Genomic DNA, 56533 nt, shown 5'->3' with positions numbered 1-56533 from the left:
TTCCCGTGCCGGGTTGTCCGATCCGAATCGGCCGAGCGGCTCGTTCATGTTCCTCGGCCCGACCGGTGTCGGTAAAACCGAGCTGTGCAAGGCGCTGGCCGAGTTCCTCTTTGATACGGAAGAGGCGATGGTGCGGATCGACATGTCCGAGTTCATGGAAAAACATTCCGTGGCTCGTCTGATCGGTGCGCCACCAGGCTACGTAGGCTATGAAGAGGGCGGTTACCTGACCGAGGCGGTGCGTCGCAAACCTTATTCGGTGATCCTCCTGGACGAGGTCGAGAAGGCCCACCCGGACGTCTTCAACATCTTGCTGCAGGTGCTGGAAGATGGCCGACTGACCGACAGCCATGGCCGCACGGTGGATTTCAAAAATACTGTGATTGTCATGACCTCCAACCTCGGTTCGGTGCAGATCCAGGAACTGGTCGGTGATCGTGAAGCGCAGCGTGCGGCGGTGATGGATGCGATTTCCACGCACTTCCGGCCGGAGTTCATCAACCGGGTCGATGAAGTGGTGATCTTCGAGCCGTTGGCTCGGGATCAGATCGCGGGCATTACCGAGATCCAGTTGGGTCGCCTGCGCAGTCGCCTGACCGAGCGCGAGCTGAAGCTTGATCTCAGCCCTGAGGCCATGGATAAGCTGATCGCGGTGGGTTACGACCCGGTTTACGGCGCACGGCCGCTCAAACGAGCGATCCAGCGCTGGATCGAGAACCCGCTGGCGCAGCTGATCCTGTCCGGTCGTTTCATGCCCGGCGATACCGCCAAGGGTGTCGTGGAAAACGACGAAATCGTCTTCGTCTGATCCACGGCGGCAGCAAAACCTGTGAGGCCTCGCATTGCGAGGCCTTTTTTTCGCCAGGCTGTTGAACTGAAAGGAAAAGGCTTGTAAAGTGCGCCCCGCAGTAAGTCGCCCTGAAGGGTTCCAGCTCCCCAAGCAGGAATCTGAAATAAGTTGCAAATCATTAACTTGAAAGCAATTTAGGGGGTTGACAGAGGTGCTTAAGATTGTAGAATAGCGCGCCTCAGACACACGAACGCAGCGATGCGAACGGGTCGAAGAGGTGAAGCAAGCTTCACAGTTGTAAATTGAAATATGTAGTTCCGTGATAGCTCAGTCGGTAGAGCAAATGACTGTTAATCATTGGGTCCCAGGTTCGAGTCCTGGTCACGGAGCCAATTTCAAACCGGGGTATAGCGCAGTCCGGTAGCGCGCCTGCTTTGGGAGCAGGATGTCAGGAGTTCGAATCCCCTTACCCCGACCATTTTTGGGTCGTTAGCTCAGTTGGTAGAGCAGTTGGCTTTTAACCAATTGGTCGTAGGTTCGAATCCCACACGACCCACCATTTTTGAAACCAGTTAATGCTGGGATCAGATCTTAAGGTCAGAGGCCAAAAGCACTGATCGAAGAAGGCGACTTTTTAAAGGTCGCCTTTTTATTACCGGGGTATAGCGCAGTCCGGTAGCGCGCCTGCTTTGGGAGCAGGATGTCAGGAGTTCGAATCCCCTTACCCCGACCATATTAAAAATCCTCGTATCGAAAGATACGGGGATTTTTTTTGTCTGCTCGAAATGCGATTCCCTTCAAGTCATGAGCTATCAAAACTGGCAAATGCCTTGCAGGGCATGGTGCAGTGCTTTGAGGTGTAAAACCTCCAAACGGAAAACAGCCGCGCTTCTCGATGGAAAAGCGCGGCTTGGATCTCAGAAACTTAAGCTCCGTCTTGATCTTTCAAGTGCTCGAACAAGCCTTTTGGCATTTTCTTGCCATTGGCTTCGAAGTTGGCTTTCACGTTGTCGTAAGCCTCTTGCTCGTCGATGAAGCCGTCATGGTTGGTGTCGATCTTGTCGAAATTGGACTTTGGCGCGACTTTCTGGAATTCGGCACGGGATACCTTGCCGTCGCCATCCGTGTCGGTTTTTGCCATCGACGCATCGCCACACTTGCCTTCGCCGCATTTACCTTCAGGCGTCTTCACGACCTGTTCGGCCGAGGCCAGCAGGTAGCCCTGAGTCAGAGGTTGCGCGGCGAACACAGAGCCGGTCAATATCATGCCACCGGCCAAAACAGCGCCGAGCAAACCAATAGTGTTTTTGGTGGTACGGGACATTTCAATACTCCTGGGTTGCACGACACAACCGTTCGATAAAGGACGCCACGTAAGTGCGGCGATAACCGTAGCTGGCGGGGTGCCTTGCTCGGGTGTGGCCATTTAGCGGGCGGGGTGTATCGCTACTGTGTCGCGCAAGGGGGGAGTTTGTAAGCGAAGGGGGTGAAACGACAGGGGAGATACAGTGAGACACAGATCTGTAGGGCAATGATTAAAAAATGTGGGAGCAAGCTCGCTCCCACAGGTTTTTGTATCAGTGCAGCTTCAGCCGCGGCTCAGTCCCGCGCCCGATCTTGCTGCCCAACATCAACATCGCCGTACGAAACGCGCCATAAAGCGCCATCTGGTGCATGCGGTACAGCGACACGTAAAACATCCGCGCCAGCCAGCCTTCAAGCATCACGCTGCCGGTGAGGTTGCCCATCAAGTTACCCACAGCCGAAAAACGCGACAGCGAGATCAGCGAGCCGTAGTCAGTGTATTTGTACACAGGCAGGGGCTTGCCTTCGATCCGCAACTTCAGCGATTTGGCCAGCAACGAAGCCTGCTGATGAGCAGCCTGGGCGCGCGGCGGTACATTGCGATCGGTGCCCGGCTGTGGGCAGGCCGCGCAGTCACCGAAGGCGAAGATGTTCTCGTCGCGGGTGGTTTGCAGGGTCGGCAGTACTTGCAGCTGATTGATCCGGTTGGTCTCCAGGCCATCGATGTCCTTGAGGAAGCCCGGTGCACGAATCCCGGCCGCCCAGACTTTCAGGCTGGCGTTGATGACTTTGCCATCGGCGGTAATCAGGCTGTCGGCTGTCACTTCGCTGACGGCGGCATTGGTCATGACGTTGACCCCGAGTTTCTCCAGGGTTTTATGCACCGGCCCGCCGATACGTTCCGGCAGGGCCGGGAGCACCCGTGGCCCGGCTTCGATCAGCGTGATGTGCATGTTCTCCGGTTTGATCCGGTCCAGGCCGTAAGCCGCGAGTTCATGGGCGGCGTTGTGCAGTTCGGCAGCCAGTTCGACACCGGTGGCGCCGGCACCGACGATGGCCACGCTGATCTGCTCGACCTTGTCGGTCTGCCCGGCATGGGCGCGCAGGTAGTGGTTGAGCAGTTGCTGGTGGAAGCGCTCGGCCTGTTTGCGGGTGTCGAGGAACAGGCAGTGTTGCGCCGCGCCTTGCGTGCCGAAATCGTTGGTGGTGCTGCCGACCGCGATCACCAGCGAGTCATAACCCACTTCGCGCGCCGGGACCAGTTCAATGCCGGCTTCGTCGTAGGTGGCGGCCAGCTGGATTTTCTTCTGTGGGCGATCAAGCCCGCTCATGCGCCCCAGCTGGAACTCGAAGTGGTTCCATTTCGCCTGGGCAACATAGTTGAGTTCGTCTTCGGAAGAGTTCAGCGACCCGGCCGCCACTTCGTGCAACAGCGGTTTCCAGATGTGGGTCAGGTTCGCGTCGACCAGCATCACACGGGCCGTGCCGCGCTTGCCCAGAGTCTTACCCAGACGGGTAGCCAACTCCAGACCGCCGGCGCCGCCGCCAACGATGACAATACGATGAGTCATGGGGATATCTCGCAAGGCTAAAAGAAATCGCTGCAATTACCCGAGCGAGCGCGATGCTGCTCATAGCGTCAGGTAACTGATAAATCGGCTCAACAGGCCTAAACCAATGGTCACTGCCAACACCACCACCAGGAGCATCCACGGCCGGAAAGGCCGGCGCTCGACTTGGTGCTGGGACAGTTGCAGGTACTCTTCGACATGCTTTTGGTCGTCGGGGTTCAGGCGGCTGGTCATATTGGGCCTCGTCAGGGGTAGACGTTGCTAAATGTGTAGAAGCTACAAGCAGGCTGCTGTGCAACATATCAGCCCACATTGAACGGAGCATAGCCGCTGGCAGGAATGGGCTCGACGCTCACCGTATCGTCCAGGCGAATGATTCCACTTTGTAACACCCGGGCGGTGATTCCGCCATGTCCGCGAACGGCCTGAAAGGTCCCGGGGCCGAGGTTGTTCTCGAGGCGGGCGCAGGGTTGGCACCAGCCGGTGGTTTCGAAAATCGCCTGGCCAATCCTGAAGCGCCGACCCTTGAGACTGAAGAGATTGATGCCGCTGACGACGATGTTGCGCCGCAAGTCCTGCGCTAACACCGGCTGATTAGCCGGCCGGCCCATCAGCGAATTGATCACCGCCAGATGCTCCCATTGAATCAGCGTGACCTGCCGCGCATTGCGTATGCCGGGACGCGTGTGATCACCGGTCAAACCGGCTTCAAGCCGCGCCTCCACGGCATCGAGTTCGATCATCTGAGAACGTGACTGCGGCCGCACGCCGATCCAGCGAACGCGACCCGTTTGCGGCACTTCGGCAATCAGCTCCTGCAATGGACTCACAGGCTGATCCCGACGTCGAAAACAATGCTGCGACCCAGGTTGCTGCGCAGGAAATCCGGCGCATCCGGGTGCGCGAACAGCACACGGGCGAAGGTCGGACCGACCAGCGACAACGAGCGCCAGCCCTGACGCAGGTATTCGGTCGGCGGAGGGAAGTGGCTGTTGAGGTCCAGCACTTCGCGCTTGAGGCTGGCGAAGGCGATGATGTCCAGTTCGCCCAGGTCCATGCCGCGTTCTTTGTAGTTGTGCGCTTTTTTGCGCAAGGTCGGCGCCAGTCTCAGCAGAAACTCATTGGCCGGGATGCGCCGGGGTTTGGCCTCGCGGCGCACCAGCGAACTCAGGGAAAACGCGCTGCGCCGGCGTTGCAGCTCATCGCGCCATTCGTCGTTGAGGCGTCGGCCTTCATCGAGCACGAAAAACACTTCGAAACTGGCGTCACGAAACAGCACGTCCGGCGGCTCCCCGGCCGGGGCGAATTCGTCGGCGCGATAGGGAATGTTCAGGCCTTGCAGCAGGCGCTGACAGACCCAACGCTCACGCTCCCATTTGCGGGCATTGGACAGGAACGCGTTGGCTTGCTCGGCCGCGATGGTCAGCAGGCGTAAATAATCTGAGTCATCCATAGGCCCAAGCTTAGCGTTCAAATGCGATCGCAAAAAAGACAATTTGTCGGAGAGGGTCAAAGTCTGCCCGATCTTCATAGCGCCACGCCCGCCACAATCCTCATTCAGCGCCCGGTTGAGGGCATTGCACAAAACGGATAGCGATCTGCGCAAAGCGGATATTTCCTCGTGCCCGGCCTCTCTACCCTCGGCTGTACGGACGTAAGTCGCTTTACCGACGCTCTAAAAACAACAACAAGAGATAGATGCCATGCGCAAGATCGACGTACATGAGGTTATCGACAACGCACGATTCAACCGCTTCCACTGGATGGTGCTGTTCTGGTGTGCCCTGATCATCATCTTCGACGGTTACGATTTGGTGATCTACGGCGTGGTGTTGCCGATGCTGATGAAAGAGTGGGGGCTCAGTCCCCTGCAAGCGGGCGCACTGGGCAGTTATGCACTGTTCGGGATGATGTTCGGTGCGCTGTTCTTCGGCCCGCTGTCGGACAGGATCGGCCGCAAAAAAGCCATCACGATCTGCGTGATGCTCTTCAGCGGTTTTACCGTGCTCAATGGTTTTGCCCGCAACCCCACCGAGTTCGGCCTGTGCCGGTTCATTGCCGGGCTTGGCATTGGCGGGGTGATGCCCAACGTCGTGGCGCTGATGAACGAGTACGCGCCGAAGAAAATCCGCAGCACGCTGGTGGCGATCATGTTTAGCGGCTACTCGGTGGGCGGCATGCTCTCGGCGGGGCTCGGTATCGTGCTGATCCCAAGTTTTGGCTGGCAATCGGTGTTTTACGTGGCGGTGCTGCCGTTGCTGTTATTGCCGTTGATCATGTACTTCCTGCCCGAGTCGGTGGGTTTCATGCTGCGTCAGGGGCGCAATGAAGAGGCGCGCAACATCCTGCAGCGGGTTGACCCGGCTTACGTCGCGCAAACCGGCGATCAGCTGCACATGAGCGAAGTGAAGGGCACTGGCACCCCGGTGTTGCAACTGTTTCGCGAAGGTCGTGCGTTGCGCACGCTGATGTTGTGGCTGGCGTTTTTCTGCTGCTTGCTGATGGTTTACGCCTTGAGTTCCTGGCTGCCAAAACTGATGGCCAACGCCGGTTATAGCCTGGGCTCGAGTCTGTCGTTCCTGCTGGTGCTCAACTTCGGTGCCATTTTCGGCGCGGTCGGCGGCGGTGTGCTGGGAGACAAACTCAACCTGCCGCGGGTGTTGGCGGTGTTCTTCGCCGTGGCTGCGGTGTCGATCACCTTGCTGGGATTCAACAGCCCGATGCCGCTGTTGTACCTGCTGATCGCCATTGCCGGCGCCACCACCATTGGCTCGCAGATTCTGTTGTACGCCTGCGCCGCGCAGTTCTACTCCATGACCATTCGCTCAACCGGTTTGGGCTGGGCCTCGGGCATCGGGCGCAACGGTGCCATCGTCGGACCGCTGCTGGGCGGTGCCTTGCTCGGGATCAGCCTGCCGCTGCAACTGAACTTCATGGCCTTTGCCTTGCCCGGTGCGGTGGCCGCGATTGCCATGACCGTGTTCGCCGTTAGCAGTCGGCGCAGTGCTAAACAAGCGCTGTCGGGCCTGCGCCATGGTTCGCTCGACGGGTCTGTTGGCGACGTTTCATGAGAGCGTTAGTCCGGGACTTTTCCCTGTCTGCGGCAGTCGCCGGATTTATCGCCACGGTGATTTCCTACGCAGGCCCCTTGGTGATCATCTTTCAGGCTGCCGAGACCGCGCACCTTTCGCGGGAGGTGCTGTCTTCCTGGGTCTGGGCGATTTCCATCGGCAGCGCGGTGCTCGGCATCGGTCTGAGCCTGCGTTACCGCGTCCCGGTGATCATCGCGTGGTCGGCGCCGGGTTCGGCGTTGCTGGTGGCACTGTTGCCGGGAATCTCCATGCCGGAGGCGGTGGGTGCTTACTTGGTCAGCAGCCTGATTATTTTTCTGGTCGGGGTGTCGGGAGCGTTTGACCGGATCATCGGCAAACTGCCGGCGGCGATTGCGGCCGCGATGCTGGCGGGGATTCTGTTCAGCTTCGGTACCGGGTTATTCGTCTCGTTGCAGGGCAAGCCGCTGCTGGTGCTGGCGATGTTCCTCACGTACCTGATCTGCAAACGGCTGATGCCGCGTTATGCGGTGTTGATGGTGCTGCTGGTGGGCTGCTCGATGGCTTTTCTCGCCGGTGATTTGCACAGCGAGGCATTGGTGATCGGGTTGGCCACGCCGGTGTGGATCACGCCCGCGTTCAGTCTGAGCGCGACCCTGAATATCGCCTTGCCGCTGGTGATGGTGGCGCTGACCGGCCAGTTCGTTCCCGGCATGGCGGTGCTGCGCGCCAGCGGTTACGCAACACCGGCCGGCCCGATCATCGCCAGCAGTGCGGTGGGCACGGCGCTGTTGGCGCCGTTCGGTTGCCATGGGCTGAATCTGGCAGCCATCACCGCGGCGATTTGTACCGGGCGCGAGGCCCATGAAGATCCCGGCAAGCGCTATGTGGCCGGGGTTGTGGGCGGGCTGTGTTACCTGGTGCTGGGGATCTTCGGCGCCACTCTGGTTTCACTGTTTTCGGCGTTCCCCAAAGAACTGATCGCAGCCTTGGCCGGGCTGGCGCTGTTTGCCGCGATTGCCGGGGCGTTGGCCGGCGCAATGGCCGTGCCGGGTGATCGCGAAGCCGCGTTGGTGACCTTTCTGACCACCGCGTCGGGCATGTCGTTGTTGGGTTTGTCCGCCGCCTTTTGGGGGCTGATTTTCGGCATGGTCACCCACGTGTTGTTAAACGTCCGTCGTCCCGTTCCCCGCCGCGAGTCCGCTGCGGCTGAAGCACTTCAACCTGTCGATCAATAAAAATAAGAGAAAAACGATGAAACAGATTCTTCCAACAACCGGTTCAGTGTTGTCCATGGCTGTCGTCTCGAGTTTCTCCGCCGGTGCGATGGCGGCCGAGGGCGGGTTCATCGAAGACACCACCGCCACCTTGCAAGCGCGCAATTACTATTTCAGCCGGGACTTTTCCGACATCGTCGGGGCCAACCAACAATCGAAGGCTGAAGAGTGGGCGCAGGGCTTCATCCTCAACGTCAAATCCGGTTATACCCAAGGCCCCGTCGGTTTTGGTGTGGATGTCATTGGCCTGCTCGGCCTCAAACTCGACAGCAGTCCGGACCGGGTCAATACCGGTTTGCTGCCGGTGCAGGATGACGGGCGCGCGGCGAATGATTACAGCCGACTGGAAGGCGCGTTGAAGGTGCGTTACTCCAAAACCGAACTGAAAGTGGGTGAACTGCAACCCAATCTGCCGGTACTGGCCTTCAGCGATATCCGGCTGCTGCCGCCCAGCTATCAGGGCGCAAGCATCAGCTCAAACGAGATCAATGGCCTGACGTTGCAAGGTGGTCACTTGAACTCGACCAGCCTGCGCAATGAGGCTGGCGACGAAAAGATGCAACCCATGCTCGGTCATGTACCGCAGCGTCAGGTCAGCAGTGATGGCTTCAACTTTGCCGGCGCCGATTACGCTTTCAACGATAAACGCAGCTCGGTCACCGCCTGGTTCGGGCAACTGGACGATATCTACAACCAGCGTTTTCTCGGCCTCAAGCACAGCGAGCCACTCGGTAACTGGATCCTGGGCGCCAACCTTGGTTATTACGATTCGCGCGAAGACGGCAAAAAACTGCTGGGCAACATCGACAACCAGGCGTTCTTCTCCTTGCTGTCGGCCAAGCGTGGCGGCCACACGTTCTATGTCGGCTATCAGGGCATGTTCGGCGACAGCGCCTTCCCGCGAGTGTTTGCCAACATCAGCCCACTGGGTAACGAGGTGCCGACCTACGAGTTCGCCTTCACCGATGAGCGCTCCTGGCAGGCGCGTTACGACTACGATTTCGCCGCCCTCGGCGTGCCGGGGCTGACCAGCACCGTGCGCTACATCACCGGCAACAATGTCGATACCGGGAAAGGGTTCGAGGGCAAGGACCGCGAGCGTGATCTCGATCTCGGCTATGTGCTGCAGAGCGGCAGCCTCAAAGGCCTTGGGATCCGTGTGCGCAACGTGATGGCGCGCTCCAACTATCGCAGTGATATCGACGAGAACCGTCTGATCCTCAGCTATACGTGGACGTTGCTATGAAGCAGCGATCACAGATTGGGCCTGAAGTCGAAGGGCGCTCGAGGGGCGGTGTAGACTGAGGGCCTGTTCTCTTTCGGCAAGACAAAGGAGTGTGCCCAGCCATGATCGGCGCCGAGTTACTTTCACCCGAAACCCTCACAGCGGGGTGGTTGATCTATGTGCCGGTGCTGATCTGGGCCGTAGCGCGAGCACCGTGGGTCGAACTGTTCAGCGACAGTCGCCGGCAGCATCTGTTGTTCGGCACGGTGTTCGCGCTGTTCATGCTCTGGCTGGTGCGACAAGACTTCGACACCGGCGTGTCCTACCACTTTATCGGCATGACCGCCGTGACCCTGTTGCTCGACTGGCCGCTGGCGATTGTCGGCGGGTTGGTCGCGCAAACGGGACTAGTGCTGCTCGGGCGGCAGGATCTGGCGGCGATGGGGGTCAACGGCGCGCTGCTGATTCTGCTGCCGGTGCTGGTCACGGAGTGCTGCGCGATCCTGGTGGAGCGAGCGCAACCGCGTAATCCCTTTGTGTATATCTTCGTTTCCGGTTTCTTTGCCGCAGCGCTATCGGCGTTGCTGTGCCTGCTGCTGGCGCTGTGGTTGCTGTGGTTCAACGAACGTTTCGCCATGCCGTACTGGCTGGAAGATTTTGTCGGTTATCTGTGGCTGCTGATTTTTCCGGAAGCGTTCATCAACGGCATGGTGGTCAGCGCGCTAGTGGTGTTTTGCCCCGAGTGGCTGGAGACGTTCAATCGCACGCGCTACCTTTCGGCACCCTGGAAAGACGACGATCCCAAATCTTGATCCACATCAAAGGCAAAAATCGCTCACGAATCCATGCTCTGGAAAACCTTCAGGAGCATCGAAATGAGTGTCTACGAATGGGCAAGGCAGGAGTTGCGTCAAAGTCTGGATGGGGCGCAGGAAGTGGGGTTTGATCCGGGGTTGAGCCTGCGCGCCTTGCTCAGTGCAGTGGTGCAACAGAGCAAGGCGGTGCGCAGCGCCGAAGACCTGGCCGATGAGTTGCGTTTTCTCGCGGAAAACCTCGATGACAGCCAGGACTACGGTTTTATGCGGCCTTGAAGATCAGTGACGCGGCTCGAAGTCTTCGCTGAACAGGTCGTCTTCGGCATCGGGGCTGACCGGAATCTTGTGTTCTTCCGAGGCCCATGCCCCGAGGTCGATCAATTTGCAGCGATCCGAGCAGAACGGCCGGTTGACGTTGCTGGCGACCCATTCGACAGGGGCGCCACAGGTTGGGCAATTGACGGTTGGGGTCTGGCTCATGACTGGCCTCCACGCAAAGTAAGGTAAAAGTGATGCAGGCGTTCGACCTCGCTGTGCAGCCAGGCGAGGTCGCGGTCGTTGACCACCACATCGTCGGCGTGGCTCACACGGTCCTGTCGGCTGGATTGGGCCTTGAGGATCGCCTGGACCTGTTGCTCGCTGGTCTGGTCACGCTGCAGGGTGCGCTCGATCTGTAGTTGTTCCGGGGCATCGATCACCAGGATTCGTTGGGTCATGGCGTACTGCCCGGACTCGATCAGCAGCGGTGAAACCAGAATCGCGTAAGACGATTGTGCCTTGGCCAGATGATCGGCGATTTCCTTGGCGATCAGCGGATGCAGCAACGCTTCGAGCCAGCGGCGTTCCTCTGGTACTTCGAAGATCAGTTTGCGCAACGCCGCGCGATCCAGTTGCCCGTCGGCTTGCAATACGCCGGGGCCGAAGTGTTCGGCGATCCTGGCCAGCGCCGGGCGACCCGGTTCCACCACCCAACGCGCCGCATGATCAGCGTCCACCACGTGCACGCCTAAGTCGATGAAGTGCTGGGCAGCCGCGCTTTTGCCGCTGCCGATGCCGCCGGTCAGGCCGAGAATCCAGGGTTTTTCCACAGGGGTATTCATTTCAAACCGACAAACTGCCAATAGAAGTCGGTTATTTGACCACCCCAGAGCAAGGCAATCCAGCCGGCAATTGCCAGAAAGGGTCCGAAGGGGATCGGCGTGGAGGTTTTCGCGTTGCGCAAACGCAGCAATATCACGCCGACAACGGCGCCCACCATCGACGATAACAGGATGGTCAGAGGCAAGATCTGCCAGCCCCCCCAGGCGCCGAACATCGCTAACAGCTTGAAATCACCGTGGCCCATGCCGTCCTTGCCGGTGATCAGCTTGAACAGCCAGAACACTGACCACAGCGCCATGTAGCCGGCCACCGCACCCCACAACGCTTCATGCAAGGACACGAAAAGCCCAAAGCTGTTGACGATCAGCCCCAGCCAGATCAGCGGCAGCACCAGCACATCCGGCAGCAGTTGGTGCTCGGCGTCGATCAGGCTCATCGTCAGCAACCCCCAGCTCAGGAGCAGCGCCATGCAGGCCTGCCAGCCGAAACCGAAATGCCAGGCGATGAACGCCGAGAGCAGACCGCAGGCCAGTTCGGTCAGCGGGTAGCGTTTGCTGATGGCTGCCGTGCAGTTCGAGCATCGACCCCGTAAGAACAGATAGCTGAGTACCGGAATGTTTTCCCAGGCACGGATTCGATGGCCGCAATGTGGGCACTGGGAATGGGGCAGTAGCAGATTGAAAGTCGGCAGTGGTGTTTCGCTTGGCAAGCCCAACACGTCACGGGCCTCCTCACGCCATTCGCGGTCAAGCATTTTTGGCAGGCGCCAGACCACCACGTTGAGAAAGCTGCCGATCAGCAGGCCGACCAACATGGCTGCGATCACGAAGGTCAGCGGGTGGAGGGTCAGAATGTCGTTCAAGGGCATGTCAGATCGCTGTGCCGAGTTGGAAGATGGGCAGGTACATCGCAACCACCAGGCCACCGACGATAACACCCAGCACCACCATGATGAACGGCTCCATCAGGCTGGTGAGGTTATCGACCATGTTGTCCACTTCGTCCTCATAGAAGCTCGCGACCTTGTCGAGCATATCGTCCAGCGCGCCGGACTCTTCGCCAATCGCGGTCATCTGGATCGCCATATTCGGAAAGATACCGGAGGCGCGCATGGAAAAATTCAGCTGCATACCGGTCGACACGTCCTGCTTGATGCGCAGCACCGCACGCTTGAACACGATGTTGCCGGTAGCGCCAGCCACCGAATCCAGGGCTTCCACCAGTGGCACACCTGCCGCAAAGGTAGTCGACAGCGTGCGGGCGTAACGGGCCACGGCGGACTTGTACATAAGCGTGCCAATCAGCGGCAATTTCAGCAGCCAGGTGTCCATTCGGTCCCGAAAGCCTTGCGACGTTTTAAAGGCGTGGCGCACGCCGAAGATGGCCGCGATCAGCACGCCGAGCATCGCCCACCACCAGTCCTGCATGAATTCCGAGAGACCGATGACCATCACCGTGAAGGCTGGCAATTCGGCACCAAACCCTTTGAACACCGATTCGAACTGCGGCACCACTTTGACCAGCAGAATCCCGGTCACAATGATTGCGACGAACACCACTGCCAGTGGGTAGGTCATGGCTTTTTTGATCTTGGCTTTGAGGCTTTCGCTTTTTTCCTTATAGGTCGCCACTCTCTCCAGCAGGGTATCGAGGGCACCGGCCTGCTCGCCGGCATCGACCAGGTTGCAGTAGAGCTCATCGAAATACTGAGGCTTTTTGCGCAGGGAAGCGGCGAAGCTGTTACCCGCCGCGACTTCCTGTTTCACCTCGTCAACCAGTGTGCGCATGGCCGGGTTATCAAAGCCTTCACCGATGATGTCGAAGGACTGCAACAGCGGTACGCCGGCCTTCATCATGGTAGCCATCTGCCGGGTGAACAGAGCGATGTCCTGGGCCTTGATGCGCTTGCCCAGGTTGAAAATCGAGGTGGACTTCTTGCGTACCTTGCCGGGGTTGATGCCCTGCTTGCGCAATTGGGCCTTGATCAACGCCGGATTTTGACCGCTCAATTCGCCCGTCATTTTGGTGCCTTTGCGGTCTGTGCCTTCCCAGGCGTAGACGCTGATTTTTGCTGCTTTGACCGCCATATTCAGTCCTTGGTGACCCGGTTGATTTCTTCAAGGCTGGTGATGCCTTGCATGGCCTTGAGCAGGCCCGACGTCCGCAGGTCGTTGAAGCCGTCCTTACGCATCTGGATGTCGATTTCCAGTGAGTTACCTTCGGCCATGATCAGCCGTTGCAGGTCCGGGGTGTTCTTCACCACTTCATAAATCCCTACTCGCCCTTTGTAACCGTTGTTGCAGTGATCGCAACCGACTGGCTCATAGATCGTGAATGAGCCGATGCGTTCCTCGGGGAAGCCTTCCTTCAGCAACGCCTCCCGGGGGATCTCGATGGGTTTCTTGCAATGGCTGCACAGCTTGCGTGCCAGGCGCTGGGCAATGATCAGGCTGATCGAGGTGGCAATGTTGAAACCCGGAATGCCCATGTTGTGCAGGCGAGTCAGGGTTTCGGCGGCGCTGTTGGTGTGCAGGGTCGACAGCACCAGGTGTCCGGTCTGGGCGGCTTTAATGGCTATTTCGGCGGTTTCGAGGTCGCGGATCTCGCCGACCATGATCACGTCCGGGTCCTGTCGCAGAAATGAGCGCAACGCCTGGGCGAAGTCCATTCCCTGTTTGGGATTGACGTTGACTTGGTTGATGCCTTCCATGTTGATCTCCACCGGGTCTTCGGCGGTGGAGATGTTGATGTCCACGGTGTTGAGAATGTTCAGCCCGGTGTAGAGCGATACGGTCTTGCCCGAGCCGGTGGGCCCGGTCACCAGAATCATCCCCTGCGGCTGCTTGAGGGCGGCCATGTACAGTTCTTTCTGGTCGGGCTCGTAGCCGAGGGCGTCGATGCCCATTTGAGCGCTGGACGGATCGAGGATCCGGATCACCACTTTCTCGCCCCACAGAGTTGGCAGCGTATTGACCCGAAAGTCGATGGATTTGCTCTTGGACAGGCGCATCTTGATCCGCCCGTCCTGGGGCCGGCGCCGTTCCGAAATGTCGAGGCTGGCCATGACTTTCAGCCGCGCGGCGATGCGATTGGCCAAGTGAATCGGTGGCTTGGCGACTTCACGCAAAATACCGTCGGTGCGCATCCGCACGCGGTAGGTTTTTTCGTAGGGCTCGAAATGCAGGTCGGAAGAGCCGCTTTTGATCGCGTCCAGCAACATCTTGTGAACGAAGCGCACCACGGGCGCGTCATCGGCATCCTGGCCGGCGATGGTGTCTTGTTTGTTGTCATCGATCGACTCGATGTCCACGCCATCGAGGTCAACGTCGGCCATGTCTTCCAGGCCGGTGCCTTGGGTATCGAAGAATTTTTCGATGGCGTCGCTGAGCTTGTCGTCCTCCACCAGAATGGCTTCGGTATTCAGCCCGGTGCTGAACTGGATGTCATTGATGGCTTGCTGATTGGTCGGGTCGGAAACGCCCACGAACAACTTGTTGCCGCGCCGCCAGAGGGGCAGGGCGTGGTGCTGACGGACCAGTTTTTCGCTGACCAGCCCTTTAGGTTGTGTTTCCTTATCCAGGCAACTGAGATCAAGCAGCGTCATGCCGAAATGTTCCGAGGCAATCTCGGCAACCTGCCGACTCTTCACCAGTTTGTTCTGCACCAGGTAAGTGACCAGGGAGATTTTGTTGCGCTGGGCTTGCTGATACGCCTGTTGCGCGCTTTTGTCAGTGAGCAACTCGGCCAGGACCAATTGCTTGGCCAGACCGCTAAGGGCGATGTCATTCATTGGGATACCGGACGCAGACAGTTCATGACTTATAGCCTAGTCAAGCGGAGGAACCAAACCAGCACCGCTCAGGTGACAAAAAGTGTCAGATAGTGCGGATTCTGGGGGTAGGAAAGCGCTTTGTGTTGGCCTCGTGCCCCTATAACAGGGGGCGAAGGGCTTGGCATGGGCTGTGCTGTGGCTAGTTCAGATCATGAGATTTCGACTCATGCATGGAGCTTGTCTATGAATACTCAAAAAGGTTTTACCCTGATCGAACTGCTGATCGTGGTGGCGATCATCGGGATTCTGGCGACGTTTGCCTTGCCACAATATTCAAAGTACCAGGCCCGGGCCAAAGTCACGGCGGGGCTGGCTGAGATCAGCGCGTTGAAAGTGCCTTTCGAGGACACCATCAACCAAGGCACCGACCCTACATTGCTCTTGGTTGCGGGTAACGCGGCGGCGACGACCTCCAATTGCACGTTGGCGGCTTCAGGCACAGCTTCGACAGGTGCGGGCACGATCACTTGCACGCTGGTTAATGCCCCAGGACCGGTGTTGGGCAAAACCATCACACTGACTCGCTCGTCAGGAAACACGGCGGGCGCCTGGACGTGTGCCAGCAATGTTAACGCTGACTTCGCACCAAAAGGCTGTCCCGGCAGCGGCGCGTAATCTCGCTGCTTGATCTGATGCCTCGTCTGTTTGACGGGGCATTTTTTTGTTCGCTGTTCGGGGCAAACTGGAGTAATTGAGAAAACTTCCAACAATTCATGGCCTTAGGCCTGCGGTAAAACCCGCAACTTGCATGTACATAATTTCGAACTCATGCAATTTGCATGATTCCGAAAATCAGGTGTTTCTGTAAGCTGTTGATTTATATGTATTTATTGACTGTCTCAAAGTTGGCACAACGTTCGCAATATCTCCAGTAACCCTGCTGACAAGACACGCAGCAGACTTTATGAAAAACAGGAGTTACTCGTATGAAGAAGTTCGCTATCGCTGCCGCTACTGCTACCGCGCTGACCCTGACCATGGCCAACGCTGCATTTGCTCAAACCCAAGCCACTCAAGCACCTATGATGCTGGCTGCTGGCGAGGTCACTGAAGCGAAAGAGGATGTTTCCGATACTTGGATCACCACCAAAGTCAAAAGTGACCTGGTGACTGAAAAAGGCATTCCTGGTACCGATATCAAAGTCGAAACCAACAAAGGCGTTGTGTCCCTGTCGTCCACCGTTGCGGTGACTGACGCTCAGAAAACCACTGCTGTGGCCATCACCAAGAAAATCAAAGGCGTCAAAGCGGTCTCCGCTGACGGCCTGAAAGCCGAGTAAGGCAAGACTTCTCGCCTGGACTGGGAGAAGGCGCGACAGACGGGCCGAGCAATACGTCTGCCGCCTCAGGAGAGTTCATGCGAAAGGCCACAAGGATGTGGCCATTACAGGCCCCGGCATTCGTGTCGGGGCCTGTTCTATTTGATCTTCAGTTACCGCGCTTGCTGGTGATCTGCTTCAAACGATTACCTTCAAAACGCAGGTACTGATACATCCCGCCGTTGGGCCCGTAGGTCCATTCCTCGACCTGAAACTCTTCCCGTCGGTTGGCGCTGCGCTTGTAGCCCAACAGATCACGGCTGACCGGTTCACCGCATTTCTGCAGTACTTCGCTGGACCTGTCCCCGACACTGACCAGTTGACTGCCGCAGCGCAGGGTATCGGCTGCCGAGGCCTGACTGGCGGCTATCGCCAGAGTCAGGCTCACCAGCCATTTCGCGCCCATCACTCGGCGTCCAGATGCAGCGGCGTAACCACCCGACCGTCACTTTGCGCTTCGCCGAGGTTAGCGTCGATGAAGTACACGCGGTCATCGGCCAACTGACCCTTGTCGACCAGATAGTCCTTGATGTTGCTGGCGCGTTCCTGACCCAACTGACGCAACAGCACGTCGCTGGAACTCCAGAACTTGATCACGCCTTCGTGCATTTTTACCGTGCGTTCTTCCTTGCCAAGATCCTTCCACTCGGCGGGTGGCTGAGTCTTCAGGCGCGTGCGATAGATCCCTTCCAGCAGCGGACCTTTCTCGTTATCCGGTACTTCCAGCAATGAAGCCTGAGCCGGCACCTTGTCACCGCGACGCTGGAGCATTTTGTAGTAGTTGTACTGGTATTCCCGCTCCAGACGTTGCTCGGCGATCAGCGGGCCATCGCTGCTTGCAGCTGCCGTGCCTTCGATTTCCAGGCGCAGGGCCGGACGTTCCTTGAGGGCCTGGGACAGTTTGACCAGCGAGCCCTCGGCCTCCTTGCTCAGGTCGCTTGAACCCGGGGCAAACGACACAATGCCCAAATCTTCCGAACCACCACCACTGACCAGTCCGCCAATCATTTTGAATGGCGCCGCGGCGGCTTTGACGATCAGGTTGCGCAAGGTCTGCCAGACAATCGGCATGATGCTGAACTGCGGGTTGTTCAGGTCGCCGGTCACCGGCAGTTCAATGGAAATCTTGCCGTCGACGTCCTTGAGCAACGCAATGGCCAGTTTCAGCGGCAGGCCCACGGCGTCCGGACTGTCGACTTTCTCACCCAGTTGCAGCTGCTCGACCACCACTTTGTTTTCGGCCTTGAGCTGGCCCTTGGTGATCAGGTAATGCAGGTCGAGGTTGAGCCGGCCCTTGCGGATGCGGTAACCGGCGAACTTGCCGGAGTAGGGCGTGAGCGTGGTCAGTTCAACACGTTTGAAACTGGTGGCGATGTCGAGGCTGGCCATCGGATCGAACGGGTTGACCGAGCCCTTGATGGTGACGGGTGCATAGCGGTCGACCTTGCCTTTGATATCGACGCTGGCCGGTTTCGCCTGACGGCTGTCGATGGTGCCAATTTGTCCATTGAGCTGTTGAACGGCCGTGGCGAAATTCGGGGTCAGGCTGAAGTCGGCGAAGTTGGCCGAGCCGTCATTGATGGCAATGCCGCCAATGTGAATGCCCAGCGGTTTTTCCTTGCTGACAGGTTTGGCTGCAGCTGTTTTGGCGCCTGAGTCGGCCGGTTGCGGGATCAGCAAGTCATCGATGTTGGTGGTGCGGTCATCGTTGATCATGAAGCGCGCATAAGGCTGGAACAGGTTGACCTTGTCGATCGACAGGCTGTCGCCGTGTTGATAATTCAGGCCTTCGAGCACCAACTGCTGCCACTTGAGGAAGTCGCGGGTTTTGAGGGTGTCGAGGGTATGCAGTTGATCGACCTGAGCACGGCCGGTGACGCTGAATGCCAGCGGCTCGGTGTTTTTCAGATCGACCGCCAGATCACTGCCGAGCATGCCGCTGCGCAGTTCCAGGCGAATGAACGGGTTGATATAGGACTGGGCAACGCGCAGGTCGATGTCCTTGGTTTGTACTTTTAACCTGGCGCTGACCGGGGCGAGATTGACGATACCGTCTGCCGTGATCTTGCCTTGCTTGCCCACGCCCGTATCGAGCTTGAGGTTAAAAGGCGAGCCATTGAGGCTGTCGAAATTCTGCAGGTCCAGGTTCAGCGGGCCGACGTCCAACGCGACGGCGGGTTGCGCCTTGCGGTCAGCCAGATGCACCTGGTAATTGCGCAGTTGCACGTCTTTGAGCAGCACCTGCCATGGCTTGCTCGGTGGTGCCGGGTCGGGTTTCGGTGAATCGGCGGCTGCCGGGGTACTGGCCGGTTCGGCCTTGGCTTTGACGGCTGCTTTGGACGGTTGGCTGGCGAACAGTTTCTGCCAATCGAGTTGCCCGTCGGCTTCGAGAGCGGCCCAGGTTTCCAGTTTCTGGCTGCGGATCTTGCCGACGACCACTTGCTGCTTGGCCAGGTCGACGGTGGTTTCGCTAATGTCCAGACGCTCGAGTTTCGCCAGCGGTCGACCGTCTGGTGCCTTGATCGCGAACGGCGCGATGCTGACGGCGACGTTGCTCAACAGCAGTTCAGTTTCCTTGGACAGGTTCAGTTTGTAGTCAGTGCTGAGGCTCATGATGCCGTCTTCGAGTACCAGTGGCACCGAGTCACGCACGTAGGGCCAAAAGGATTTCATCTTGCCGTTGGTGATCTTCAGCTTACCTTCGGAGGCGATCGGGATCAGGCTGAAATTGCCGGTCCAGTCGATCTGTCCACCTGCCGGGCCGATGGCCACCAAGGTCATGTCGGCACTGTCTTCAGGCAGGGTACTGAGGTTTTTCAGTTCGAAGTCGAGTTTGTCGTAGAGGAATTCGATGGGTTCGCTGGGGCGTTGATCCTGGAAGTGCACGACACCGCCGGCCAGTTTGATCCGCTCGATGCGCAACGGGAACGGTTTGGCGTTCGGGTCGGCTGGCGTCGGTTCACTGGCGGGGATTTTGAACAGGCCAAGCAGATTGAGCTTGCCGTCCTTGCCGAAGAGAATTTCGGTCTTGGGTTTGTCTATTTCGATATCGGACAGGTGCAGCGCCTTGGTCCAGAGGCTGTCGATCTGCAAGTTGGCATACAGTCGCTCGAAGCCGACCTGCTCCTTGCCCGGCTCGCCGATGATCAGGCCCCACAGGGTCACTTCAAGGCTGAATGGGTTGAGTTCGATCCGCGAAATCGTCGCGGGCGTCGTCGCGTAGTTGGCCAATTGTTGGTTGGCCACTCGTAACGCGATGCCCGGCAAAATCAGAAACCCCAGCAGGCTGTAGAGGGCTAGAGCGGTCAACAGAGCGCCAATAGCGCGAATCAATCCTTTGGGCATGTGTGGCTTCATCTGTCTGAATCGGAGTGCGTTGGAGTATGGCACGCGTTTCCGGTTCCGAAGTGATCATGCTTTATAGGATTTATCTGATTTTCCGGACGAATCTCAGAGCTGCAGAATCAGGGTTTTCAGCGGCGGCTGCTCATCCATTGACGGAAAATCGCCGCCCGGTTTCATCACTGTCCACTCGCGCACCGGCCGGCCGGCTTTCTCTGCACAACGCAAAACTTGCTCGCGCCAGTCGTCCATGCTGACTTTTGCCAGGTTGTTGCAGCAGATCAGCACGCCATTGTCGGCGGTGGTCAGCAGTGCCGGCTTCAGCAGGCTTTGATAGTCGCGCAGCAGGTCGACGGTGCCGAAAGCACTCTTGGCCCAGGCTGGCGGATCCAACAGCACCAGGTCGTACTGACGCTGTTCCAGACGTTGATAGCTCGGCAGTTTCTGCCCGCGGCGCTGGCTGATCGGCAGGCCGGCCAACTGGCGGATCGCCGGGAAATAGTCGGACTGGATGAAGTCCATGGTCGGCAACTGCGGATTGAGCAGGCCGTTCTCACGGCCGACAGCCAGGTTGCCCTCAGCGAAGTCGAGGTTGCAGACTTCGCTCGCGCCACCGGCCGCAGCACTCAGGCCGACGCCACAGGTGTAGGCGAACAGGTTCAGCACGCTTTTGTTTTTGCTGTGCTGCTTGACCCAGCCGCGCGTGTTGCGCAGGTCGAGGAACAGCAGCGGATCCTGGCCGGCGTGGCGGCCGCGAACCCGGTAATTCAAGCCCCATTCGTGACCGATCAAGTCTTGCAGGGCGGCCTCGTCGGCGCGGTAGACGGTGTCTTCACGGTCGATACGCGAATTACCACGGGAGCGATCGTTGTAGACCAGCAGCGTTTCGAGGCCCAGGTGCTGATTGATGGTGTCGTGCAGTTGCAGCAGCGCATCGCGTTCCAGCGACTGGTGAAAGCTTTGCACCAGCAATTGCGGGCCGTAGCGGTCGATCGTCAGGCCGCCGGCGCCTTCCTGGCTGCCATGGAACAGGCGATAGCAATCGGTGCCTTGCTGATGCAGTTCGGCCAGCAGGTCCTGACGACGATCGAGGGCGGCGCGCAGCGCCTGATTCAAGGAAGACATGCTGGGCGCCTTGCAGGAGGGAATTTGGCGCGGGAGTTTAACAGCTTGGCACGGGACCGCGGTGCTGCCATCGCGAGCAGGCTCGCTCCCACACTAGATTTGTGTCGAACTCAAAATGTGCACCGAAAATCCCCTGTGGGAGCGAGCCTGCTCGCGAAGCTTTTAAGCGGTTTTCAGGTCAGCAAACCCATTCGTCGTTTGGCCCGGTGCACCGAGCCGTTACGCACCGCCCAGCGCATCATCGGCACGCTGCGATTGACGCTGGCGCGGATCAGCTTGCGTTGCAGCGGGCTCTGGCTGACACCAAGCATGTCACTGGCCCAGTCCGGCAGCAGGTCGACCCCGGCCTTCATCATCAAACCGCCGAAAGGTCTGGCCAAACGGCTGGGGGACGGGGCGTTCAACAACAGCCGTAACACTTCGCGACTGCGCTCGTCGCACAACAGTTGTGGGCGAACTCGTTCAAGGTAATCAGCAATTTCCTGCCGCGAACGCGGCACGTTACAGGCGCCGAGCCGCTCGGCGACCAACGCGATTTCCGCGTAGTAACGGTCCTGGTCGGCCAGGGACAGGTTCGGATTGCGGTAACGCAAATGGGCCGCGAGGAAGTTGCTGACCTCGGCCACGTGCACCCAGGTCAACAGATCGGGATCGCTGGCGGCGTAAGGCCGGCCATCTGGTGCCGTGCCGGTCACTTGCAGGTGGATGGTGCGGACTGTCTCGATCAGCCAGTCGGCGTCCTTTCGCGAACCGAAGGTGGTGCCGGCAATGAACTGCCCGGTGCGACGCAGTCGGCCGATCATGTCCTCGCGAAAATTCGAATGGTCCCAGACCCCGGCCAGGGCCAGTGGATGCAGAGCTTGCAGCATCAGGGCGCTGATGCCGCCGATCAGCATGCTGCTGAAGTCGCCATGCACTTGCCAACTCACCGAATCGGGGCCGAACAGGCCGGGATCGCCCTTGGGGTTTTCCAGGTCGAGCTTGCCCAGAGACAGACCGGTCAGGCTCATGATCTGGGTTTCGATGCGGGTTCGAATGAATTCCATGGCGACTCAGTGGCGACAAAAAGGCGCGGCCGTGATGGGCCGCGCCGGGAAGTTTAAAGCATGAACTTACTGATTCAGGCGTTTATCGACCAACTCCTGGACCACGCTCGGGTCAGCCAGGGTCGAGGTGTCGCCCAGGCTGTCCAGTTCGTTGCAGGCGATCTTGCGCAAAATGCGCCGCATGATCTTGCCCGAACGGGTTTTCGGCAAGGCCGGCGCCCACTGGATCAGGTCCGGTTTGGCGAAGCTGCCGATTTCCTCGCTGACGTGAGCGAGCAGTGCTTTCTTCAGTTCGTCACTGGGCTCGGTGCCGTTCATGGGGGTGACGAAGGCGTAGATGCCCTGACCCTTGACGTCGTGCGGGTAACCGACCACCGCCGCTTCGGCGATGCTGTCGTGCAGCACGAGCGCGCTTTCCACTTCCGCGGTGCCGATGCGGTGTCCGGAGACGTTGATCACGTCGTCGATGCGCCCGGTGATCCAGTAATCACCATCCTCATCGCGCCGGGCACCGTCGCCGGTGAAGTAGTAACCGGGGTAGGGCTTGAAGTAGGTGTCGACCATTCGTTGCGGGTCGCCATAGACGCTGCGGATCTGCGCCGGCCAGCTGGATTTGATCGCCAGCACGCCGCTGCCGGCGCCTTTGATTTCCTTGCCCGCTTCATCGAGCAACACCGGTTGCACGCCGAACATCGGTTGCGTGGCGCAGCCGGGTTTGATCCGTTGAGCGCTGACCAAAGGGCTGAGCATGATGCCGCCGGTTTCGGTCTGCCACCAGGTATCGACGATCGGACAACGCTGTTCGCCGACAGCATTGAAGTACCACTCCCACGCTTCCGGGTTGATGGGCTCACCGACACTGCCGAGTAATCTGAGGCTCGCGCGGGAAGTTTCCTTCAACGGTTCGGGGCCTTCACGCATCAGGGAACGCAGGGCGGTCGGGGCGGTATAGAAAATGTTCACATGGTGCTTGTCGATCACCTGCCAGAAGCGCGAGCTGCTCGGGTAGCTCGGCACGCCTTCGAAGATCAGCGTGGTCGCGCCGTTGGCCAGCGGACCGTAAACGATGTAGCTGTGGCCGGTGACCCAGCCGACATCGGCGGTGCACCAGAAGACTTCGTCGTCGCGGTAGTCGAGCACGTACTTGAAGGTCATCGCCGCTTGCAGCAGGTAGCCGCCGGTGGTGTGCAGCACGCCTTTGGGCTTGCCGGTGCTGCCGGAGGTGTAGAGGATAAACAGCGGGTCTTCGGCGTCCATCGGCTCAGGTGGACAATCGTCGCTGACGTCTCGCAGCGCCTGGTGATACCAGATGTCCCGGCCTTCGACCCATTCCACTTCGCCCTGAGTGCGCTCGACCACGATGACGGTGCTGACGTTCGGGCAGCTTTGCAGCGCCTTGTCGACCTTCTGCTTGAGCGGCACGACTTTACCGCCGCGCACGCCTTCATCGGCGGTGATCACGGTGCGGCAGTCGGCATCGAGAATGCGGTCACGCACAGAGTCCGGAGAGAAACCACCGAACACCACCGAATGCACTGCACCAATGCGCGTGCAGGCGAGCATGGCGTAAGCGGCTTCGGGAATCATCGGCATGTAGATACACACGCGGTCACCTTTCTTCACGCCACGGCTTTTGAGCACGTTGGCCAGGCGACAGACGTTGTGATGAAGTTTTTTGTAGCTGATCTGCGCGGATCCGGCAGGGTCGTCGCCTTCCCAGATGATCGCGATTTGATCGCCGCGCTTTTCCAGGTGACGGTCAATGCAGTTGTAACTGACATTTAACTTTCCGCCGGCGAACCAGCTCGCCTCACCGGTTTTCAGGTTATAGCGCTGGACGGTATCCCACGGCTTACTCCAGTCGAGAAAGCGTGTGGCCTGTTCGGCCCAGAAGGTGCTGGGGTGCTCGATGGATTGGCGGTACAGGCGCTTGTAGTCGTCTTGACTTAATTGTGCAGCCCGGCGGACGGCATCGGCTTGGGGGAACGTGCTGATATCGAACATGACGGTTCCTTATTCTTGTTTTGCGACAAGTAATAAAGATGCGCCGAGTGGGAGGCGGGTTCAATACCCGAAAACAAACACAACCCTGTAGGAGCGAAGCTTGCTCGCGAAGAAGGCGGCTCGGTGTATCAGGTACACCGAGTTATCGTTCTTCGCGAGCAAGTCGGATCGCCGCACCGTTCGCTCCTACAGGGATGGCGTTAGCCGCGGTGACGACCGCGGAAGTAGTTGATCAGGCCTTGGGTCGAGGCATCGTCAGCCGGGGTTTCTTCGCTGCCGACCAGGCGGTTGTAGACGCCTTTGCCCAGTTCTTTACCCAGCTCCACGCCCCATTGGTCGAAGGCGTTGATGCCCCAGATCACGCTTTGCACGAAGACTTTGTGTTCGTACATCGCCACCAATGCGCCGAGGCGACGCGGGCTGATGCGTTCGACCACCAACGTATTGCTCGGACGGTTGCCCGGGATCACCTTGTGAGGCGCGAGTTTTTGCACCTCTTCTTCGCTCATGCCTTTGTCGCGCAACTCGGCTTCGGCCTCGGCAAGGGTCTTGCCCAGCATCAGCGCCTGGCTTTGCGACAGGCAGTTGGCGTACAGCCACTGGTGGTGGTCGGACACCGGGTTGAAGCTGACGATTGGCACGATGAAGTCTGCCGGGATCAGTTGGGTGCCCTGGTGCAGCAACTGGTGATACGCATGCTGACCGTTGCAGCCCACGCCACCCCAGATCACCGGGCCCGTGTCGGTGGACACTGGAGTGCCGTCCTGACGCACGCTCTTGCCGTTGGATTCCATGTCCAGCTGTTGCAAATGCTTGGTGATGTTACGCAGGTAGTGGTCGTACGGCAGGATCGCGTGGCTCTGTGCACCCCAGAAGTTGCCGTACCAGACGCCGAGCAACGCCAGCAGCACCGGCATGTTCTGGTCGAACGGTGCGCTCTGGAAATGCTGGTCCATGGTGTAGGCACCGGACAGCAGTTCCTTGAAGTTCGACATGCCGATGGCCAGGGCAATCGGCAAACCGATGGCCGACCACAGCGAGTAACGACCGCCGACCCAGTCCCACATCGGGAAGATGTTTTCTTCGCGGATCCCGAAGGCCACAGCCGCTGCATTGTTGCTGGAGACGGCGATGAAGTGACGATACAGCTCGGCTTCCGAACCACCCTGAGCCAGGTACCAGGCACGTGCGGCCTGAGCATTTTTCAGGGTTTCGAGGGTGTTGAAGGATTTCGACGAAACGATGAACAGCGTGGTTTCGGCACGCAGCTTCATGGTCAGTTCGTGGAATTCACTGCCGTCGATGTTCGCCAGGTAATGGCAGCGCACGCCTTTCTGGGCGTAGGACAGCAGCGCTTCGGAGACCAGCTCCGGGCCGAGGAACGAGCCACCGATGCCGATGTTCACCACGTCAGTGATCGGCTTCTCGGAGTAGCCGCGCCACAAACCGTCGTGGATACGGCCCACGAGGTCGGTGATCTGGTTCAGGACCTTGTGCACTTCCGGCATCACGTTGACGCCGTTGACCGACAGCTTGTCGCCGACCGGACGGCGCAGGGCGGTGTGCAAGGCCGGACGACCTTCGGAGGAGTTGACGATTTCGCCTTCGAACAGCGCTTTGATCGCGCCCTGAAGGTCGACTTCGTTGGCCAGGCCCACCAGCAGATCGCGGGTCTGAGCGTTGATCAGGTTCTTCGAGTAGTCGAGAAACAGGCCGCAGCTGCTGAGGGTGAATTGGGTAAAGCGCTGCGGATCGGCATTAAAGGCTTCGCGCATGCTGAAATCTTGCATGGCTTGGCGGTGGTCATTCAACGCTTGCCAGGCGGGCAGAGCGGTAACGTCTTGAGGGGTGCGGTAATACGCCATCGCTGCGGGTTTCCTTTTTACTTGAACGGCCTTTTGAACACTAAAAATACCGGAGCGCTGTGGGTGGGCGTCCGGTCAACTGCGTCGACACGATTTCATGACACAGGGCGAATACAGTAAACCTCGCGCTGCGATCTGTCTTGACTTTGTCTGACCCGTTCCCGGTACTTTTTTATACATCAAGCAGGGAACGGTCCGACAAACGGAAGGGGGAGGGGCTAAGACGGGATCAGGCGACCTGAACCGGAATGGCATTGCTGGTATGGCTCAGTTCATTACCCGGCGCCATGTAGAGCATGCGTGGCTTGAAGTTGAGCAACTCGGCTTCGCTGTAGTGGGCGTATGCGCAGATGATCACGCGATCACCGACCTTGGCCTTGTGTGCGGCGGCACCGTTGACCGAGATCATGCGCGAGCCTTCTTCGCCACGAATCGCGTAGGTGGTGAAGCGTTCACCATTGTCGACGTTGTAGATCTGGATCTGTTCGTACTCACGGATGCCGGACAGGTCCAGCCATTCGCCGTCGATGGCGCAAGAACCTTCGTAATCGAGTACAGCGTGGGTGACTTCGGCGCGATGCAGCTTGGCCTTGAGCATGATGGCGTGCATGAGTGTTTCCCCAGGTCGGAATCGAACGGCGGGCATTGTGCCCAAAGGCTTAAAGGGCGGCAACAAGGGGGCGAGGCAGCGCAGGACCCTGTAGGAGCGGAGCTTGCTCGCGAAAGCGGTGGATCAGTCGACATCAATGCTGAATGACACACCGCTTTCGCGAGCAAGCTCGGCTCTTACAGGGGGATTGTGGTGTTCAGGCAGTAGCGTCGAGGTTCAGATGCAGGTTATCGATCAACCGCGTAGTGCCCAGGAACGCTGCCACCAGAATCACCAGATCCTGATCTTGCGCAGTTGCCGGGCGCAAGGTCAGCGCATGACGAATCTCCAGATAGTCAGGACGCAAGCCCGCCGCTTCAAGCTGCTTGATCTGCGCACCGATCAACGCCGGGAAATCCCGTTCACCCTGTTTGATCGCGTCGGCAATCTGGTTCAAACCGCGATACACAACCGGCGCAACGGCCCGCTGTTCTTCGCTGAGGAAACCATTGCGCGACGACAGCGCCAGGCCATCGGCTGCACGTACGGTCGGTTCGCCGATGATCTGGATCGGCATGTTCAGGTCATGCACCAGGGCGCGGATCACTGCCAGTTGCTGGAAGTCTTTCTGGCCGAAGATCGCCAGGTCCGGCTGGACCATGTTGAACAGCTTGGTGACTACCGTCGCCACACCTTCGAAATGCCCGGGACGGCTGGCGCCGCAGAGGCCTTCGGAGAGTTGCGGAACGCTGACGCGGGTCTGGCCGACCATGCCGTCGGGATACATTTCTTCAACGGTTGGCGCGAACAGCAAGTGGCAACCGGCCTGGAGCAGTTTCTCCTGATCGGCCGCGAGGGTGCGCGGGTACTTGTCGAGGTCTTCGCCGGCGCCGAACTGCAGCGGGTTGACGAAAATGCTCGCGACCACGAAATCCACCCGTTGGGTGGCTTTGGTCACCAGTGCAACATGACCACTGTGCAGGTTGCCCATGGTCGGCACGAAGCCGATTCGCTTGCCTTCGCCACGGGCACGGGCCACGGCGGCCCGCAATTCGCGTACGGTTTTTACGGTGTTCATGCAGAGAATCCGTGTTCGATACCAGGGAAAGTCGCCGCTTTGACTTCAGTGACGTACGCACCAAGCGCCGCTTGAATGTTTTGTTGCCCGGCCATGAAGTTCTTCACGAACTTCGGCACACGGCCAGTGATCGACAGGCCGAGCATGTCGTGCAGAACCAGCACCTGGCCGTCGGTGGCACTGCCGGCGCCAATGCCGATCACCGGAATTTTCACCGCTTGGGTGATTTCTTCGGCGAGCTCACTCGGTACGCATTCGAGCAGCAACATCGACGCGCCAGCTTGTTCCAGGGCGATCGCATCGGCACGCATCTGCCGCGCCTGGTTTTCGTTGCGACCCTGGACTTTGTAACCGCCGAGGATATTCACCGATTGCGGTGTCAGCCCCATGTGCGCGCATACCGGGATACCGCGTTCGGCCAGCAGACGGATCGAGTCCCCCAGCCACAGCGCACCTTCAACCTTGACCATGTGCGCACCCGCTTGCATCAACAGGGCACTGTTGCTCATGGCTTGTTCGGTGGTGGCGTAGGCCATGAAGGGCAGGTCGGCGAGGATCAACGCATCGGTGTTACCGCGTTTGACGGACGCCACGTGGTAAGCCATTTCAGCGGTGGTGACCGGCAGGGTGCTGTCGTGACCTTGCAACACCATGCCAAGGGAGTCGCCCACCAGCAACACTTCGACGCCCGCTTCATTGCAGGCGTGGGCGAAGGTCGCGTCATAGCAGGTCAGCATGGTGATTTTTTCACCTTTTTGCTTGAGACCTTGCAGAGTGGTCAGGGTGATGGCTGGCATGAAAAGTTCCTCATTCAGGCGCTGTGGAAACTACTGCGAGTAACGCGCGTGATTCTTCGTTAAATACAGGCGCACGGTCTGTTGTCGTGCTTTTAAGGCCTGGATTGCGCCCTTCAGCGCCGTGTTGGCGGCAGCGGGACGCCTATAGTCGTGAGGAGAACTCGGGAAGTCAATTGCGTGTGTTACCGCATTGTTACGCGTGGGGTGTTACCGGGGTAACTGATGCGATTCAGCAACTGTAGATCTTGTGTTCGACACAAAACCAATGTGGGAGCAACTGTCAATTGTGGGAGAGGCGCTCCAACCCGACGAACGGGCAGGCTGCGAGCAATTCGCTGAGGCAGCGACCATCAGCCAGACGCAAATCCGCAGGCGCCAGTTCGGCCAGAGGATAGAGAACGAAAGCTCGTTCTTGCATATGGTAGTGAGGCACCTTGAGGCGAGGTTCGTCGATCAGTCGATTACCGAACAGCACGATGTCGAGATCAAGTGTGCGTGGTCCCCAGCGTTCAATACGCTCGCGGCCCTGTTCGTTTTCGATGGCTTGCAGCGCATCAAGCAGCTCCAGCGGCGGGAGTGTGCTGTCGAGGGCGGCAACGGCGTTGGTGTAACGCGGTTGGCCGGGCAGCAGCGAGTCGCTCTGATAAAACGCGGAAACCCCGATCAGTTCGGTCTGCGGCAACTGCGCCAGCGCCTCGACGGCGCTGCGCAATTGTTCGGCGGGGTCAGCCAGATTGCTGCCCATGCCGATGTAGATGCGTTCCATGGATTACTCGCCCGTGGCGCTCGGTGCGCCGGCGGTGCGTTTGCGCTTGGCGCCACCGCTGCGGCGACGTTTGCGTGGAGCGCCGGTGCCGTCATCCTTGCCGCTGAGGTCGCGGATCATGTCGCGACGTTCGCTGTCGTTGGCGTCCTGATAATCCGTCCACCATTCGCCCAGGCCATCGGTCTGCTCGCCGGCGCTTTCGCGCAGCAGCAGGAAGTCGTAACCGGCACGGAACCGTGGGTTGTCCAGCAACAGGTCGGCGCGCTTGCCGCTGCGGCGTGGCAGACGCTCCTGCATGTCCCAGATCTCGCGGATCGGCATGGTGAAGCGTTTCGGAATCGCGATGCGCTGGCACTGTTCGGCGATCAGTTCATGAGCCGCTTCCTGCATCGCCGGAATCGGCGGCATGCCACGTTCTTGCAGGCGCAATACGCGGGCCGGCAGGGCAGGCCAAAGCAGCGCCGCAAACAGGAACGCCGGGGTCACCGGTTTGTTCTGTTTGATCCGCAGATCGGTGTTGATCAACGCTTCGCTGATCAGCGTGTGAGCGTACGTCGGGTTGTATTCCAGGGCCTCTGCACTGGCCGGGAACAGCGGATCGAACAGCTGCAGGTCGACCAGCATCTCAAAGGTGTCCGCGGCATGGCCTGAGAGGAACAGCTTGAGCACTTCTTCGAACAGGCGGGCCGATGGAATCTCGCGCAGCATCGGCGCCAGCTCGCGGATTGGCGCGGCGCTGTGTTTTTCGATGCCGAAATTCAGCTTTGCGGCGAAACGCACGGCTCGCAGCATCCGTACCGGATCTTCCTGGTAGCGTTGCTTCGGATCGCCGATCAGGCGGATCAGGTGATTGCGGATGTCGTGTACGCCGTTGGCGTAATCAAGGATGCGCTCGCTGACCGGATCGTAATACAAGGCGTTGATGGTGAAGTCGCGGCGTTGCGCGTCTTCTTCCAGCGTGCCATAGACGTTATCGCGCAGGATGCGCCCGCTCTCGTTTCGCGAGGACTGGTTGCTGTCTTCCTCTTCATCGTTTTGCGGGTGATTGGCGCGGAAGGTCGCGACTTCAATGATTTCGCGGCCAAAGTGGATGTGCACCAGCTTGAAGCGACGACCGATGATCCGCGCGTTGCGGAATTCGGCCCGAACCTGTTCAGGCGTTGCACTGGTGGCGACGTCGAAGTCTTTTGGCGTGATGCCGAGCAGCATGTCACGCACGCAGCCGCCGACCAGGTATGCCTGGTAACCGGCGTTCTGCAGGCGTTCGACGATGTTCACCGCGTAGCGACTGAATTGGGCCTTTTGCAGCGAATGTTGGCCGCTGTTGAGCACTTCAGGCGTACTGCGAATGTGTTGCGTATGACGCTTGGGAGAACGGAATGACTGGAACAGCTTCTTCAGCATGGGATGCACTGTTTGAAGGAATGTTCGGCCAAAACGAAGAATGACCGCATGATGGGCGGGGATTCTAGCATTTAGTCGGGGGATGGTGTAGGAAGCTGCGCAAGCGCTTGAAGCAGGGGCTTGTTGGTGCGGATTGGCTTTGTGTAGCAGCTGCCGAGCCTGCGAGGCTGCGTTCGACTACGCAGTAGTCGTAAAACCAGAGATTGCGGTGTGTCAGAAGAAACCGGGTGCCTGTATTGCGACTGCTTCGCAATCGAACGCAGCCTCGCGCTGCTCGGCAGCTGCTACAGGGGCAGCGTGAAAGCCGAATTGCAGAAACTACAAGGGGAGCCGAAGCTCCCCAAGAAAGTAGTTGCGTGCTCTATTTTTATTTTTGATTCGGGCTTCTTGTTTTTGTTGAATGCCCTCGCCATGAAGTTTTTCCTTCATGACCCTCCCAATCGGGAGCCAAGAGCAAACGGATTGCTTTGGTCGCTGTGTTGCAGTGATCTTGCGATCCAACCAGTTCAGGCTCTGTCTTGTGACAGTTTTTTGTTGTTCTCGGCCTGGTCGTGGGGCAAGCCCCAAATACAACGCCTCTCCAAAAGAATCAGTTAGCTGCGCCTCTCGCCGTCTTGTTTTTATTGTGCGTGAGTCGATACGTCTTATTTTTATTGTCTTGTGCATTGCTTGTTATTGTTCTTGTATCAAACATATAGCAGGGTGCGTGCCAACTTTTGCGAGGCCCAGTAAAACAAGGGGTTAGGCCGGCTGATGAGGTTTTCAGAGGCCAAAAAAAACCGGGGCTTCGTTACCGTAAGCCCCGGCTTCTGTTACGTGAAAAAGCTGAGGTAACAGTTTTTTCACAAGGTCACGTGTTACCCGCGCATCAGACAGGCGAGGTTCAGCTCTCGCTGGCCACCCCGGTCTTGCGCCGCGGAATGCCCAGGCGCTGACGGCGTTCCCACAGGCATTTGCGACTGACACCGAGTTTGCGCGCCAACTCGGTTTCGGTCATGTGGTCCTGATGCTCGAGAACGAAGTGTTGGAAGTAGTCTTCCAGTGACAGGTCTTCGGTCGGCTCATGGCTATTGTTACCGGCGGCGCTACCCTGTTGTGGAGGCAGGCCGATGAAATCGTCATCGTCCAGATCGCTCAGTTCGATGTCGATCCCCAGCAGCTCGGCGGAAATCTCCGGGCTCTCGCACAGGATGACGGCACGTTCTACGGCGTTTTCCAGCTCCCGAACGTTACCCGGCCAGGAGTAATGACGAATCGCCTGCTCGGCATCCGGGGCGAACTTCAGGTCGGTGCGGTTGACCCGCGCGCTCTGTCGCGCCAGGAACGCATTGGCAATTTCGTTGACGTCGGCGCCACGCTCGCGCAGGGCCGGCAGTTTCAGGGCGATCACGTGAAGGCGGTAATACAAGTCTTCACGGAACTGGCCGATCTTCGCCAGGCTCTTGAGGTCCCGGTGAGTCGCGGCGATCAGGCGCACATCGACTTTCTGTGACTGCACCGAACCCACACGACGAATTTCACCTTCCTGCAGCACGCGCAGCAGGCGGGCCTGGGCTTCCAGTGGCAGTTCGCCGATTTCGTCGAGGAACAAGGTGCCGCCGTCAGCCGCTTCCACCAAGCCGGCACGCCCGGCGCTGGCGCCAGTGAACGCGCCTTTTTCGTGGCCGAACAGTTCGGACTCGATCAGGCTTTCCGGAATGGCCGCGCAGTTCACCGAAATCATCGGCGCCTTGGCGCGTTTGGACAGATTGTGCAGGGCGCGCGCCACCAGTTCTTTACCGGTGCCGGATTCGCCCTGAATCAAAACATTGGAGTCGGTTGGCGCGACTTTGCGGATCTTGCTGTACAGATCCTGCATAGGCGGGCAGGAGCCGATGATGCCGATTTCGCCGTTGTTGTTGCTGGCGCCCGGTTTCGCGGCGCCATTACCGGCTTTACCGGCGACCGGCTCACCGCTGGCTTGCACAGCTTGACGGTCACGCAGGATTCGCGCGACGGCCTGAAGCATTTCGTCATGATCGAAAGGCTTGGCGATGTAATCCACCGCACCCATCTTCATTGAGTCGACCGCCGAACGCAGGCTGGCGTAGCTGGTCATGATCAGCACCGGAGTGCCCTGGCCGAGTTTGATCAACTCGGTGCCAGGCGCGCCAGGCAGACGCAGGTCGCTGACGATCAGGTCGAACGTGGGAATGGTGAAGCGTTCTTGTGCTTCCTGCACTGAACCGGCTTCGCTGACCTGGTACTGGTTACGTTCCAGCAGGCGGCGCAAGGCGGAGCGGATAATTGTTTCGTCTTCGACGATCAAAATGTGCGGCATTGATTCGATACTCTCGACGGTCTCAGTTCACAGCGGACGTCGCTTCGACATGACGCGGCAAGGTCACCCGGATACGGGTGCCGCGTTGGCTTTGAACATCAGCCGGGCTGTCGATGGTGATTTGTCCATAATGCTCTTCAACGATGGAATAGACCAGTGCAAGGCCCAGACCGGTGCCTTCGCCAGGATCCTTGGTGGTGAAGAAAGGTTCGAACAATCTATCCATGATGTTCTTCGGAATACCGCTGCCTTCGTCCTCCACGATCAAATCGACCGTGTGTTCGCCGGCTTCGCTTTTGACCCGCACCGCGCTGCCGGGAGGCGAGGCGTCGCGGGCGTTTGAGAGCAAGTTGATCAGTACTTGTGCAAGCCGCTGCGGGTCGCCTTCGACCCAGTGATCGGGATCGCACAGGTTGTAGAACTGCACTTCGAAATTGCGTCGGTTCAGGGCCAGCAAACCGATGGCATCCTGGGCCACTTCGGCCAGACAGACGGGCTCGTCGCTGTGCTGATGACTGCCAGCGTGGGCGAAGCTCATCAGCGACTGAACGATGCGCGACACGCGTTTGGTCTGCTCCAGGATCTGCCCGCTGATTTCCTTCAGTTCGCTGTCTTCTTCACGCTCTTCGCGCAGGTTCTGCGCCAGGCAGGCAATGCCGGTGATCGGGTTGCCGATTTCATGGGCCACGCCGGCGGCGAGTCGGCCGATGCTGGCCAAGCGCTCGGAGTGCACCAGTTTGTCTTCGAGCATCTGGGTTTCGGTCAGGTCTTCCACCAGTAGAACCAGGCCGCTGTTACCCGGGGCCAGCGGTTCATCGATCGCCGCTTTGTGCAGGTTCAGCCAGCGGGTCTGGCCGTCGAGGGCCAGGTGCTGTTTGTGCAAATGCTCGTCCGGCAGATTGATGAAGCCTTGCAGCAGCTCTTTCCAGGGATCGGCAATAGTACTCAACCGCGAACCGACCACACGCTGCGCGGCAATCCCGGTCAGCTCCTCCATGGCCTTGTTCCACATGAGGATTTCCTGATCCTTGGCCAGCGAGCAAACGCCCATCGGCAACTCCTGCAAGGTCTGGCGGTGATAGCGGCGCAGGGCATCGAGTTCGGCGGCAAGCCCGGTCAGGCGCGAGTGGTAATCCTCGAGGCGACTTTCGATGAAGTGGATGTCTTCGGTGACGTAGTTTTCGCCGCCGGCCTTATAAGGCAGGAATGTCTCGACCATGTCCTGAGCCACACTCGGCCCCATCAGGCCGGAGAGGTTGGCTTCGATACGGTCGCGCAAGCGGCGCAAGGCGTAAGGCCGGCGCTCATCGAAAGGCAGATAGAGGTCACGCAGAGCCTGTTCGACTTCTTTCTGCGCAGCCTTGGCGCCCAAGGGTTTTGCCAGCTGCGTGGCGAATTCCTGAGGCGATGCGGCGTGCAATTCGCGGCGTTGCGGGCGACGCACGTTGTCCACGGCGCAGGCTTCGGCGGCGCTGGCTTCTTCCGGGCTGGCGTTGGTGAACAGCGAGATCAGGGTGAACATCAGCACGTTGGCCGCCAGCGAGGCGATCGCCGCCATGTGCCAACTGGTGTCGTCCAGCACGTAGATCATGTTCAGCAGCGGTATGTAGAAACCCTGCAGATTGCCGACCAGCGGCAGCAGCATGGTCACCAGCCACACCAGAATCCCCGCGAGCAAGCCGGCGATGAAACCGCGGCGGTTGGCGGTCGGCCAGTACAGTACCGACAGCACACCTGGCAGGAATTGCAGGGTGGCGACGAAGGCGACGATGCCCAGATTCGCCAGATCCTGTTCCGCGCCCAGCAGCAGGTAGAAACCGTAACCGGCCATGATGATCGCGACGATCAGCCCCCGGCGGGTCCATTTCAGCCAGCGGTAGATATTGCCTTCGGCCGGCGGCTGATAGAGCGGCAGTACCAAATGGTTCAGCGCCATCCCGGACAGGGCCAGGGTGGTGACGATGATCAAACCGCTGGCCGCCGACAATCCACCGATATAGGCCAATAGCGCCAAAGCCTTGCTGTTGGCCGCGATACCAATGCCCAGCGTGAAGTATTCCGGGTTGGTGGTGGCGCCGAGTTTGAGTCCGGCCCAGAGAATCAGCGGTACCGCCAGGCTCATCAACAGCAGGAACAGCGGCAAGCCCCAGCTCGCACTGACCAGCGAGCGCGGGTTGAGGTTTTCGGTAAACGTCATGTGGTACATGTGCGGCATCACGATCGCCGAAGCGAAGAACACCAATAGCAGCGTACGCCACGGGCCTTCCTGCAATGGCGTGTGCAAAGCGGCGAGCGCGGTCTGGTTTTGCAGCAGCCACAGTTCCAGCTGTTGCGGGCCGTCGAACACGCCGTACAGCGCATAGAGACCAACGCCGCCGATGGCGATCAGTTTGATCACCGACTCGAAGGCAATCGCGAACACCAGGCCTTCGTGTTTCTCGCGGGTGGCAATGTGGCGCGAGCCGAAGAAAATCGTGAACAGCGTAATCAGTGCGCAGAAGCTCAGGGCCACGCGATGTTGCACCGGCTCGCGGGTGAGGATGCCGATGGAGTCGGCCACCGCCTGAATTTGCAACGCCAGCAACGGCAGCACGCCGATCAGCATGAAGATTGTGGTCAGTGCGCCGGCCCAGGTACTGCGGAAGCGGAAGGCGAACAGATCGGCCAGGGATGACAGCTGATACGTGCGGGTGATTTTCAGGATCGGATACAAAAGCACCGGTGCCAGCAGAAACGCGCCGGAGACGCCTAGATAGCTGGACAAAAATCCGTAGCCGTATTGATAGGCCAGGCCCACCGTGCCGTAAAACGCCCACGCACTGGCGTAAACGCCCAACGACAGGGTGTACGTCAGCGGGTGGCGAATGATCGCCCGGGGGATCATGCCCCGTTCGCTGACCCAGGCTACGCCGAACAGCACCGCCAGGTATGCGGCGCTGATCAGGATCATCTGGGTCAGGCTAAAGCTCATCGGCATCTTTTTGGCTCTGCAGGATGAAGGTCACGACGATCAGAATCAGCCAGAGCAGATAAGGGCGATACCAGGCGCCAGTGGCGTCGATCCACCAATCCATGATGGCCGGGGAGAACAGATAAATCCCCACTACCAGGAGCAGGACCAAGCGATAGATGTACATCCCGGCCTCTCTTTTTTATGCGCGTGCCCGAAAACGTGCGGCGATGGTAACGGATGGGCGCGCCACTGCAAGTGTGATCACTGTAGTTGTGCTTCGGGCAGGTTGAGTGTGCGCGGGATCAACACTGCATCCCAGTGGGCGATGCCCCAGTTCAACACTTCCCGTGGGGTGGCGTAAGCCAGTTCGGCACCGGGATTGTGCCCCAGTGCGCGCAACGCACGCAGCAACAAGGGGGTTGCCTGATCTTCGGTCAACGGCGGCGAACGATAGGACTTCCCGAGCTTGTTGCCATCGGGCTGGGTGATCAGCGGGATATGCAGATAACGCGGTTGCGGCAGGCCAAGCAGTTCTTGCAGGTAGAGCTGGCGCGGTGTGGAGTCGAGCAGGTCGGCACCACGGACGATATCGGTAATGCCTTGCCAGGCGTCGTCCAGCACCACCGCCAGTTGATAGGCGTAGAGCCCGTCGCGGCGACGAATCACGAAATCACCGACCTCCCGGCCCAGGTGTTGGCGGTATTCGCCTTGCACCCGGTCGATGAAGTGATATTCCAGCTCGGGGACACGCAGGCGAATCGCAGCATCTTCAGTGTCATGACCGGCGTTGCGGCACAGCCCTGGATAAATCCCGTGATAGGGCGCAAGTGTTTTGCGTGAGCAGGTGCAAGCGTAGGCCAGGCCGTGATTGAACAGTCGATTGAGGACTTCGGCGTAGGCATCGTGCCGGTCACTCTGTCGGACCATTTCGCCATCCCACTCGAAGCCGTAGCTTTCCAGCGCCTTGAGAATGGCCGCTTGGGCGCCGGGCTCCTCCCGTGGTGGATCGAGATCCTCCATGCGCATCAGCCAGCGGCCACCCACCGAGCGCGCGTCGAGGTACGAGGCCAGCGCTGCGACCAGCGAACCGAAATGCAGATGCCCGCTGGGCGTGGGGGCGAAGCGCCCGATGTAGGTGGGGGAAACGATGGCGGTCATGGGGCAAGTTTACTTTGTCTGGTCATGCGCAAGTCCCTGTGGGAGCGAGCCTGCTCGCGAAAGCGGTGTGTCAGGCAACATTATTGTTGAAACTGATGGCCCCCTTCGCGAGCAGGCTCGCTCCCACAGGTTTGTTGCCGAGGCAAACATCAGAAACAAAAACGGAGCGTTCGCACGCTCCGTTTTTCGTTCAAGTCGAGATTACTTGCCGACTTGCTTTTCCTTGATTTCCGCCAGGGTCTTGCAGTCAACGCACATATCGGCGGTAGGGCGGGCTTCCAGTCGCTTGACGCCAATTTCGACGCCGCAGGACTCGCACCAGCCATATTCTTCGTCTTCGATCAGTTGCAGCGTCTTGTCGATCTTTTTGATCAACTTGCGCTCGCGGTCGCGGGCACGCAGCTCGAGGCTGAATTCTTCTTCCTGGCTGGCACGGTCTGCCGGGTCCGGGAAGTTGGCCGCTTCGTCTTTCATGTGATCAACCGTACGGTCGACTTCCTGCATCAAGTCCTGTTTCCACTTATTCAGGATCTTGGTGAAGTGAGCGCGCATGGGCTTGCCCATGTATTCCTCGCCCTTTACTTCTTTGTAGGGTTCGAAGCCGCTGATCGACTGGTTTTGCTGCTTTGCTTGGGTGGGCATGAAATGGACCGCCTCTACTCTTGTAATCCATTGCGCAGGATTGCTCCATCACCGACACCTGCCGGCCCTGCGGCTGCAAGCGGGCGAACTTACCAGATCAAATCGGGCCGCGCTACTCCCGGATGTCGAGGTAGTGGCCCGCTGTGCTTGCAAATGATTGCAAAGCCTTGTCTGGTGGCGCTGGAGACCTGATCAATTATTGATTTTAGTCAAACCTGGGGCACACGCTTGAGTCGTTTGAGACCAGCGTTATAACGGTCTGACCGCTTTAGGTTCTCGCTCGTTCCTGCGCTTGGGTAGAATCAGTTTTTTTCCCCGTTGAAGGAAGGCTAATGGCTCAGTCCTACAGTGCCCGCAGTCGCGCGATCGAACCTTTCCATGTCATGGCGCTGCTGGCGCGGGCCAATGAACTGCAAGCCGCTGGCCACGACGTGATCCACCTGGAAATCGGCGAACCTGACTTCACCACCGCCGAGCCGATCATTCAGGCCGGCCAGGCCGCATTGACGGCGGGGAAGACCCGTTACACCGCCGCGCGCGGCATTCCCGAGTTGCGTGAGGCCATTTCCGGCTTTTATCAGCAGCGTTACGGTTTGAACATCGACCCGCAGCGAATCCTCATCACGCCTGGCGGTTCTGGTGCGCTGCTGCTGGCCAGCGCCTTGTTGGTGGATCCGGGCAAGCACTGGCTGCTGGCGGACCCGGGATACCCGTGCAACCGGCACTTTTTGCGGCTGGTGGAAGGCGCGGCGCAGCTTGTTCCTGTAGGTCCGGACGTGCGCTATCAACTGACGCCGGACCTGATTGCGCGCCATTGGGATCACGACAGCGTCGGTGCCCTCGTGGCTTCGCCAGCCAATCCGACCGGGACGATCCTGACCCGCGATGAGCTGGCGGGTCTGTCGGCCGCGATCAAGGAGCGTCACGGTCATCTGGTGGTGGATGAGATCTATCACGGTCTGACCTACGGCACTGATGCGGCCAGCGTGCTGGAAGTCGATGACAGTGCCTTTGTACTGAATAGTTTTTCCAAGTATTTCGGCATGACGGGATGGCGACTTGGTTGGCTGGTGGCGCCTGAAGCGGCGGTCGGTGAGCTGGAAAAGCTCGCGCAGAACCTCTACATCAGCGCCCCGAGCATGGCTCAGCACGCCGCTCTGGCCTGCTTCGAACCGGCCACGATCAGCATTCTGGAAGAGCGTCGCGCCGAATTCGGCCGTCGTCGGGATTTCCTGCTGCCAGCCCTGCGAGAGTTGGGCTTTGGTATCGCCGTTGAGCCTGAAGGCGCGTTCTACTTGTATGCCGATATCAGCAAGTTCGGCGGCGATGCCTTCGCGTTCTGCCGTCATTTCCTCGAAACCGAACACGTGGCGATTACTCCGGGTCTGGACTTCGGTCGTTATCAGTCCGGTCACCATGTGCGGTTTGCCTACACCCAAAGTCTTCCGCGCCTACAGGAAGCGGTCGAGCGGATTGCGCGCGGCTTGAAGAGCTGGCAAAGCTGATGCGTTTTCATCCTCCACTCGAAGAAGGCCGTTTGATTCGTCGTTACAAGCGCTTTCTCGCCGATATCGAAACCGTTAGCGGCGAGTTGCTGACCATTCACTGCCCGAACACCGGCTCGATGCTCAATTGCCAAGTCGAAGGCGGGCAGGTCTGGTTCAGCCGTTCCAACGACCCCAAGCGCAAGTTGCCCGGTACTTGGGAAGTCGGTGAAACCCCGCAGGGGCGCTTGTTTTGCGTGAACACCGGGCGGGCCAACGGCTTGATCGAAGAGGCACTGCGAGCCGGTGTCATCACCGAGTTGAACGGCTTTACCGAGCTGAAACGTGAAGTGGCCTACGGTCAGGAAAGCAGCCGCATCGATTTCCGCCTCGATTACCCGAGCGGGCCGGCTTATGTGGAAGTCAAAAGTGTCACCCTGGGCTTCGATGGCTCATTGGTAGCGGCATTTCCCGATGCAGTGACCCAGCGCGGGGCCAAGCATTTGCGCGAATTGGCGCATTTGGCCCGGGACGGAATTCGTGCGGTGCAGTTGTATTGCGTCAATCTCACCGGCATCGACGCTGTGCGTCCTGCAGAAGAAATCGATTCGGCCTACGCCGCCGCCTTGCGTGAGGCGGTGTCGTGCGGGGTCGAGGTGCTGGCCTATGGCGTGCACTTGACCCACGAAGAAATGGTGGTGGATCGGCGTCTGGATGTGTTGCTGAACGGCTAAAGACTGACCCAGATCCCTTGCTCGTCTTCGCGGCAGACGACCGTGGTCAGGGACTGTCCAGCGCAAGGGCCGGCAACGCATTCCCCGTCTTCGATCAGAAACAGTGCGCCGTGGGTCGCGCACTGGATCAGGCTGTTGCTGGGGTCGAGAAACTGGTCGGGCTTCCATTCCAGCCCGACACCACGGTGCGGGCAGCGATTGATGTAGACGTAAACCTGGTCGCCACGACGCACGGCAAAGAGCTTCTGGCCGTCGATGTCGAAGCCGCGACTACTGGCATCGGCCAGCTCAACGCCTGCACAAAGAAACTTCATGTCTATCCTCAAGTCCTGCGGCTCGTGACTGGATATGTCCGAGCTTGACGTTCAAATGCAAACAATTATCAAATGGCCGCCTTGCCCTTCGGCAACAGATGCCAGGCGCCAAGGATACGTGGCCTGTCATTTCAATGCCCGGGAAAACCCTAAAAGGAAGCTGTTTATGCGCCTGAGTACCCGCGTTGCTGCGCTCTGTGTCGGACTCCTCGTCAGCCACCACGCCGCAGCGGCCGAGTTGCCACAACGTTGGGTCAGTGCCGGTGGAGCTTTATCGGAATGGATCAGCGCGCTGGGCGGTGAATCGAAACTGGTCGGTGTCGACACCACCAGTCAGCACCCGGAATCGCTCAAGGCATTGCCGAGCATCGGGTATCAGCGGCAATTGTCGGCGGAGGGTATTTTGAGCTTACGCCCGCAGATACTGGTCGGCACCGAGGAAATGGGACCGCCACCGGTACTTTCGCAGGTTCGCAGTGCAGGCGTGCAGGTCGAACTGTTCTCGGCCCAGCCGGATCTGCCGACCTTGCAGGGCAATTTGCAGCGTCTGGGCAAGTTGCTTGGCGCTGACGATCAGGCCTCACACTTGTTCCAGGCTTATCAACAGCAACTCGATCAGCAAAAGATCCGGGTCACTCGGGCGCAGTTGAAAGAAAAATCGCCGGGTGTGCTGTTGTTGCTTGGCCACGCGGGCGGCAAACCGCTCATCGCCGGCAAGGACACCGCCGCCGATTGGTTGCTGCAACAGGCCGGTGGGCACAATCTGGCCACGCATACCGGCTACAAACCTTTTTCTGTCGAATCCCTGGTCAGCCTGGATCCCGAGGTGCTGGTGTTTGCCGATCGTGCACTGACCGGCGATGCGGCACGTGCGGCGTTGTTCAAGGAGAACCCGATGCTGTCCTCGACCCGCGCAGCCAAGTACGGGCGAGTCATGGAGCTTGATCCGACGTTGTTGGTCGGGGGCTTGGGGCCGCGGCTACCCGATGCGTTGAAAATACTGTCTGACGCCTTTTACCCCGGCACGGCCGGCCAATGATCATCCTGGTTAAACCACGTGCTTTATTTATTGGTCTGATCCTGCTGTGTGTGGTGGCCATCTGGCTGTCGTTGGCGCTTGGACCGGTAAGCTTGCCGTTGTTCGACACCTTGCGTGCAGCCCTGCGCCTGGTGGGTGTACCGATCGCGCCCGACGGGCTGGAGCAGGCCGAGCTGATCCTCGGGCAGATTCGCTTGCCGCGAACCTTGTTGGGTTTGGCCGTGGGGGGTGTATTGGCACTGTCCGGCGTGGCGATGCAGGGGTTGTTTCGAAATCCTCTGGCTGATCCGGGGCTGGTCGGCGTCTCCAGCGGTGCGGCATTGGGCGCGGCAATTGCGATCGTCGGTGGTTCTGTGTTCGGCGGACTGCCCGAATCCTTCGGGCCTTATCTGTTATCGCTGTGCGCGTTTCTCGGCGGGCTCGGCGTGACCGCGTTGGTGTATCGACTGGGCCGACGCAACGGGCAGACCAATGTCGCGACCATGCTGCTGGCCGGTATTGCGTTGACTGCGCTGGCCGGTTCCGCCGTGGGGCTGTTCACCTATCTGGCGGATGACGCGACGCTGCGCACCCTGACGTTCTGGAACCTGGGCAGCCTCAATGGCGCCAGCTATTCCCGGCTCTGGCCGTTGCTGCTGATCAGTGCCAGCGTGGCGTTGTGGCTGCCGCGCCGGGCCAAAGCCTTGAATGCGTTGTTGCTGGGTGAGTCGGAGGCTGGACACCTGGGCATCGACGTCGAAGGGCTCAAGCGCGAATTGGTGTTTTGCACGGCGTTGGGTGTCGGGGCCGCGGTGGCCGCAGCGGGGATGATCGGGTTTGTTGGTCTGGTGGTGCCGCATCTGGTGCGACTGCTGGCCGGGCCGGATCATCGTGTGCTATTGCCAGCGTCAGTATTGGCGGGTGCCAGTCTTTTGTTGTTTGCCGATCTGGTGGCGCGACTGGCCCTGGCACCGGCCGAATTGCCGATCGGGATCGTCACGGCTTTCATCGGTGCGCCGTTCTTTCTGTATTTATTGGTCAGGGGGCGTGCCTGATGTTGCGAACGCAAAATCTGCAAATCCGGCGGGGCCGAAAGATTGTCCTGACGGACATCACGCTTGAGCTCAAACCGGGCGAGGTTCTCGGCGTGCTGGGGCCGAACGGCGCCGGCAAAAGCACTTTGCTCGGCGCCTTGTGCGGCGAGTTGCAGGCTCATCATGGCGGCGTCTGGCTCGATGAGCGCGAGTTGAGCGATTGGGCGGGGACGGCGCGAGCGCAGCGTTTGGCGGTATTGCCGCAGGTGTCGACCCTGGACTTCGCCTTTCGTGTCGAAGAAGTGGTCGGCATGGGCCGCTTGCCGCATCAAAGCGGTCGGGCCCGCGATGACGGGATCGTCGCCGCCGCATTGCACGCTGCCGATGCCGGGCATTTGAGTGGCCGCAGCTATCTGGCCTTGTCCGGTGGTGAACGTCAGCGGGTGCATCTGGCGCGGGTTCTGGCGCAGCTCTGGCCGGGCGAAGCGGGGCAAACGTTGTTGCTCGATGAGCCAACGTCGATGCTCGACCCGCTTCATCAGCACACCACGTTGCAAGCCGTACGCGAGTTTGCCAATCGCGGCGCGGCGGTGCTGGTGATCCTGCATGATCTGAACCTGGCAGCGCGCTATTGTGATCGCCTGTTACTGCTCGAAGGCGGGCGCCCTGTGGCGCTCGATACACCGGAGCAGGTGTTGCGCCCGGAACCACTGAAGGCCGTGTTCGGGCTGGAAGTGCTGGTGCAGCAGCACCCGGAGCGTGGGCATCCGCTGATCATCGCCCGCTGAGTTTTTTATGGAGTGAAAACATGCGTGGGATTTTGATGCTGGCCTTGCTGATGCTGAGTGCCTGTCAGCATGTTTCGACTCCGCCACCGGTTGTCGGCGAGATCCGGGACTTGCGCAGCGGTCAGACCCTCACGGCAGAGGAACTGGTTGCGCGGTTGGAGACGCCTTCGCGGCTGATCGTAGGCGAGCAACATGACAATCGCGATCACCATCAACTGCAGTTGTGGTTATTGAAGTCGCTGGGTGAGCGGCGACCTCAAGGCAGTCTGCTGCTGGAAATGCTCACGCCGGATCAACAACTGCGCGTCGATGATGTTCGTCACGCCTCGACACCACCGGCGGATTTGCCCGGCGCATTAGCCTGGCAGTCTGGTTGGGACTGGAATCTGTACGGGCCGATCGTTCGTTTCTCCCTGAACCAGCAATACCCGCTGCTGGCAGCCAATCTAGACACGCTTGAAGTCCGTGCCGTTTACGCTAACCCTCCGACATTGAGCGGTTCGCGCTCCAACGCTGCTTCAGTCAAAGACGAGTTGCTGAAGCAAGTCAGCGACTCCCACTGTGGCTTGCTGCCAAAATCGCAGATGCCGGCGATGCTGGCGGTCCAGCAGCAACGTGACCGACGAATGGCCGAACGCCTGCTGGCGGCACCCACGCCTTCACTGCTGTTTGCCGGCGCTTACCATGCGCGCAAGGATGTCGGCGTGCCGATTCATGTGCTTGATCTGGGAGAGCCCCAGGCGCCAGTGGTGTTGATGCTGGCGGAGCAGGGTAGCGAAGTCACACCGGCCATGGCTGATTACGTCTGGTACACGCCTGCCAAGCCACCGCAGGATTACTGCGCGCAAATGCGTAAGCAATTTGGCAAGTGATCGAACGACTTTTCTTCAGGCAAAAAAAGACCCGGCAAGAGCCGGGTCAAATAACCGTGATTAGCCTGATGAGGAGATATCTGAGAGTCCGAACCAAGGGCTTTTCAAATATCGACCAGTCTCGCGACCAGTTGTGGTAATCATAGCGATTCTCATTACCAAGTCAATCGCTGATTTCTCAATTCTTTGAAATGTGCTGCCCGGTCGCTTGAAACGCCCGTAATCATTGAGTTTTAGCCTATGCGGTTGAGTGAACTCAGCTGAATGATCTGCTTGTTCAGCAGATCAATGCGTCGGGCCATGCTCTCGATCAGGCTGTGGGCGATCTTCGGATTGTTTTGGGTCAGGCTGAGAAACTGGTCCTTGGGGATCAGCATGACAGTGCTGGGTTCGCTGGTGATCACGCTGGCGTTACGTTTCTCGCCGGTGAACACCGCCATGGCGCCAAAAATTTCGTCCTTGGGTACATCGCCGACTTTATGCCCGTCGACAAAGGCTTCGGCGTGGCCATCGATGATGACGAATACGTGATCCGCGTCTTCGCCCTGACGGATCAACATTTCGCCACTGGCTACGCGCTGAAAACCATTGGTGCTTCGAAACTCAGGTTGTTTCAGGCGGGCGAGTGCGTCGGACAGCAGAGCGGACTGACCGGCCATGTATTGAAGGAACAACTCCGACCGCTCCGGGTCGGCATAGATATGCTGAAAAACCTCGGATCGCAGATAAGGCGTCAGTGCTAACGGGCTATCGCTGCGAAAGCGGCAACGCGGCAGCTCTGTGCCCTGGCGCAAGCCGATCAGGTCTCCCTCGTGCAAATAGAACAATGCCCGATCGTCGATGCATCCATGCAGCAGGCCATTGTCCAGCACAAACAGTTGATCGCCGGGTAACAGGACGGCCAGATCATCGACGGCCGAAAATTCCAGGCTCGGTCCGCAGGGCATCAAACCTTCCAGCAGCCGGACGGGAATATGTTGAAGCCGGTTGATCAGCGCGTCGGCGTAAGCCGGTTGTTCCCCAAGTAGGTACATGGCTGCTGCGTCCGTTCAGTTCTTGTGACGTGACGAGATAGCTTCCAGCTGTTTGTTCAAGGCGTCCTTGCGCTCGGCGGGAATGTCATTCCAGTGCACATCCATCAGGGCACCTTCGATGGCATACAACAACACTTTGGACGCCCGAAACCCGCGCGTGCGTACGGCCCGATAAGCATCCACCGCCCCCAGGCGACGCAAGTCCGAGGCGCTATGGATGCCCACGGCATGCAGCCACTGCGCCGACGTCTTGCCAAGATTCTTCAGGTGCTGCAGTTCATCATTCATCAAGCCTCCTTGCGACGGCCGAACGGTGCGTGGGCGAGCTTCTCAGGAGTGTAGCCATCAGTAGGAAAAGCGTGATTGTTTGGTCGGTTTCGACGCAAAAGCTTCTAAGAGGCGAAGTCTTAAAGCTGTGTGAAAGTCTGCGAACGCGGTAGGGCGAGAGGGCAGTGGAGTCAGGTTTCCGGGCAAACCATGCCCAGCGTTCAGCGCAAAGCGGGGGCGCCGAACGGGTCAGTTAACGGTCGCATTTAGCGGGTGCGATAACGCAGGCGTGTACCGAAATTCATCGACATCAGGATCTCGTCAGCACTCAGCTCTGGCGGGAAGTAGGCGCCGGAGATCTGTGCGTGAGCAAGGCTCGCGCCTTCCAGGGAGGCGTTGCGAAAGTCGATGCCGCGCAAGTCGGCGGAGCGGAAATAGGCATCGGTAAAGTCGACGCCGTCGGCGTTCAGTTCACGCAGGTCCAGACCCCGGAAATCGCCACCGACCATGTCGATAGGTCCGTCTTTGGGGCGCTCGTTGTTGAAACCTGTGATGTCGTCTTTGTGCAGCAAAGCATAAAGCGGGGTGTCGAGAAGTTTCGGCTGGCTCATGTCACATCACCTGTTGGTTTTATGACGCCAGTATAGTGCCACTATTTGGCAGTCGTGAAGCCGGCGAAGGCTTCACGGCTGAAATAGTTTCTTACAGACCCGGCAGGCGCTGGCGAATCTGTGCAACGACTGTGTCGAGGGTTCCACTTTCATTGGTCTGAACGCGTTTGCTGCAGAGAATCTCTTCGGGCGTCAGGGCCTCACGAGTAGCTTGCTGGGCTTCGATTACGGCCAGGTTGGCGTCGGACGGGTCCTTTTTGTCTGCCTGACGCAGGGCCAGCCAGGTCTCGATCACTGCTTGCGGCGCATTGCAATCGAGGATCAGGAAGGGCGCGCCGGTGGCTTCGGCGATTTTTGCTGCGCCATCACGCTGGTCGCGCTTGAGATAAGTCGCATCGACTACCACCGGGAAACCAGCACGCAGGATCACCGCGGCAATTTCATGCAGGTGGGTGTAAGTGGCGGCGCTGGCGTCGGCGCTATAGATGCCGGCCTGAGGGTCGTTTGGCACGGTTTGCTCGCCGAACAGACGTTTGCGCTCTACATCGGAACGCAGGCGAATGGCGCCCAACGCTTCCACCAGACGCATGGCCACGTGGCTCTTGCCGACGGCAGAAACACCGTGGGTGATGGCCATGAAGCGCGAAGGAATGGTGCTGTAGCTTTCCGCCAGGTTGGCGTAATTGCGGTACTGACGCAGGGTGGTGGCTCGCTGAACCGGGTCGGCCTCGGCCGGCATGCTGAACAGGCTGACCTTGGCGCGAACCAGTGCGCGGTAGGCTTTATAGAAGTTCAGCAACTCAAGGCCCTGGTAATCGCCGGTCAGTTCCAGGTATTGGCTGATGAAGCGGCGCGCCAGACTCTTCAGGCCACGGTCTTCCAGGTCCATCGCCAGGAAGCCAGTGTCGGCATAAACGTCGGTGAAGCGGAACGGTTCGTTGAACTCGATGCAGTCGAAGATCACGACCTTGCCGTCGATCACGGTGGCGTTGCCCAGGTGGATATCACCGTGGCATTCACGGATAAAACCGTCGGCCTTGCGCTGAGCGAACAGTGGCTTGAGGCGTTCGAAGCTGCTTTCGGCCCAGGCTTGCAGCGCATCCAGTTGCAGCAGGTCGGCCTTGTCGCTGAGGAACGGGCGGATTTGTTCGAAGTTCTGGCGTACCGGCGCCATCACGCTGTCCGGCGTGCCGGCTTCGTGTTCGGCAGGCACTTTCGGTGCGCTGAGGTGGAATTGGGCAATCTGCGCGGCCATCTCGTCGATGTGCAAGGGGGTCAATTCGCCGTTGGCTTGCAGCGTGCTGAGCAGCTGGCTCTGTGGGAATTGACGCATTTTCAGTGCGTAATCGACGGCCGGACCCTCGCCACCCAGTTGTGGTGCATCGGCGCTGCCGGTGATTGGCAACACTTCGAGATACAAATCGTTGGTCAGGCGCTGGTTAAGACGCAGCTCTTCCCCGCAAAAATGCTTGCGGGCGTCGAGGTTGGTGAAATCCAGAAAGCCGAAATTCACTGGCTTCTTCACTTTATAAGCAAAGGGGCCGGTGAGGATTACCCAGGAAATATGGGTTTCGATGACCTGGAACCCATCTACGGGATGCGGGTAGAGGGCCGGGTTTTGCAGGGCAGCGATCAGGGACTGGCTCACAGGCGATCCTTCAGAGTCTGGGGAAAATTCACGGCCGTCATTATGGCCGCAAGTCCGTCTGACGCAAACCTCGGAGGGCTCCTGTTGAGTATGAATAAAGTGCGTATAATCCGCCGCCATGACTCGTACTCGATCCTCCCGCACCTCAAAAAAACCACCTTCCAAGGGCCTGCGCCCCTGGCTGGGCTGGGCCCTTAAACTCAGTCTGGTCGGCCTTGTGGTGCTGGCCGGGTTCGCGGTTTACCTCGACGCGATCGTCCAGGAGAAGTTCTCCGGCAAGCGCTGGACCATCCCTGCCAAGGTGTACGCGCGCCCGCTGGAGCTGTTCGTCGGACAAAAGCTTAGCAAGGACGATTTTCTGACCGAGCTCGATGCCTTGGGCTATCGACGTGAAAGCGTGGCCAACGGCCCCGGTGCCGCCTCGGTCAACGGCAATACCGTCGATCTGAATACTCGTGGCTTTCAGTTCTACGAAGGCATGGAGCAGGCGCAACCGGTACGCGTGCGATTCTCCGGTGACTACGTGGCCGAACTTTCGGCGACCAACGGTTCGAAGCTTTCGGTCGTGCGCCTTGAGCCACTGCTGATCGGTGGCCTGTACCCGAAAAACCTCGAAGACCGGATCCTGATCAAGATCGATCAGGTGCCGCCGTACTTGCTCGAGACCCTGGTGGCTGTTGAGGACCGCGACTTCTATCACCACTTTGGCGTCTCGCCGAAGTCGATTGCTCGGGCGATCTGGGTCAACGGTTCGTCCGGCCGCATGCGCCAGGGTGGCAGTACGCTGACTCAACAGCTGGTCAAAAACTTCTACCTGACCAACGAACGCAGCCTGAGCCGCAAGCTCACCGAAGCCATGATGGCGCTGCTGCTTGAGCTGCATTACGACAAACCGGAAATCCTTGAGGCTTACCTCAACGAAGTGTTTATCGGTCAGGACGGTCAGCGTGCAGTGCACGGTTTCGGTCTGGCCAGCCAGTTCTTCTTCAGCCAGCCGCTGGCAGAACTGAAGCTGCATCAAGTGGCGTTGCTGGTGGGCATGGTCAAAGGGCCGTCTTCTTATAATCCGCGCCGTTATCCGGAGCGTGCCCTTGAGCGACGCAACCTGGTACTCGACGTGTTGCAGGAGCAGGGCGTCGCCACTGCCGAGCAAGTCGAAGCCGCGAAGAAGATGCCGTTGGGCGTGACCAAGCGCGGAAGCCTGGCGGATAGCTCGTTCCCGGGCTTCCTCGATCTGGTCAAGCGTCAGCTGCGCGAAGACTATCGCGACGAAGACTTGACCGAGGAAGGTCTGCGGATCTTCACCAGTTTCGACCCGATCCTGCAGATGAAAGCCGAGGCGTCGGTCAACGACACCTTCAAGAGACTCTCCGGGCGCAAGGGTTCCGATGAGGTTGAAGCGGCCATGGTCGTGACCAACCCGGAAACCGGTGAAGTCCAGGCCATGATTGGCAGTCGTCAGGCAGGTTTTGCCGGCTTCAACCGTGCGCTGGATGCTGTGCGACCAATCGGTTCTTTGATCAAACCGGCGGTTTATCTGACAGCCCTTGAGAAGCCGAGCCAGTACACATTGACCAGTTGGCTGTCGGACGATTCCTTCTCGGTCAAAGGCGCGGACGGTCAAGTCTGGAAGCCGCAGAACTACGATCGCCGTTCCCATGGCACCGTATTCCTGTATCAGGGGCTGGCACATTCCTACAACCTGTCGACCGCGCGTCTCGGGTTGGCGGTGGGCGTACCGAATGTCCTGAAGACCCTGGCGCGTCTCGGTGTGAGTCGCGAATTCCCGGCGTTCCCGTCGATGTTGCTGGGCGCTGGCGGTCTGACCCCGATCGAAGTGGCGACGATGTACCAGACCCTGGCCAACGGTGGTTTCAATACGCCGATGCGCGGGATCCGTAGCGTATTGACCGCTGAAGGCGAACCGCTCAAGCGTTATCCGTTCCAGATTCAGCAGCGTTTCGATCCGGCCTCCATTTACCTGATCCAGAGCGCCATGCAGCGGGTCATGCGTGAAGGTACCGGCAGTTCGGTTTACAACGTGTTGCCGAAAACCCTGACCCTGGCCGGCAAGACCGGCACCAGTAACGATTCGCGGGACAGCTGGTTTGCCGGTTTCAGCCAGGACCTGCTGGCAGTGGTCTGGCTGGGTCGCGATGACAACGGCAAGACTCCGTTCACCGGCGCCACCGGTGCGTTGCAGGTCTGGACCAGTTTCATGCGCAAGGCCGATCCGTTGCCGCTGGACATGCCGCAGCCAGACAACATTGTTCAGGCCTGGGTCGATTCGCGTACCGGACAAGGCTCTGATGCCAACTGCCCAGGTGCCGTGCAGATGCCGTATATTCGCGGCAGTGAACCGCCTCCCGGTGCCGCTTGCGGTGGCGAAAGCCCTGTTTCCGGCGAAACGGTGATGGATTGGGTCAAGGGCTGGATGAATTAAGCAAAGAGGGTTTCAAGTGAATAAGTGGTTGATTCCAGCGGTTACCGCCGTGGCTTTGCTCAGCGGTTGCTCCTCCGTTCAACGCGGGTCGATTCCGGTTGTGGATTCCGGTAGCGCCGTTTCGAACAGTGAACGGGTTTCGGCGAATGGCGGTTTCCGTCAGACGACGACTAAACGTCCTGCACAAGCCCAGACCCAGGCAATCCCGCAAGGTGATACCGGCGTCGTCGTGATGGTGCCAGGTGGTGGCGCAGTGACGTCGGCACCGATCAGCACTGCGCCGATCACACCAGGCCCGATCACCCCGGGGCCGATCGATACTTCGCCGGTCCAGTCGGCACCGGTCAATCAGGGCAGCTACAGCATGCCGTCGACGCCGAGCGGGATTCCTTCGGCGAACTCCGGTGGCTTGTCTGCCGACGAGCAATTGGACGGTCCGGTTCTGGCCTTGCTGACTACCGCTCAGCAGCAACAGGCGAGCGGTGATCTCAACGGTGCTTCTTCCAGCCTCGAGCGCGCCCAGCGTGTTGCGCCGCGTGAGCCGCAAGTGCTTTATCGTCTGGCTCAGGTGCGCATGGCTCAAGGCGATGCGCCACAAGCCGAGCAGTTTGCTCGTCGTGGCCTGACCTTCGCCAACGGTCGTCCGGCACTTCAGGCCAGTCTGTGGGAGTTGATCTCTCAGGCGCGTGAGAAACAGGGTGATTCCGCTGGCGCAGCATTGGCCCGTCAAAAGGCAAAGGTTTCGCTGTGATGGATGCACGCTTTCCGAAGATTGCTGAACAGTTGCTATTGATCGAGCGCGAGCTGCGGGTTCAGGGTTGGTGGGACGAGGTCTCGCCCTCCGCCGAAGCGCTTTCCAGTGTCGAACCATTCTCGGTCGATACGCTGGATTTCGAGCAGTGGCTGCAATGGATCTTCCTTCCGCGGATGAAGGTGATCCTCGAGCAGGATATGCCCTTGCCAAACGCTTCGGGAATTCAGGAGATGGCCGAAATGGTCTTCGCCGCCCGTAATGTTCAGGGCAAGGACCGGCAGTTGCAGGTGCTGCTCAAAGAGTTTGATCTACTGATCACCGCCTACCGCTAACTCGGCTCCTACAGGTGTCTACTGGCAGTTATCCGCAATCTGCTTCTGTGCTTCGGTGATGCGCTCCTGACGTTGCTGGTCAGTCAGGCGGCGCATCTCACCGTCGACATCCTCCCGTATTCGCGGATTGTTCTGCAGTTGAGCCAGGTTCGTCCGCGCCTGTTCGCAGAATGCCTTTAGCTGGGCTTGCTGCTCGGCGACCTGCTTTTTCACTTTATTATCGATGGCCTGTTGATCGCCAATGGCACCGCTGCGTTGCGGCGGGGGCTGGTTACTGGCGGGCAGCGAGGGCGTGACCACGGTGGTGGCTTCCCGGCCTTGGGGCGGCTGGGCGTCGAAGTGGGTAACGCCCTGAGCGTCGACCCATTTGTAGATCTGAGCGGCCATGCACAAAGGGCTGATGCCAATCAGCAGGCTGGCGGTCAGGAAAAACGTTCGCATGCCATTTCCTTGTATTGGGTTGCGCAATTGAAGCTAACACAGTTGCTGTTTAGCGGTTTTTTCTTGCTTTCTCATGTGCTTAGTTCAATAAAGCACATAGACGACTTGACTTGGAGAGGACGAAACAGAAGAATCCAAAGTCCGCTGTAGAGGGACTGCCAGAAGCAGGCCCGCTCAGCAGATCATGAGGCGCACATCCGCGCCGACCTGTTACACCCGCAACGCGTTACCTCGCGCTGGGTGGGAAAGGCCCGCAACACTTGGGACGATCCCAATACTTGCTCAGTCAGTGCTGACGTAGTCGGCGACCACCGTCGCTCATGCTCTGCTGAGAAGTAAACCTATTAAGACCCGTCCTCTTTTATGTGGGCGGTATTCTGGCGTTTTAGAGGTGAACAACGTGGAGCTTTTATCTGGCGGTGAGATGCTCGTCCGCTTTTTGCGTGACGAAGGCGTCAAATATATCTACGGGTACCCGGGTGGTGCTCTTCTTCATGTTTACGATGCCCTGTTCAAAGAACCGGAAGTGACCCACATCCTGGTTCGTCACGAACAGGCTGCGACCCATATGGCTGACGGCTATGCCCGCGCCACCGGTAAAGCCGGTGTGGTACTGGTGACCTCCGGCCCGGGCGCAACCAACGCCATCACCGGTATTGCCACGGCCTACATGGACTCCATTCCGATGGTGGTCATTTCCGGTCAGGTGCCTAGCAGCATGGTGGGCACTGATGCGTTCCAGGAAACCGACATGATCGGTATCTCCCGGCCGATCGTGAAGCACAGCTTCATGATCAAGCACGCATCGGAAATCCCGGAAGTCATGAAGAAGGCATTCTACCTGGCTCAATCCGGTCGTCCGGGTCCGGTCGTTGTCGATATCCCGAAAGACATGACCAACCCGGCCGAGAAGTTCGAATACATCTTTCCGAAAAAAGCCAAGCTGCGTTCCTACAGCCCGGCCGTTCGCGGTCATTCCGGGCAAATCCGCAAGGCGGCAGAAATGCTCCTGGCGGCCAAGCGTCCTGTGATGTACGCAGGCGGCGGCGTGATTCTCGGTGGCGGCTCCGCGCCGCTGACCGAGCTGGCGAAGATGCTCAACCTGCCAGTGACCAATACCCTGATGGGTCTGGGTGCCTACCCTGGCACCGACCGTCAGTTCATCGGCATGCTCGGTATGCACGGCAGCTACACCGCTAACCTGGCGATGCACCATGCCGACGTGATCCTTGCAGTCGGCGCCCGTTTCGACGACCGCGTGATCAACGGCCCGGCCAAGTTCTGCCCGAATGCCAAGATCATTCACATCGACATCGACCCGGCTTCGATTTCCAAGACCATCAAGGCAGACGTGCCTATCGTCGGTCCGGTCGAAAGTGTCCTGACCGAGATGGTCGCGATCCTCAAGGAAATCGGCGAGACCCCGAACAAGGAGTCCGTTGCCAGCTGGTGGAAACAAGTTGATGAGTGGCGCGGTGACCGCGGCCTGTTCCCTTACGACAAGGGCGACGGCAGCGTCATCAAGCCGCAGACCGTGATCGAGACCCTGTGCGAAGTCACCAAGGGCGATGCCTTTGTGGCCTCCGACGTGGGTCAGCATCAAATGTTTGCGGCGCAGTACTACACGTTCAACAAGCCGAACCGCTGGATCAACTCCGGTGGCCTGGGCACCATGGGCTTCGGTTTTCCGGCGGCCATGGGCATCAAGCTGAGCTTCCCGGATGACGACGTCGTCTGCGTGACGGGCGAGGGCAGTATTCAGATGAACATTCAGGAGCTGTCCACCTGTCTGCAATATGGCTTGCCGGTGAAAATCGTCATCCTGAACAACGGTGTTCTGGGTATGGTTCGCCAGTGGCAAGACATGAGTTACGGAAGCCGTCACTCGCACTCCTACATGGAATCGCTGCCTGACTTCGTCAAGCTGGCCGAGGCCTATGGTCACGTTGGCGTGCGCATCACCGAATCGAAAGATTTGAAGTCGAAGATGGAAGAGGCGTTCGCCATGAAAGATCGTCTGGTGATCATCGATGTTTCGGTCGACACCAGCGAGCACGTCTACCCGATGCAGATCAAAGACGGCTCCATGCGCGATATGTGGCTGAGCAAGACGGAGCGTACTTAATCATGCGGCACATTATTTCCTTGCTTCTGGAAAACGAACCGGGCGCTCTGTCTCGTGTAGTCGGCCTGTTCTCGCAGCGCAACTACAACATCGAAAGCCTGACCGTGGCACCTACCGAAGACCCGACCCTGTCGCGTCTGACGCTGACCACGGTTGGCCACGATGAAGTTATCGAGCAGATCACCAAGAACCTGAACAAGCTGATCGAAGTGGTCAAACTGGTCGACCTGTCGGAGAGTGCTCATATCGAGCGCGAGCTGATGCTGGTCAAGGTCAAGGCCACCGGTGCCCAGCGCGCCGAGATCAAACGCACTACCGATATTTATCGTGGGCAGATCGTTGACGTCAGCGCTAGCGTGTATACCGTTCAATTGACCGGTACCAGCGATAAGCTCGACAGCTTCATTCAGTCCATTGGCACCGCCTCGATTCTGGAAACCGTCCGCAGCGGCGTAACCGGCATTGCCCGCGGCGACAAAGTACTCAGCATCTAAACCAAATTAGCGAATGGCCTGAACGGCCTGGATATATAGGGGAATTTCATGAAAGTTTATTACGAAAAAGACTGCGACCTGTCGATCATCCAGGGCAAGAAAGTTGCCATTATCGGTTACGGTTCCCAGGGCCACGCTCAAGCGTGCAACCTGAAAGACTCCGGCGTTGACGTTACTGTTGGCCTGCGTAAGGGTTCGGCGACTGTTGCCAAAGCCGAAGCTCACGGCCTGAAAGTGACCGACGTTGCTTCCGCTGTTGCGGCTGCCGACCTGGTCATGATCCTGACCCCGGACGAGTTCCAGTCCGCTTTGTACAAAAACGAAATCGAGCCGAACATCAAGAAAGGCGCCACCCTGGCCTTCTCCCACGGCTTCGCGATCCACTACAACCAGGTCGTTCCGCGCGCTGACCTCGACGTGATCATGATCGCGCCGAAAGCTCCGGGCCACACCGTGCGTTCCGAGTTCGTCAAAGGTGGCGGTATTCCTGACCTGATCGCTATCTATCAGGATGCTTCCGGCAACGCCAAAAACGTTGCACTGTCCTACGCCGCTGGCGTTGGTGGCGGTCGTACCGGCATCATCGAAACCACCTTCAAGGACGAGACTGAAACCGACCTGTTCGGCGAACAAGCCGTTCTGTGCGGCGGTACCGTTGAGCTGGTTAAAGCCGGTTTCGAAACCCTGGTTGAAGCTGGCTACGCGCCGGAAATGGCCTACTTCGAATGCCTGCACGAACTGAAGCTGATCGTTGACCTCATGTACGAAGGCGGTATCGCCAACATGAACTACTCGATCTCCAACAACGCTGAATACGGCGAGTACGTGACCGGTCCGGAAGTGATCAACGCCGAATCCCGTCAGGCCATGCGCAACGCCCTGAAACGTATTCAGGACGGCGAATACGCCAAGATGTTCATCAGCGAAGGCGCTACCGGCTATCCTTCGATGACCGCCAAGCGTCGTAACAACGCCGCTCACGGTATCGAAATCATCGGCGAGCAACTGCGCTCCATGATGCCGTGGATCGGTGCCAACAAGATCGTCGACAAAGCTAAAAACTAAGTCGCGCACTTGTACGAAAAACGCGGCCTAGGCCGCGTTTTTTCGTTTGGGTGGCTGGTTCTGGTATAAAGCTGCATCGTTTGCGGCCGAACCGTCGTCCCAGACACCTGTCCAAACTTTCCACCCCGTTGCAAGGTAATGTCCATGAGCGAACGTCCCGAAGAGCCAAACCAGGCTTCTGACGCCGAAAGCCTGCTGCCCATCGATGAACACATCGAGGAAGGGCATGACGCTGAAGGTCGTAAAGTCCGGCATCGTGGTATCTATCTTCTGCCGAATCTGTTCACCACAGCGAACCTGTTCGCAGGGTTTTATTCCATCATCAACTCGATGAGCGCCCAGAGCGCCCTGAGTGCCGGTGATTCGATTGGTGCGAGCAAGTATTTTGCTTTTGCAGCGATCGCGATTTTTGTCGCGATGGTGCTCGACGGCCTCGATGGTCGCGTTGCCCGTATGACCAATACCCAGAGCGCCTTCGGTGCTGAGTACGACTCGCTGTCCGACATGGTCGCCTTTGGTGTTGCGCCAGCATTGTTGGCATTCGGTTGGGCCTTGGGCGACATGGGTAAGGTCGGCTGGATGGTTGCCTTCATTTATGTGGCCGGTGCGGCGTTGCGTCTGGCACGTTTCAATACCCAGGTTGGTACCGCGGACAAGCGCTACTTCATCGGTCTGGCCAGTCCGGCTGCTGCTGGTGTGGTTGCAGGCATTGTCTGGGCGTTCAGTGATTACGGCATTCAGGGCTCGAAGATGTCCTTCCTGGTTGCGCTGATGGTCGCTGCCGCCGGCATGCTGATGGTCAGCAACATCAAGTACAACAGCTTCAAGGAGCTGGATTTGAAGGGGCGTGTACCTTTCGTGGCCATCCTCGCGGTGGTGTTGGTGTTTGCCGTAGTGTTCAGTGATCCGCCGCGCATCCTTCTGCTGGTTTTCCTCGCTTATGCAGCCTCTGGCCCGGTTCAATATCTGTTACGTCTTCGTCGGCACAAAAAGGCTTAGCTTCCCTCATACTCCGCAGTCTATTGGTGCATCTGTTCTCCAACGCTGCGGAGTTGCCATGCTGATCAAAGTCTCCAAAGCGTCTGACTGCCATGAGTCGGACGTCACGCCTGAATCCTTCTACCTATCTCGTCGCAACGTACTGGGTGCTGCCGTTGCCGGTTTGGCTGTTAGCGGCTTGCCGCGTTGGGTCAGTGCTGCCGATGCTGCGCGTTATGCGGATGTCGAGCCTGGTAAGGCGCCTTCCTGGTTTGCCGAAAAACTGCCCGCTACCAAATGGGGGGCGGTCAACGTCAAGGATGAGGCGGTCACGCCATTCAAGGACGCGACCCATTACAACAACTTCTACGAGTTCGGCACCGATAAAGGTGATCCAGCCGCCAACGCCGGGGCGCTGAAAACCGAACCTTGGAGTGTGGTGGTGGACGGGGAGGTGGGCAAGCCGGGACGGTACGCACTGGAAGACTTCATGAAGCCTTATCAGTTGGAGGAGCGCATCTACCGTCTTCGCTGTGTAGAGGCTTGGTCGATGGTCATTCCATGGATCGGATTTCCCATCTCGGCGTTGCTCAAGGAAGTTGAGCCGACGTCCAATGCCAAATTCATTCGCTTCGAAACCCTGGAAGATCCCAAGAGCATGCCCGGGCAACGTTCCGGTTTTGCCTTGATTGACTGGCCGTATGTGGAAGGGCTCCGCCTGGA

The 56533-nt window shown here is 59.0% G+C and carries 54 protein-coding genes and 4 tRNA genes (2 of these 58 cut by a window edge); 26 read left to right on the top strand and 32 right to left on the bottom strand.

The window, feature by feature from the left end; genetic code table 11:
- The 5 genes from clpB to QFX16_RS24810 all read left to right on the top strand — a co-directional run.
- Positions 1–808: the 3' end of an ATP-dependent chaperone ClpB gene (clpB, locus tag QFX16_RS24830; RefSeq protein WP_283181716.1), read on the top strand. It extends 1757 nt beyond the left edge of the window; only the last 808 of its 2565 coding nucleotides appear in the window; the start codon falls outside the window, past its left edge; it ends in the stop codon at positions 806–808.
- Between the two features lie 298 nt (positions 809–1106).
- A tRNA-Asn gene (locus QFX16_RS24825) sits at positions 1107–1182 on the top strand.
- A 9-nt stretch (positions 1183–1191) separates the two neighbouring features.
- Positions 1192–1268, top strand: a tRNA-Pro gene (locus tag QFX16_RS24820).
- Between the two features lie 5 nt (positions 1269–1273).
- Positions 1274–1349 (top strand) — tRNA-Lys (locus QFX16_RS24815).
- 97 nt (positions 1350–1446) lie between these two features.
- Positions 1447–1523: transfer RNA gene (locus QFX16_RS24810), tRNA-Pro, on the top strand.
- Between the two features lie 192 nt (positions 1524–1715).
- Here QFX16_RS24810 and QFX16_RS24805 read toward each other — a convergent pair.
- From QFX16_RS24805 to QFX16_RS24785, 5 genes are all read right to left on the bottom strand, one after another.
- Positions 1716–2114 carry an HvfA family oxazolone/thioamide-modified RiPP metallophore gene (locus QFX16_RS24805; RefSeq protein WP_283181715.1) on the bottom strand — a complete coding sequence of 133 codons (399 nt, stop codon included), beginning with the start codon at positions 2112–2114 and terminating at the stop codon, positions 1716–1718.
- A gap of 253 nt (positions 2115–2367) precedes the next feature.
- Entirely contained in the window at positions 2368–3666 is a 1299-nt protein-coding gene (locus QFX16_RS24800) for an NAD(P)/FAD-dependent oxidoreductase (protein WP_283181714.1), read from the bottom strand.
- A gap of 60 nt (positions 3667–3726) precedes the next feature.
- Entirely contained in the window at positions 3727–3900 is a 174-nt protein-coding gene (locus QFX16_RS24795) for a DUF3094 domain-containing protein (protein WP_074870992.1), read from the bottom strand.
- Positions 3901–3968: 68 nt separating this feature from the next.
- Positions 3969–4496, bottom strand: a complete 528-nt coding sequence (locus QFX16_RS24790; RefSeq protein WP_283181713.1) for an MOSC domain-containing protein — start codon at positions 4494–4496, stop codon at positions 3969–3971.
- On the bottom strand, positions 4493–5119 hold the full coding sequence (locus tag QFX16_RS24785) for a DUF1780 domain-containing protein (RefSeq protein ID WP_008154887.1): 627 nt from the start codon (positions 5117–5119) through the stop codon (positions 4493–4495). Before QFX16_RS24785 ends, QFX16_RS24790 begins: the two co-directional genes overlap by 4 nt.
- Positions 5120–5369: 250 nt before the next feature.
- On the opposite strand from QFX16_RS24785, the gene QFX16_RS24780 reads away from it, so the two are divergent.
- From QFX16_RS24780 to QFX16_RS24760, 5 genes are all read left to right on the top strand, one after another.
- The gene (locus QFX16_RS24780; protein WP_283181712.1) at positions 5370–6737 is read left to right on the top strand and encodes an aromatic acid/H+ symport family MFS transporter; all 1368 of its coding nucleotides are present in this window, start codon (positions 5370–5372) and stop codon (positions 6735–6737) included.
- The gene (locus QFX16_RS24775; RefSeq protein ID WP_283181711.1) at positions 6734–7954 is read left to right on the top strand and encodes a benzoate/H(+) symporter BenE family transporter; all 1221 of its coding nucleotides are present in this window, start codon (positions 6734–6736) and stop codon (positions 7952–7954) included. The genes QFX16_RS24780 and QFX16_RS24775 overlap by 4 nt, the downstream gene beginning before the upstream one ends.
- Positions 7955–7970: 16 nt before the next feature.
- Complete coding sequence (locus QFX16_RS24770; RefSeq protein ID WP_283181710.1) at positions 7971–9239, top strand: OprD family porin; 1269 nt, start codon at positions 7971–7973, stop codon at positions 9237–9239.
- Positions 9240–9340: 101 nt separating this feature from the next.
- Positions 9341–10030, top strand: a complete 690-nt coding sequence (locus QFX16_RS24765) for an energy-coupling factor ABC transporter permease (protein WP_283181709.1) — start codon at positions 9341–9343, stop codon at positions 10028–10030.
- Positions 10031–10093: 63 nt separating this feature from the next.
- Positions 10094–10309 (top strand): hypothetical protein, encoded by a 216-nt coding sequence (locus QFX16_RS24760; RefSeq protein ID WP_033054332.1) that lies wholly within the window; start codon positions 10094–10096, stop codon positions 10307–10309.
- Positions 10310–10312: 3 nt separating this feature from the next.
- Here QFX16_RS24760 and yacG read toward each other — a convergent pair whose 3' ends face one another.
- The 5 genes from yacG to pilB are packed head-to-tail and all read right to left on the bottom strand — an operon-like array spanning position 10313 to position 14924.
- Positions 10313–10513: a DNA gyrase inhibitor YacG gene (yacG, locus tag QFX16_RS24755; RefSeq protein ID WP_008153323.1), complete on the bottom strand. Its 201-nt coding sequence runs from the start codon at positions 10511–10513 to the stop codon at positions 10313–10315.
- Positions 10510–11133 (bottom strand): dephospho-CoA kinase, encoded by a 624-nt coding sequence (coaE, locus tag QFX16_RS24750; RefSeq protein WP_283181708.1) that lies wholly within the window; start codon positions 11131–11133, stop codon positions 10510–10512. The genes yacG and coaE overlap by 4 nt, the downstream gene beginning before the upstream one ends.
- Positions 11130–12002 (bottom strand): prepilin peptidase, encoded by an 873-nt coding sequence (locus QFX16_RS24745; protein WP_283181707.1) that lies wholly within the window; start codon positions 12000–12002, stop codon positions 11130–11132. The genes coaE and QFX16_RS24745 overlap by 4 nt, the downstream gene beginning before the upstream one ends.
- Before the next feature lies 1 nt (position 12003).
- A complete protein-coding gene (locus tag QFX16_RS24740) occupies positions 12004–13221 on the bottom strand; it encodes a type II secretion system F family protein (protein ID WP_283181706.1) in 1218 nt (405 codons plus the stop codon).
- A 2-nt stretch (positions 13222–13223) separates the two neighbouring features.
- A complete protein-coding gene (gene pilB, locus QFX16_RS24735) occupies positions 13224–14924 on the bottom strand; it encodes a type IV-A pilus assembly ATPase PilB (RefSeq protein ID WP_283181705.1) in 1701 nt (566 codons plus the stop codon).
- 225 nt (positions 14925–15149) lie between these two features.
- On the opposite strand from pilB, the gene QFX16_RS24730 reads away from it, so the two are divergent.
- Both QFX16_RS24730 and QFX16_RS24725 read left to right on the top strand, forming a co-directional pair.
- Positions 15150–15581 (top strand): pilin, encoded by a 432-nt coding sequence (locus tag QFX16_RS24730; protein ID WP_283181704.1) that lies wholly within the window; start codon positions 15150–15152, stop codon positions 15579–15581.
- 311 nt (positions 15582–15892) lie between these two features.
- Positions 15893–16246 (top strand): BON domain-containing protein, encoded by a 354-nt coding sequence (locus QFX16_RS24725; RefSeq protein WP_274074573.1) that lies wholly within the window; start codon positions 15893–15895, stop codon positions 16244–16246.
- A gap of 148 nt (positions 16247–16394) precedes the next feature.
- On the opposite strand, the gene QFX16_RS24720 is transcribed toward QFX16_RS24725, so the two are convergent.
- The 16 genes from QFX16_RS24720 to dksA all read right to left on the bottom strand — a co-directional run bounded on the left by QFX16_RS24720 (position 16395) and on the right by dksA (position 37374).
- Positions 16395–16691 (bottom strand): DUF2845 domain-containing protein, encoded by a 297-nt coding sequence (locus QFX16_RS24720; protein WP_283181703.1) that lies wholly within the window; start codon positions 16689–16691, stop codon positions 16395–16397.
- Positions 16691–19642: a DUF748 domain-containing protein gene (locus tag QFX16_RS24715; RefSeq protein ID WP_283181702.1), complete on the bottom strand. Its 2952-nt coding sequence runs from the start codon at positions 19640–19642 to the stop codon at positions 16691–16693. Before QFX16_RS24715 ends, QFX16_RS24720 begins: the two co-directional genes overlap by 1 nt.
- Before the next feature lie 93 nt (positions 19643–19735).
- Positions 19736–20752 (bottom strand): class I SAM-dependent rRNA methyltransferase, encoded by a 1017-nt coding sequence (locus QFX16_RS24710; protein ID WP_008153314.1) that lies wholly within the window; start codon positions 20750–20752, stop codon positions 19736–19738.
- A 173-nt stretch (positions 20753–20925) separates the two neighbouring features.
- Positions 20926–21798, bottom strand: coding sequence for an oxygenase MpaB family protein (locus tag QFX16_RS24705; protein ID WP_283181701.1), 873 nt, complete (start codon positions 21796–21798; stop codon positions 20926–20928).
- A gap of 66 nt (positions 21799–21864) precedes the next feature.
- Positions 21865–23802 (bottom strand): acetate--CoA ligase, encoded by a 1938-nt coding sequence (acs, locus tag QFX16_RS24700; protein WP_283181700.1) that lies wholly within the window; start codon positions 23800–23802, stop codon positions 21865–21867.
- Positions 23803–24002: 200 nt separating this feature from the next.
- Complete coding sequence (gene pgi, locus QFX16_RS24695; RefSeq protein WP_283181699.1) at positions 24003–25667, bottom strand: glucose-6-phosphate isomerase; 1665 nt, start codon at positions 25665–25667, stop codon at positions 24003–24005.
- Positions 25668–25896: 229 nt separating this feature from the next.
- Positions 25897–26277 carry an aspartate 1-decarboxylase gene (panD, locus tag QFX16_RS24690; protein ID WP_003228271.1) on the bottom strand — a complete coding sequence of 127 codons (381 nt, stop codon included), beginning with the start codon at positions 26275–26277 and terminating at the stop codon, positions 25897–25899.
- Between the two features lie 196 nt (positions 26278–26473).
- Entirely contained in the window at positions 26474–27334 is an 861-nt protein-coding gene (panC, locus tag QFX16_RS24685; protein WP_283181698.1) for a pantoate--beta-alanine ligase, read from the bottom strand.
- Positions 27331–28131 (bottom strand): 3-methyl-2-oxobutanoate hydroxymethyltransferase, encoded by an 801-nt coding sequence (gene panB, locus QFX16_RS24680; protein ID WP_283181697.1) that lies wholly within the window; start codon positions 28129–28131, stop codon positions 27331–27333. The genes panC and panB overlap by 4 nt, the downstream gene beginning before the upstream one ends.
- Before the next feature lie 280 nt (positions 28132–28411).
- On the bottom strand, positions 28412–28897 hold the full coding sequence (gene folK, locus QFX16_RS24675; protein WP_283181696.1) for a 2-amino-4-hydroxy-6-hydroxymethyldihydropteridine diphosphokinase: 486 nt from the start codon (positions 28895–28897) through the stop codon (positions 28412–28414).
- A gap of 3 nt (positions 28898–28900) precedes the next feature.
- Positions 28901–30301: a polynucleotide adenylyltransferase PcnB gene (locus QFX16_RS24670; protein WP_283181695.1), complete on the bottom strand. Its 1401-nt coding sequence runs from the start codon at positions 30299–30301 to the stop codon at positions 28901–28903.
- Between the two features lie 883 nt (positions 30302–31184).
- Positions 31185–32621, bottom strand: coding sequence for a sigma-54-dependent transcriptional regulator (locus QFX16_RS24665; RefSeq protein ID WP_283181694.1), 1437 nt, complete (start codon positions 32619–32621; stop codon positions 31185–31187).
- Between the two features lie 22 nt (positions 32622–32643).
- Positions 32644–35598, bottom strand: coding sequence for a sensor histidine kinase (locus QFX16_RS24660; protein WP_283181693.1), 2955 nt, complete (start codon positions 35596–35598; stop codon positions 32644–32646).
- Positions 35582–35758, bottom strand: a complete 177-nt coding sequence (locus QFX16_RS24655) for a hypothetical protein (RefSeq protein WP_003176118.1) — start codon at positions 35756–35758, stop codon at positions 35582–35584. Before QFX16_RS24655 ends, QFX16_RS24660 begins: the two co-directional genes overlap by 17 nt.
- A 77-nt stretch (positions 35759–35835) precedes the next feature.
- Positions 35836–36732: a tRNA glutamyl-Q(34) synthetase GluQRS gene (gluQRS, locus tag QFX16_RS24650; protein WP_283181692.1), complete on the bottom strand. Its 897-nt coding sequence runs from the start codon at positions 36730–36732 to the stop codon at positions 35836–35838.
- Between the two features lie 201 nt (positions 36733–36933).
- The gene (gene dksA / locus QFX16_RS24645; RefSeq protein ID WP_007902025.1) at positions 36934–37374 is read right to left on the bottom strand and encodes an RNA polymerase-binding protein DksA; all 441 of its coding nucleotides are present in this window, start codon (positions 37372–37374) and stop codon (positions 36934–36936) included.
- Positions 37375–37706: 332 nt separating this feature from the next.
- Here dksA and QFX16_RS24640 point away from each other — a divergent pair, with 332 nt between their 5' ends.
- Positions 37707–38879: a pyridoxal phosphate-dependent aminotransferase gene (locus tag QFX16_RS24640; protein WP_283181691.1), complete on the top strand. Its 1173-nt coding sequence runs from the start codon at positions 37707–37709 to the stop codon at positions 38877–38879.
- Positions 38879–39592: a DNA/RNA nuclease SfsA gene (gene sfsA, locus QFX16_RS24635; RefSeq protein ID WP_283181690.1), complete on the top strand. Its 714-nt coding sequence runs from the start codon at positions 38879–38881 to the stop codon at positions 39590–39592. The genes QFX16_RS24640 and sfsA overlap by 1 nt, the downstream gene beginning before the upstream one ends.
- On the opposite strand, the gene QFX16_RS24630 is transcribed toward sfsA, so the two are convergent.
- On the bottom strand, positions 39589–39906 hold the full coding sequence (locus tag QFX16_RS24630; RefSeq protein ID WP_283181689.1) for a Rieske (2Fe-2S) protein: 318 nt from the start codon (positions 39904–39906) through the stop codon (positions 39589–39591). The genes sfsA and QFX16_RS24630 overlap by 4 nt on opposite strands.
- Positions 39907–40072: 166 nt before the next feature.
- Here QFX16_RS24630 and QFX16_RS24625 point away from each other — a divergent pair, with 166 nt between their 5' ends.
- Genes QFX16_RS24625 through QFX16_RS24610 form a run of 4 tightly spaced genes read left to right on the top strand, consistent with a single transcriptional unit; the run spans position 40073 to position 43618 of the window.
- Positions 40073–40945: a heme/hemin ABC transporter substrate-binding protein gene (locus tag QFX16_RS24625; RefSeq protein WP_283181688.1), complete on the top strand. Its 873-nt coding sequence runs from the start codon at positions 40073–40075 to the stop codon at positions 40943–40945.
- A 50-nt stretch (positions 40946–40995) separates the two neighbouring features.
- Positions 40996–41979 carry a FecCD family ABC transporter permease gene (locus QFX16_RS24620; RefSeq protein ID WP_283184631.1) on the top strand — a complete coding sequence of 328 codons (984 nt, stop codon included), beginning with the start codon at positions 40996–40998 and terminating at the stop codon, positions 41977–41979.
- Complete coding sequence (locus QFX16_RS24615; RefSeq protein WP_283181687.1) at positions 41979–42746, top strand: heme ABC transporter ATP-binding protein; 768 nt, start codon at positions 41979–41981, stop codon at positions 42744–42746. The genes QFX16_RS24620 and QFX16_RS24615 overlap by 1 nt, the downstream gene beginning before the upstream one ends.
- Before the next feature lie 20 nt (positions 42747–42766).
- Entirely contained in the window at positions 42767–43618 is an 852-nt protein-coding gene (locus QFX16_RS24610) for a ChaN family lipoprotein (RefSeq protein ID WP_283181686.1), read from the top strand.
- A 233-nt stretch (positions 43619–43851) separates the two neighbouring features.
- Here the strand turns inward: QFX16_RS24610 and QFX16_RS24605 are convergent, their stop codons facing one another.
- From QFX16_RS24605 to QFX16_RS24590, 4 genes are all read right to left on the bottom strand, one after another.
- Complete coding sequence (locus QFX16_RS24605; protein ID WP_283181685.1) at positions 43852–44652, bottom strand: Crp/Fnr family transcriptional regulator; 801 nt, start codon at positions 44650–44652, stop codon at positions 43852–43854.
- A gap of 15 nt (positions 44653–44667) precedes the next feature.
- A complete protein-coding gene (locus QFX16_RS24600; protein ID WP_003228231.1) occupies positions 44668–44940 on the bottom strand; it encodes a TfoX/Sxy family protein in 273 nt (90 codons plus the stop codon).
- Positions 44941–45185: 245 nt separating this feature from the next.
- On the bottom strand, positions 45186–45530 hold the full coding sequence (locus QFX16_RS24595; RefSeq protein WP_008015079.1) for a pentapeptide repeat-containing protein: 345 nt from the start codon (positions 45528–45530) through the stop codon (positions 45186–45188).
- Positions 45531–45621: 91 nt separating this feature from the next.
- Complete coding sequence (locus tag QFX16_RS24590) at positions 45622–47178, bottom strand: bifunctional aminoglycoside phosphotransferase/ATP-binding protein (protein ID WP_283181684.1); 1557 nt, start codon at positions 47176–47178, stop codon at positions 45622–45624.
- A 118-nt stretch (positions 47179–47296) separates the two neighbouring features.
- Between QFX16_RS24590 and mrcB the strand changes: the two genes are divergently transcribed.
- The 3 genes from mrcB to QFX16_RS24575 are packed head-to-tail and all read left to right on the top strand — an operon-like array spanning position 47297 to position 50707.
- Positions 47297–49621 carry a penicillin-binding protein 1B gene (gene mrcB, locus QFX16_RS24585; protein ID WP_283181683.1) on the top strand — a complete coding sequence of 775 codons (2325 nt, stop codon included), beginning with the start codon at positions 47297–47299 and terminating at the stop codon, positions 49619–49621.
- Positions 49622–49637: 16 nt separating this feature from the next.
- Complete coding sequence (locus QFX16_RS24580) at positions 49638–50372, top strand: tetratricopeptide repeat protein (RefSeq protein WP_283181682.1); 735 nt, start codon at positions 49638–49640, stop codon at positions 50370–50372.
- Complete coding sequence (locus tag QFX16_RS24575) at positions 50372–50707, top strand: YqcC family protein (RefSeq protein ID WP_283181681.1); 336 nt, start codon at positions 50372–50374, stop codon at positions 50705–50707. The genes QFX16_RS24580 and QFX16_RS24575 overlap by 1 nt, the downstream gene beginning before the upstream one ends.
- An 18-nt stretch (positions 50708–50725) precedes the next feature.
- Here QFX16_RS24575 and QFX16_RS24570 read toward each other — a convergent pair whose 3' ends face one another.
- Positions 50726–51148, bottom strand: a complete 423-nt coding sequence (locus tag QFX16_RS24570) for a DUF4124 domain-containing protein (RefSeq protein ID WP_283181680.1) — start codon at positions 51146–51148, stop codon at positions 50726–50728.
- Positions 51149–51548: 400 nt separating this feature from the next.
- Here QFX16_RS24570 and QFX16_RS24565 point away from each other — a divergent pair, with 400 nt between their 5' ends.
- From QFX16_RS24565 to msrP, 5 genes are all read left to right on the top strand, one after another.
- A complete protein-coding gene (locus tag QFX16_RS24565) occupies positions 51549–53273 on the top strand; it encodes an acetolactate synthase 3 large subunit (protein WP_283181679.1) in 1725 nt (574 codons plus the stop codon).
- Positions 53274–53275: 2 nt separating this feature from the next.
- Positions 53276–53767 carry an acetolactate synthase small subunit gene (gene ilvN / locus QFX16_RS24560; protein WP_003176102.1) on the top strand — a complete coding sequence of 164 codons (492 nt, stop codon included), beginning with the start codon at positions 53276–53278 and terminating at the stop codon, positions 53765–53767.
- Between the two features lie 48 nt (positions 53768–53815).
- Positions 53816–54832 carry a ketol-acid reductoisomerase gene (gene ilvC / locus QFX16_RS24555; protein WP_007948647.1) on the top strand — a complete coding sequence of 339 codons (1017 nt, stop codon included), beginning with the start codon at positions 53816–53818 and terminating at the stop codon, positions 54830–54832.
- Between the two features lie 144 nt (positions 54833–54976).
- Complete coding sequence (gene pssA / locus QFX16_RS24550; protein ID WP_095133137.1) at positions 54977–55831, top strand: CDP-diacylglycerol--serine O-phosphatidyltransferase; 855 nt, start codon at positions 54977–54979, stop codon at positions 55829–55831.
- Between the two features lie 58 nt (positions 55832–55889).
- Positions 55890–56533, top strand: the 5' portion of a protein-coding gene (gene msrP, locus QFX16_RS24545; RefSeq protein WP_283181678.1) for a protein-methionine-sulfoxide reductase catalytic subunit MsrP. Its footprint extends 370 nt past the window's final position; the window shows 644 of its 1014 coding nt (coding positions 1–644); the start codon lies at positions 55890–55892; the stop codon falls past the right edge of the window.

This window comes from Pseudomonas svalbardensis, from assembly GCF_030053115.1.
GTDB classification, from domain to species: domain Bacteria; phylum Pseudomonadota; class Gammaproteobacteria; order Pseudomonadales; family Pseudomonadaceae; genus Aquipseudomonas; species Aquipseudomonas svalbardensis.
The sequence above is the reverse complement of the archived record's forward strand: the minus strand, read 5'-3'. Positions and strand labels throughout refer to the sequence as shown.

Coding starts and splice junctions, on each gene's coding strand:
- panD (WP_003228271.1), bottom strand. CDS start 26,277: ATGCACGCCATCATGCTCAAGGCCAAGCTGCATCGCGCCGAAGTCACC.
- QFX16_RS24600 (WP_003228231.1), bottom strand. CDS start 44,940: ATGAATGATGAACTGCAGCACCTGAAGAATCTTGGCAAGACGTCGGCG.
- QFX16_RS24630 (WP_283181689.1), bottom strand. CDS start 39,906: ATGAAGTTTCTTTGTGCAGGCGTTGAGCTGGCCGATGCCAGTAGTCGC.
- QFX16_RS24795 (WP_074870992.1), bottom strand. CDS start 3,900: ATGACCAGCCGCCTGAACCCCGACGACCAAAAGCATGTCGAAGAGTAC.
- QFX16_RS24770 (WP_283181710.1), top strand. CDS start 7,971: ATGAAACAGATTCTTCCAACAACCGGTTCAGTGTTGTCCATGGCTGTC.
- QFX16_RS24720 (WP_283181703.1), bottom strand. CDS start 16,691: ATGGGCGCGAAATGGCTGGTGAGCCTGACTCTGGCGATAGCCGCCAGT.
- dksA (WP_007902025.1), bottom strand. CDS start 37,374: ATGCCCACCCAAGCAAAGCAGCAAAACCAGTCGATCAGCGGCTTCGAA.
- pgi (WP_283181699.1), bottom strand. CDS start 25,667: ATGGCGTATTACCGCACCCCTCAAGACGTTACCGCTCTGCCCGCCTGG.
- mrcB (WP_283181683.1), top strand. CDS start 47,297: ATGACTCGTACTCGATCCTCCCGCACCTCAAAAAAACCACCTTCCAAG.
- coaE (WP_283181708.1), bottom strand. CDS start 11,133: ATGAATACCCCTGTGGAAAAACCCTGGATTCTCGGCCTGACCGGCGGC.
- QFX16_RS24670 (WP_283181695.1), bottom strand. CDS start 30,301: ATGCTGAAGAAGCTGTTCCAGTCATTCCGTTCTCCCAAGCGTCATACG.
- QFX16_RS24740 (WP_283181706.1), bottom strand. CDS start 13,221: ATGGCGGTCAAAGCAGCAAAAATCAGCGTCTACGCCTGGGAAGGCACA.
- QFX16_RS24785 (WP_008154887.1), bottom strand. CDS start 5,119: ATGGATGACTCAGATTATTTACGCCTGCTGACCATCGCGGCCGAGCAA.
- QFX16_RS24665 (WP_283181694.1), bottom strand. CDS start 32,621: ATGCCGCACATTTTGATCGTCGAAGACGAAACAATTATCCGCTCCGCC.
- QFX16_RS24730 (WP_283181704.1), top strand. CDS start 15,150: ATGAATACTCAAAAAGGTTTTACCCTGATCGAACTGCTGATCGTGGTG.
- QFX16_RS24805 (WP_283181715.1), bottom strand. CDS start 2,114: ATGTCCCGTACCACCAAAAACACTATTGGTTTGCTCGGCGCTGTTTTG.
- panB (WP_283181697.1), bottom strand. CDS start 28,131: ATGCCAGCCATCACCCTGACCACTCTGCAAGGTCTCAAGCAAAAAGGT.
- QFX16_RS24725 (WP_274074573.1), top strand. CDS start 15,893: ATGAAGAAGTTCGCTATCGCTGCCGCTACTGCTACCGCGCTGACCCTG.
- QFX16_RS24765 (WP_283181709.1), top strand. CDS start 9,341: ATGATCGGCGCCGAGTTACTTTCACCCGAAACCCTCACAGCGGGGTGG.
- QFX16_RS24655 (WP_003176118.1), bottom strand. CDS start 35,758: ATGTACATCTATCGCTTGGTCCTGCTCCTGGTAGTGGGGATTTATCTG.
- QFX16_RS24595 (WP_008015079.1), bottom strand. CDS start 45,530: ATGAGCCAGCCGAAACTTCTCGACACCCCGCTTTATGCTTTGCTGCAC.
- QFX16_RS24575 (WP_283181681.1), top strand. CDS start 50,372: ATGGATGCACGCTTTCCGAAGATTGCTGAACAGTTGCTATTGATCGAG.
- yacG (WP_008153323.1), bottom strand. CDS start 10,513: ATGAGCCAGACCCCAACCGTCAATTGCCCAACCTGTGGCGCCCCTGTC.
- QFX16_RS24640 (WP_283181691.1), top strand. CDS start 37,707: ATGGCTCAGTCCTACAGTGCCCGCAGTCGCGCGATCGAACCTTTCCAT.
- pilB (WP_283181705.1), bottom strand. CDS start 14,924: ATGAATGACATCGCCCTTAGCGGTCTGGCCAAGCAATTGGTCCTGGCC.
- acs (WP_283181700.1), bottom strand. CDS start 23,802: ATGTTCGATATCAGCACGTTCCCCCAAGCCGATGCCGTCCGCCGGGCT.
- QFX16_RS24660 (WP_283181693.1), bottom strand. CDS start 35,598: ATGCCGATGAGCTTTAGCCTGACCCAGATGATCCTGATCAGCGCCGCA.
- QFX16_RS24710 (WP_008153314.1), bottom strand. CDS start 20,752: ATGTCTTCCTTGAATCAGGCGCTGCGCGCCGCCCTCGATCGTCGTCAG.
- ilvC (WP_007948647.1), top strand. CDS start 53,816: ATGAAAGTTTATTACGAAAAAGACTGCGACCTGTCGATCATCCAGGGC.
- ilvN (WP_003176102.1), top strand. CDS start 53,276: ATGCGGCACATTATTTCCTTGCTTCTGGAAAACGAACCGGGCGCTCTG.
- QFX16_RS24615 (WP_283181687.1), top strand. CDS start 41,979: ATGTTGCGAACGCAAAATCTGCAAATCCGGCGGGGCCGAAAGATTGTC.
- QFX16_RS24570 (WP_283181680.1), bottom strand. CDS start 51,148: ATGCGAACGTTTTTCCTGACCGCCAGCCTGCTGATTGGCATCAGCCCT.
- QFX16_RS24610 (WP_283181686.1), top strand. CDS start 42,767: ATGCGTGGGATTTTGATGCTGGCCTTGCTGATGCTGAGTGCCTGTCAG.
- panC (WP_283181698.1), bottom strand. CDS start 27,334: ATGAACACCGTAAAAACCGTACGCGAATTGCGGGCCGCCGTGGCCCGT.
- QFX16_RS24625 (WP_283181688.1), top strand. CDS start 40,073: ATGCGCCTGAGTACCCGCGTTGCTGCGCTCTGTGTCGGACTCCTCGTC.
- folK (WP_283181696.1), bottom strand. CDS start 28,897: ATGGAACGCATCTACATCGGCATGGGCAGCAATCTGGCTGACCCCGCC.
- QFX16_RS24780 (WP_283181712.1), top strand. CDS start 5,370: ATGCGCAAGATCGACGTACATGAGGTTATCGACAACGCACGATTCAAC.
- QFX16_RS24605 (WP_283181685.1), bottom strand. CDS start 44,652: ATGTACCTACTTGGGGAACAACCGGCTTACGCCGACGCGCTGATCAAC.
- gluQRS (WP_283181692.1), bottom strand. CDS start 36,732: ATGACCGCCATCGTTTCCCCCACCTACATCGGGCGCTTCGCCCCCACG.
- QFX16_RS24715 (WP_283181702.1), bottom strand. CDS start 19,642: ATGAAGCCACACATGCCCAAAGGATTGATTCGCGCTATTGGCGCTCTG.
- pssA (WP_095133137.1), top strand. CDS start 54,977: ATGAGCGAACGTCCCGAAGAGCCAAACCAGGCTTCTGACGCCGAAAGC.
- sfsA (WP_283181690.1), top strand. CDS start 38,879: ATGCGTTTTCATCCTCCACTCGAAGAAGGCCGTTTGATTCGTCGTTAC.
- QFX16_RS24745 (WP_283181707.1), bottom strand. CDS start 12,002: ATGCCCTTGAACGACATTCTGACCCTCCACCCGCTGACCTTCGTGATC.
- QFX16_RS24760 (WP_033054332.1), top strand. CDS start 10,094: ATGAGTGTCTACGAATGGGCAAGGCAGGAGTTGCGTCAAAGTCTGGAT.
- QFX16_RS24705 (WP_283181701.1), bottom strand. CDS start 21,798: ATGGAATTCATTCGAACCCGCATCGAAACCCAGATCATGAGCCTGACC.
- QFX16_RS24775 (WP_283181711.1), top strand. CDS start 6,734: ATGAGAGCGTTAGTCCGGGACTTTTCCCTGTCTGCGGCAGTCGCCGGA.
- QFX16_RS24800 (WP_283181714.1), bottom strand. CDS start 3,666: ATGACTCATCGTATTGTCATCGTTGGCGGCGGCGCCGGCGGTCTGGAG.